Genomic DNA, 57,328 nt, shown 5'->3' with positions numbered 1-57,328 from the left:
GAGGGTGACTTCAGCGGCTTCCACATCACCGAGACCCCGAACTGCCGCTACGGCGCCCTGGCTCCCGGAGCCGACCCGATCTGTTCCACCGCGGTGTACACGGTGACCGCCGACGACGTCTCCGCGGGCTTCATCGCGCCGCCCGCACGGTTCGCCGTGGGCCCGAACGCGTCCGGGGCCGATCCGTTCTTCGTGCTCGACGTGCCCGCGCCGCGGATCGACCTGCCCGAACCGGCGGCGTCGCCGACGATCGCCACGATCTCCGGGGTCGAGGGCGTCACTGTCGCCTACGGCACCTCCGAGGCCGACGCCCTCGCCGCCCTGCCCGCGACCACGACCGTCACCGACAGCGACGGCGGCACCCACACCGTCGACCTCACCTGGACCATCGCGGACTATGACGGCCACCGGGCGGGCGATCATGCCGCCATCGCCGTCTTCGCCCTCCCCGACGGCCTCACCCAGACCGACCCCGCCACCCCCCTCGAGGTGGCGGCCACGATCACGGTCGACGTGGACGAGAGTGACGGCACCGACGGCGGCGACAGCGATGACGGCGACGGCTCGGATACCGGCGGGAGCGACAGCGACGGTGGCAATCCCGATACCGGCGACAGTGACGGCGCCGGCAGCGGCACCGACGCAGGGTCGGGATCGGCGGGCCCGGCCGACCCGACCGTGCCGACCGACCCGACCGTTCCGGCCGACCCGACGGGATCCGCCGGGGCCGCGGCCGGCGCGGACCAGGCGCCGCCTCAGACCCCGGGCGGGGAGCTGCCCGACACCGGCACGGCGGTCGGCACGATCGCGCTGCTGTCGGCGGCCCTCGCGGTCGCGGGCGCGGTGTTCGTGCTCCGAAGTCGCCGCCGATCCGCCTGATCGGCGGATCGCCCGGCCCCACACCGAACGAGCGGCACCCCGCGGGGGCCGCTCGTTCGGCGTATCGGGTCGTTCGGCTTGTCGGGCCTCAGCCGGCGCCGAGCACGACCCGGCGCCCCTCGATGCGCCAGCCGTCGCGGCACAGCCGGCCGAGGTGGTCCACGAGCTGGGCACGCTCGGCGACCTTGATCCGCTCGGTCAGGGTCTCGACGGTGTCGTCGTCGGCCACCGGGACGGCGACCTGGGCGACGATCACGCCGGTGTCGATGCCTGCGTCGACGATGAAGAGGGTCGCCCCGGTGAGCTTGACGCCGTACTCGAGCGCGTCCCGCGGGCCGTGGATGCCGGGGAACGCGGGCAGCAGGGTGTTGTGCGTGTTGAGGAACCGGCCGCCGAACTCCGCGAGGAACTCGGCCCCCACGAGCTTGAGGAAGCCGGCGCTGATGACCAGGTCGGGGTTGAACGCGGCGACCCTTGCCGTGAGCGAGCGGTCCCACTCCGCCCGGTCGGCCGCATCACCGACGCGCGTGACGAAGGTGGGGATCCCGGCGGCGGCCGCGAGCTCGAGCCCGCCGCAGTCCCGGTCGGCGCCGACTGCGACGATCCGGGCGCCGTACCCCTCCACCCGGGCCGCGTCGATGAGCGCCTCCAGGTTCGATCCGCCACCGGAGACCAGGACCACGACGCGTGCACTCACGGCAGGTGAGCCTACCGGCATCCTCCCCCGGCGCACGATTTCTTCCCCCCGCCGGGGGTCTGCGAGACTGGAACCGGCCGGAACCGGCCGATCGTCGGAACCGGCGATGCCCCGACGAGCCGACGAAAGCACGGTGAGACGTGAGCGCGAGCAGCGACGACTCGTCCGAGGACGAGCGCAACGAGCCCGCCCGGAACCCCTACGCGGCCCCGAAGCACGGCGCGCCGACCCCGCCGCCGCGGGCGCCCGAACCACGCCGGCCCGCCGAGTCCCAGCGGCCGGGCGAGCCGAACGGCCCGCGGCAGGGAATGCCCGAGCTGCCCGACAAGGAACAGCTCAAGGAGCTGGGTCGCTCGCTCGCCTGGTTCGGCGCCGCGATGCTGGGAACCTTCCTCGCCTCCCAGCTCCCGCTGCCGGTCGGCGCGGCGACCCCGGTGCTCGGCGTGGCCACGATCTGGCTCGGGGTCCGCGCGATCATCCGCAGCCGGAAGATCTCGACCCGCAACCTCCTCACTCCGATGGCGATCATGGGCATCGTGCTGGCGCTGCTGCTCACGCTCGCGGGCACCTCACGCGTGGTGCTGTGGCCGATCGAGGTGGCCAAGCAGGAGTGCCTGCAGCTCGCGATCACCAACACGGCCAGGACCGAATGCGTGAACGAATACAACACGGCCCTGCAGGAGCGGCTCGACTCCCTCACCCCGGGGAGCTGATCACGCTCGCCTGATTCGAGCGTAGGGACGACGCACGCGCGCCTTTCGCGGTCGCCGAGCCCGTCGCCGGACTAGTCGGCGACGGGGGTGCCCCGCACCTGCCGCCACCACATCCGCAGCCAGCCCGCCGCCGCCCGCACTCCGGCCGCGGTCGCAGGGTGCAGCACCGTGCCCAGGACGGCGATCCCGGCGCCGAGCTGCCACCACGCGGCCAGCCCCACCGCGACCGCGGAGGCTCCCCAGTGCGACATCCGCCCCGGTCCGGCGGCACCGGCCGACAGCCCCTGCACCGCCGCGAGCAGCGTCGCCGCCACGAGGGCGGCCAGCGCGGCCACGAGCCACACCTGCCACAGGGGCAACTCCCGTGTGCGCCGGTGCAACCAGAGCCCGCCCAGGAGGCCGACGAGGAGACCGGCGAGCCCGAGGATCGGCAGCGTCGCCACCATCGAGTCGGGATCGGGCAGCGCCCCGAGGATCGGCAGCGCCGGCAGCGGGCCGGAGACCACCTCGCCCGGCGCGAAGAGCGTGTCGGCGCCGGCGGCGAACCCGGGCCCGAGGAGGAACGCGGTCGCCCACACGATGAGCGTGGGCAGGAGCAGCAGGTCGACCAGCACCGTCACTGCGGTCGAGATCGGGTCGGTGCGCAGGCTCTCGTGCAGCGCCGTGATGAGGTCGAGTCCGGCGACGACGCTCGCGAGGGTGGCGATCGTGGCGACGGCGGTCAGCGCGAGCGCGGCCAGCACTCCGCCGCGCAGCGCGAGCCGGGGCACGACCCCGACCCCGCCCCACAGCCGCGCGAGCCACGCGAGGCGCGGGTAGCGTCCCCGCATGCCCAGCACCGCGCCGGCGGCGGGCACGCCCACCCCGCCGAGGAGCGCCGTCCATACGCCGTCGAGGGAGGCGAGCTGGGCGAGCAGCGCCGTGAGCACGGCGTAGGTGACCACGGCGAAGCCGACCGCCCCCCATGAGTCGAGGCGGGCGCGGCGCAGCGACGCCGAGGTGAGGAGCACGGCCAGCAGGGTGACGCCCACGGGCACGATGCTCACCGCGCCGGCGGCCAAGGTGATCGTGGCGCCGTGGCCGAGCAGCCACAGGCCGGTCCCGGCCCGGGCCGCCTCGATCCAACTCGCCGAGCCGAGTTCGGGCGATGCCGCGGTGGCGACGTAGGTGGCCACCGCGGGAACGACGATCGCGAGCCACGAGCCGAGCGCGGCCTCCGCGCCGCCGAGGACGCCCCGGAGCCAGAGCTGCGGCACCAGGGCACGCAACCGGGAGTCGGGACCGGCCGGGTCGTGGTCGACGACGCGGCGCGTCGAGGTGTCAGTCATCGTCTCTATCGTGAACGACGTCCGCCCCGCCGCAGGTGCGGCGGGGCGGTGTGTCGTGCAATCGCGCGGGCGGGGTCAGCCCTCGAGGATCTCCCGCACGAGCAGGGCGGTCTCGGAGGGGGTCTTGCCCACCTTGACGCCGGCGGCCTCGAGGGCCTCCTTCTTCGCCTGGGCGGTGCCGGAGGATCCGGAGACGATGGCCCCGGCGTGGCCCATGGTCTTGCCCTCGGGGGCGGTGAATCCGGCGACGTAGCCGACGACGGGCTTGGTCACGTGGGCCTTGATGTACTCGGCCGCCCGCTCCTCGGCGTCGCCGCCGATCTCGCCGATCATGACGATGACCTCGGTGTCGGGGTCCTCCTCGAAGCCGGCGAGGGCGTCGATGTGGGTGGTGCCGATGACCGGGTCGCCGCCGATGCCGATCGCGGAGGAGAAGCCGAAGTCGCGCAGCTCGTACATGAGCTGGTAGGTGAGCGTGCCGGACTTGGACACGAGGCCGATTCGGCCCGCACCGGCGATGTCGCCGGGGATGATCCCGACGTTCGACTGGCCGGGGCTGATGAGGCCCGGGCAGTTCGGGCCGACGAGCCGCACCCCGGCCTCGGCCGCGAGGTTGTAGAACTCCGCGGAGTCCTTGACGGGTACGCCCTCGGTGATGATGACCGTGAGCGGCATGCCCGCCTCGATCGCCTCGACCACCGCGGACCGGGTGAACTTCGGCGGCACGAACACGACCGAGACGTTCGCGCCGGTGGCGGCCATGGCCTCGGCCACCGTGCCGTACACCGGCACGGCCCGGGTCTCGCCCTTGATGTCGAAGTCGACGGACGTGCCCGCCTTGCGCGGGTTCACCCCGCCGACGATCTGCGTGCCGTAGGCGAGCATCCGGGTCGTGTGCTTCATGCCCTCGGAGCCGGTCATGCCCTGGACGACGACGCGCGAGGAGTCGTTGAGGAAGATTGCCATTGTCTTGAGTTCTCCTAGCTTCGGGCGACTCAGGCGTTCGCCAGCTCGGCGGCCTTGTCGGCGGCGCCGTCCATGGTGTCGACGAGGGTGACGAGCGGGTGGTTCGCGTCGGCGAGGATCGCCCGGCCGGCGTCGACGGAGTTGCCGTCGAGGCGCACGACGAGCGGCTTGGTGGCCGCGTCGCCGAGGATCTCGAGGGCCTGCACGATGCCCGAGGCGACCTGGTCGCACGCGGTGATCCCGCCGAAGACGTTGACGAAGACGCTCTTGACCTGCGGGTCGCCGAGGATGACGTCGAGGCCCGCGGCCATGACGGAGGCGGACGCGCCGCCGCCGATGTCGAGGAAGTTGGCGGGCTTGACGCCGCCGTGCTTCTCGCCGGCGTAGGCCACGACGTCGAGGGTGCTCATGACCAGGCCCGCGCCGTTGCCGATGACGCCGACGGCGCCGTCGAGCTTGACGTAGTTGAGGCCTGCCTCGGCGGCCTTCGCCTCGAGCGGGTCGGCCGCGGCGGAATCCTCCAGGCCGGCGTGCTCGGGCTGGCGGAACTCGGCGTTGTCGTCGAGGGTCACCTTGCCGTCGAGGGCGATGATCTCGCCCGCGCCCGTCTTGACGAGGGGGTTCACCTCGACGAGCGTGGCGTCCTCGGCCGCGTAGACCCCCCACAGCTTGACGATCGCCGCGGCGACCTTCGGCGCCGTCTCGGCGTCGAAGCCGGCGGCGGCCACGATCTCGTCGGCCTTGGCGGCGTCGATGCCCACGTTCGGGTCGATCGCCACCTTCGCGAGCGCCTCGGGCCGCTCGACCGCGAGCTGCTCGATCTCCATGCCGCCCTCGACGGAGCACATCGCCAGGTAGCGGCGCTCGGCCCGGTCGAGCAACACGGAGAAGTAGTACTCCTCGGCGATGTCGGCGCCCTCGGCGATCATGACGCGGTGGACCGTGTGGCCCTTGATGTCCATTCCGAGGATCTCGCCGGCGCGCTCGGCCGCCTCGTCCGCGGACTTCGCGATCTTGACGCCGCCGGCCTTGCCCCGGCCACCGGTCTTGACCTGGGCCTTGACCACGACGACACCGCCGTCGGGTGGGAGCAGCTCGGCCGCCGCCGACTTCGCCTCCTCGGGCGTCGTTGCGACGATGCCCCGCAGCACGGGCACGCCGTGCTTCTCGAAGACGTCACGCGCCTGGTATTCGAACAGGTCCACTGAGCCTCGCTCCTCGAAAATGTCGACAGATGAACGTCGTGCCTCGGCAACGAGGCCCTCCCCAGACTAACGCCGCGCGAGCCCGGCCGCCCACGAGATCCCCTCGGGGGTGGCGTGAGGCGGGTCACGCGTCGGCGCACTCACCGCGTATGGACGGCGCTGCGCAGCTCCCGTTCGTCCACGGCGACCGGCCCGCGCGTATGCACCGATTCGAGGGCGGCCTGCGCGATCGCCACCGAGACGACCCCGTCGAACGGCTCGACCCGAGCGGGCGCTCCGTCGATCGCGGCGAGCAGATCGCGCAGCTGGGCCGTGAAGGGGCTGTCGGCCGGGTCCCCGGCGGGGATGTAGGCGGCCTCCCCGGTGCCGGTCGGATCGAGGGTGAGGCTGCGGGCGTCGAGGGTGGAGTGTCGCAGGGCGGCGGTCGTGCCGTGCAGGTCGAATCCGGTGGTGAACTCCAGGCCGGGCGGCCCCCAGTAGCCGGTCACCTGGCTCGTCGCGCCGCTCGCGTGGGTCAGGGTCACGGCCGCGGTGTGCACGGGCGCGGGCGGCTCGCCGGACCCGCTCGCGGTGCCCGTCGTGCCCGTCGTGCGGCGGGCGTACACCTCGGTCACCTCGCCGGCGAACCAGCGGGCCTGGTCGAGGTCGTGCACGAGCTGATCCATGATGATCCCGCCGCTGGCGGCCTCGTCGTAGAACCAGGCGCCGGCGGGCGGGGCCGTGCCGGCGCGCAGGAATCGGGTGGCGAGGACCTCGCCGATCTCACCCGCGGCCACGCGGGCACGGGCCTCGGCATAGGCCGGGAAGTACCGCACGACGTGGGCGGGGAACAGCACGCCCGCGGACGTGGCCGCGGCGGCCGCGATGTCGATCGCCTCGGCCACCGTGCGCCCGAGTGGCTTCTCGCACACGACGTGCCTCCCGGCGGCGAGCGCGGCGAGGGCGTACTCGCGGTGGGTGGCCGGCGGCGTGAGGATCCCGACGATGTCGCTGCCCTCGATGAGCTCGCCGACGGTCGCTGCCGCCCGGGCTCCGACCCGCTCGGCGGCGGCGCGCGCCCCGGAGCGGGAGTAGAGGGTGAGATCGGATCCGAGCACCTGCCAGCCGGCGATATGGGCGGCGGAGATCCCGCCGGTACCGATGAGCCCCACCCGTGGCCGTCCCGATCGACTCCGCACGCACGCTCTCCTTCGTCGTTGAACCGGCCGTGAGTGACCGCGGCACGCCATCCCTGCGGTGCTCGGGCTCACGCTACCGTGGGCAGGTGGGCAGACAGCCCGCGAGCTGCCGGGGGCCGGGGACGCTCGAGCCGACGTCGCCCGCGTGCCGTTCCTACTGGTAGGGCCCGGGCGGCATCTGGCGCGGATCGCCGCCGGGACGCATGGGACTGGGGCCCGGCTGGTACCCGCCCTGCCCCGGGGGCGGGTTGAACGCTCCGCGCTCCCGGGCCCGCATGATCCCGTTGGTCACCGCGGCGCGGATGATCAGGTAGAAGATCCAGATCACCAGAGCGAAGATCGTCAGGTAGATCACGATGCCGATGAGCAGCATGACGCCGGCGCCGGCGAAGCCCCAGTCGGGAAGGTTATTCATAGCGGCCGCCTTTCGTTGGAGGTAGCCCGAACCCTAGCGGGCGCGGGCTCGCCCGGCGCACGAACGCGAGGTTTCGTCGAGGTCGACGGGGCGGGACGGCCTCAGCCGCCCGTGGCATCCGGTGCCGGCTCGGTGGAGGGTTCGGTGGCCGGCTCATCGGACGGATCTGTGGCCGGCCCGGCCGAGGTGTCCTCGGGCGCCACGTCCAGCCCGAGCTCGCCGAACGCGTCCTGCACCACCGCGGAATACAGGTACATGCCCTCCATGTCCGGGTGGGTCCGATCTGGCTGGAGCCGATCGGGGTGCTCGGTGGCCGCCTGGTGCCAGTCGGCCACCGCGACGTTCTCCCGCGCGGCGGCGACGGCCGCGAGGTTGTCGTTCGACTCCTCCACCCAGAAGCTCGAACCATAGATGTTCACGAGCACGACGGACCGGTCGGGGCCGAGGGCGTCGAGCGTCGCATCGATGAGGGCGACGTCGCGGGCGCCCGCATTCGTGCCGGCGGCGATGATCACGACGTCACGCACCGTGCCCGCGGCCAGCGCGTCGTCGATCGCCTCCGCGACGGCGGGCCACTGCCGGTTCGACTCGGCGTCGATGTCGATCCCGGGCAGCTCGGCCGCGAGCGCGGGGGCGGCAACGTAGAGCATCGAGTCGCCGAAGGAGCTGATGTCCGACCCGGTGATCTCCCCGGTCACCCGCTCGGAACCGTCGGGTGTGGCGGCGGCATCGGTCTGAGCGGCCCCGCCGACGTACTCGGCGGCCTCCGCCATCGCACGTTCGAGGCTGTTCTGGGTCGGGGCGGTGGCCCAGGCCACGACGAAGGCCGCGAGCACCGCGGCACCCGCCGCGGCCGTCACGACCTTGCCGCGCGGGCGGCGGGCTCCGAACCAGGCGCGGGCCCGGCGGAGGGTCTCGATGAACCCCAGGCGGCGCACCGGGTTCTCGATCCACGTGAACGACGCGGCGGCCAGGGCGATCGTCAGGCCGACCGCGAGCATCTTCCCGGCCCACCAGGCGCCCGAGTCCGCCGTGGCCGCCGGGAGGACCGCGGTCACGATGAGCAGCACCGGCCAGTGCCACATGTAGATCCCGTAGGAGCGCCGGCCGATCCACGCGAGCGGTCCGGCCTCGAGGATCCGCGTGAGCGGGCTCGGCCCGCCGGGAAGGGCCGCGATGATCGCGGCCGTCGCGAGGGAGGCGAGGACCAGGCCGCCGCGATAGGCGAAGGGGGCTGCGCCGTCCACACGCATCATGAGCACGACGAGCGCGATCGCGCCGGCACCCGCGCCGGCGAACCGCCACCGCTGCCATGCGCGGCCGCGGAAGAACCGGGGGCCGTCGGGCGCGAGGGCGAGGGCGAGCCCCGCGCCGATGAGCAGGCCGAACGCGTGGGTGTCGGTGCCGTAGTAGACGCGGGTGGGGGCGTCCGGGTCGAGCAGGAGCGCCATGGCGAGCGCGCTGGCGAGGGCTCCGGCGGCCAGCAGGCCGATGCGCAGCCGGGTGCTGCTCACGGCCGCGAGCAGGACCACGGTGATCACGGGCCAGACGAGGTAGAACTGCTCCTCCACCGCGAGCGACCAGAAGTTGACGAAGAGGTTCGGGGTGGCCGCCTCGAAATAGGAGGAGCCGGCGCCGATCTCGAGCCAGTTGTTCGAGAACGTGACGGCGCCGATGATGTGACGGCCGATGTCCACGAGCAGGTCACCGCCGGCGACCAGGGCGAGCACGGTCGAGGCGACCACGACCGTGACGAGCGCGGGCAGGAGCCGGCGGGCGCGCCGCACCCAGAAGGCGGGCAGGTCGATGCGCCCGTTCTTGGCGAGTTCGCGCAGGAGCAGGGTGGTGATGAGGTAGCCGGAGATGACGAAGAAGACGTCGACGCCGATGAAGCCGCCCCGCAGGCTCGCCGGGCGCACGTGGAAGACCAGCACGGCGATGATCGCGATCGCGCGCAGCCCGTCGAGCCCGTGGATGCGCCAGGGCGTGGGTGGCGTGCCGGCCATTCGGCCGCGGCGGGCTGTACCGGTCGAGCCGGTCGGGCCGGTCGAGCCGGTCGGGCCGGTCGAGCCACGTCCCTCGGGCCGGGTTGCCCGTGACCGATCACGGGTGACGGCTGGTGCTGCCACGGCGACCTCCGCTCACGATCCCCGCGGGCTCGGGCCGCGGTCTTGAACTCAAGGCTAGGCCGCGGCACCGACATCACCTACGCGCCACGAGCGGCGTGGCGCGATTCACCCCGGCGATGGCCGCGCCGCCGGCCTGGCGTTCGGGGGCGGCGTGCCGACCTCGTCGATGGTGTGGCCCTCGCATGGCGTGGTCGTGACGCCCGCTCGCTCGATGCGGTCGACCATGAACCAGCGAACCGCGCCGCGCAGGCGACACCAACCGATCAGGTACCAGCGGCCGTTGGTCGAGGCGAACAGCATGGGCTCGACGTCGCGACTGGTCGTCGCGCCCTCCCCCGACGTGTAGCGGATCCGAAGGACCCGCTGGTCGGCCATGGCCTCCTCCAACGCAGACCTGACGGCCCGCGACGACGACCGCGTCGCGTCGACCCACACGCGCTGCGCCAACTCCTCGGCCCGTGTCCGGGTCCGGGGATCGAGCACATCGACGATCTTCCGGACCCCGGCGGAGGCCAGATCGGCGTAGGGGGCGTCGGGCGCGGCCGCGACAGCCGCCAGGAGCGCGACGGCTTGAGCCGGGGACAGGGTCACCGGTGGGAGTGAGGCACCCGCCACCAGCCCGTACCCACCGCCGGGACCGGGGCGCGACCAGATCGGTGCACCGCTGCTCTCCAGCGCCGCCACATCGCGCTTGACCGTACGCACGGACACCCCGAACTCCGCCGCGAGCGTCTCGGCGGTCCAACCCCGCGCTCCGCCGCGGCGCAGCATCTCCGACAGCGCGTGGAGCCGCTCGGCTCGCTTCACCGGAACCACCAGGCAGACTTCATGCCGGAAATGGTGACACACACCTGTCCGGCGGCCCTGAGAACATCGAGACATGACAACGACATCGACCCCGAGCGACCCCACGATCATCCTCATCCCCGGCCACTGGCTGGGCGCCTGGGCCTGGGATGACGTGCTCGAACACCTGTCGGCCGCGGGCGCGGCGGCCACCGCGGTGACCCTTCCGGGCCTGGACGAGCACGACCCCGAGCGATCGTCCAAGACCCTGGCGGACCAGGCTGCGGCGATCGAGGACGTCGTGACTCGGGCGGCAGGTGGCCAGGGTGTGGTTCTCGTGGCTCACAGCGGCGCGAACGCCCCCGTCACCCTCGTTCTGGACCGATGCCCCGAGCTCATCCGCCGAGTGGTCTGGGTCGATTCCGGGCCGGTCGCCCCCGGAAGCGTGTTCGCGCCCGATGTGCCGGAGGACCTGGCGGAGCTTCCGCTGCCTCCCTTCGACGTTCTCGGGGAGCAGGCCGGCCTCGAGGGCCTGAGCGCCGAGGTGCTCGACCGCTTCCGGTCCCGGGCCGTACCGGAGCCCGGCCCCGTGCTTCGTGCGCCGGTGCACCTGACGAACGCTGCGCGGCTGAGCGTGCCGACCACGCTCGTGTGCTGCTCGATCTCGAGCGCGCAGGTGCTGGAGCTCGCCGAGGCCGGCCACCCCGTGTTCGCCGAGGTCGTCGAGTTCGAGCACCGGGAGTTCGTCGACCTGCCCACGGGGCACTGGCCCATGTGGAGCCGCCCCCGAGACTTGGCCGAAGCGATCCACTGCGCTGCCACCCGGGCCGCCTGAACCGCGACCGTCCGCCCTCTCTCCCGGCCGGCCCCGCAGGTCACCCGTGTCGCCTCAGAGCTTGGTCACCGGGGAGAAGCGCAGGAGCAGCCGCTTGATGTTGGAGTCGCCGAAGTCGACGTGGGCCACGGCGTTCGGCGTGCCGGGCTTCTCGACCTGCACGACGCGGCCGAGCCCGTAGGAGTCGTGGGTGACCCGGTCGCCGATCTCGAGGTTCGGCACCGGGCCGCGGGGCTTGGCCGAGCCGAACGAGGGGGTCGGCGCCGGATCGTTCTTCGCGATCCGGCGGCCGTAGTCGCCGTAGCCCGTGCCGCTCGAGGCGCCCCGGTCGTAGGCTCCGAGCTGTCGCAGCGTGCTCATGGCGGATTCGGTGCGACGCCAGTCGAGCAGGTCGGCGGGGATGTCGGCGATGAACCGGGAGGCGGGCAGCTCGTTCGGCGCGCCCCACATCGTGCGCAGCCCGGCCCGGGAGAGGTAGAGCCGCGTGCGGGCCCGCGTGAGGGCCACGTAGGCGAGGCGGCGCTCCTCGGCCAGTTCGTCGGGGTCCGCGAGGGAGCGCGAGTGCGGGAACGTGCCGTCCTCGAGGCCGGTCGCGAACACGATCGGGAACTCGAGGCCCTTGGCGGTGTGCACGGTCATGAGGGTGACCATGCCGCCCTCCTCCTCGCCGGGGAGCTGGTCGGCGTCGGCCACGAGCGCGACCCGTTCGAGGAAGTCGCCCAGGTCGGCGTCCGGGTCGGCCGCGGAGAACTCGGCCGCCACGGCGTGGAGCTCGGCGAGGTTCTCCACGCGGGTGGCGTCCTGCGGGTCGGAACTCTCCCGCAGCTGGGCCAGGTAGCCGGTCTCGTCGAGGATCGCGTCGAGCACCTCGGCAGGGCTCGCGCCCCCCGCCGCGAGGGTGCGGAACCCGGCGAGCATGTCGTTGAACGCCCGCAGCCCCGTCACGGCCCGGGTGCCGAGCCCGAGCACGTCGTCGAGTTGGTCGAGCGCAGCGCCGAAACTGATCCGCAGCCGCTCGGCGTGGCCGGCGACCATCGCCTCCGACCGCTCCCCCAGGCCGCGCTTGGGCACGTTGAGGATCCGTCGCAGGTTGACCGAGTCGTCGGGGTTGGCCACCGCGCGCAGGTAGGCGATGGCGTCCTTGACCTCGCGGCGCTCGTAGAACCGGGTGCCGCCGATGACCCGGTAGGGAAGGCCGCGCCGGACGAGCACCTCCTCGAGCGCCCGGGACTGGGCATTCGTGCGGTAGAAGATCGCCACGTCTCCGGCCCGGGCCTCGCCGGCGTCGATCAGCGCGTCGATCTCCTCGGCCACGAAGGCGGCCTCGTCGTGCTCGGTGTCGGCGACGTAGCCGACGATCTTGTCGCCCGCCCCGGCGGCGGTCCACAGGTTCTTCTTCGCCCGGCCGGGATTGCGTTCGATCACGGCGTTGGCGGCGGAGAGGATGGTCTGCGTGGACCGGTAGTTCTGCTCGAGCAGGATCGTGGTGGCGGCCGGATAGTCCTTCTCGAACTCGACGATATTGCGGATCGTGGCGCCGCGGAAGGCGTAGATCGACTGGTCCGCATCCCCCACCACGGTGAGCTCGGCCGCGGGCAGGTCGCCGCCGCCCGAGCCGGTGCCGGGCCCGCCGACGAGTTCGCGCACGAGCACGTATTGGGCGTGGTTCGTGTCCTGGTATTCGTCCACGAGCACGTGCCGGAACCGGCGCCGGTAGTGCTCGGCGATCGCGGGGAACGCCTGGAGCATCGTCACGGTCGACATGATCAGGTCGTCGAAGTCGAGGGCGTGCGCCTCCCGGAGCCGCTCCTGATAGCGCCGGTAGGCCGCGGCGAGGTTCTGCTCATACGGGTTCTCGGCGGCGGTGCGCGCGAAGTCGTCCGGGTCCACGAGGTCGTTCTTCAGGTCGGAGACCCGGTGGTAGAACGCCTTGGGTGGGAACCGCTTCGGGTCGAGGTCGAGCTCGCGGCAGACGAGGGTCATGAGCCGCTGCGCGTCGGCCGCGTCGTAGATGGAGAAGCTCGAGCGCAGCCCGATGGTCTTCGCCTCCCGGCGCAGGATCCGCACGCACGCCGAGTGGAACGTGGACACCCACATGCTCTTCGCGCGCGGGCCCACGAGCTCGGCCACCCGCTCGCGCATCTCCGCGGCGGCCTTGTTCGTGAACGTGATCGCGAGGATCTCCCCGGGCCGCGCTCGCCCGGTCGCGAGCAGGTGGGCGATCCGGTGCGCGAGCACGCGGGTCTTCCCCGACCCCGCTCCGGCGATGATGAGCAGCTGCCCGCCGGTGTGCGCCACCGCCTGGCGCTGCTGCGGGTTGAGACCGTCGAGGAGGTCGTCCGCCTGCGCGGTGCCCTCCGGGGGCGTGTGGACGACGTCGCTCCCCTCCGCGTCCTCCCCTCCGATCGCGGGGAGTTGGGCATGGGGGTCGAATCGTCGCTGATCCGGCAACGGCAGGTGGGCGAATAAGGATGTCATGGCCGCACCAGCCTACGACGGCCCGGCGACCCCGAGCGGCCGCACAGAATCATGGGGCCCATCCGCGCCATCCGGGCCATGCGAGCCACGGGGATGTGGGTGGCCCGGACCACCCCTGACGTGGCCGCAGCCACCCAGTCGGGAGCGAGCCATGGATGTGGGTGGCCCGGACCACCCCTGACGTGGTCGGAGCCACCCAGTCCGGACGGAGCCATGGATGTGGGTGGCCCGGACCACCGCTGACGTGGTCGCGACCACCCACTGGGGGGGGGGGCTTGGCCTACCAGATGACGGCGATGGCGATGTTGGCGAGCACGAGGCCCGCGATGGCGCCGAGGAAACCCCGGCTCACCTTCTCCTGGTTGCGACCGCCCCAGATGATCATGCCGCCGGCGATGAGCGCGATGAGCAGCTTGATCCCGTACTTCATGTCGTTCACGTCGGTGAAGATCGCGTGGGCCAGCCCCATCGAGATGAGGCCGGCGATGATGGCGGTGAGGATGCCGTGAAGCATGCCGGTGGCGATCTTCGGCTTCCTGAGGTTGACCACGGCGCCGCCGAACACGATCGCCCAGCCGACCATGTGCAGGATCACGAGAATCTGCAGGAGAAGAGTCATGTGCTGACACTACGTCAGCACCCTGGGGGGCTCACAATCCCGGCCGTGGCCCGCGTCACAGCCGACTCGGGCTCATAGGAGCCGTCGCATCGCCGCCCAGCGGGTGAGCTCGTGCCGGGAGGAGAGCTGGAGCTTGCGCAGCACCGCGGACACGTGCGATTCCACAGTCTTGATCGAGATGAACAGCTCCCCTGCGACCTCCCGGTAGGTGTAGCCGCGCGCGATGAGGCGCATGACCTCCTGCTCCCGGGCCGAGAGCCGGTCGAGCTCGTCGTCGGCGGGCTCGCTCAGCCGGCTCGCTCCCTGGGCTCCGCCCGCACCGAAGGCGTCGAGCACGAAACCGGCGAGCCGCGGGGAGAACACCGCGTCGCCGCCCGCGACCCGGCGCACCGCGTCCGAGAGTTCGGGCCCGCTGATCGCCTTGGTCACGTACCCGCGGGCACCGGCACGCACCACGGAGACGACGTCGGCGGCGGCATCGGAGACCGACACCGCGAGGAAGCGCACCCCCTCGCCCAGGTCGGAGCAGCCGCGCACCACCTCGGCCCCGCCGCCCCCGTCCCCGCCGGGCAGGTGCACGTCGAGCAGCACGACGTCGGGCCGTAGGGCCCGGGTGGCGGCGATCCCACCCTCGACGTCGTCCGCCTCGCCCACGACCTGCAGGTCCGCGGCCAGTTCGGCGCGCAGCCCCGCCCGCACCATGGCGTGATCGTCCACCACGACCACTCGCAACGTCGTGCTCATCGGACTCCTTCTCGATCGTCGCCGCGTGCCGATCGATGCTCATGACCGCCCGGACCCGCCGCCTCATCCTGCCCGACCCGCGCGGCCGGGTCCCGCGCCTCCGCGCGCTCCGCCCCCGCACGCGGCATCGCCAGCCGCACCTCGGTGCCCTGCCCCCGCCCCGTGCGGATCCGGGCACTGCCCCCGTGCCGGCGCATCCGCATCACGATCGACTCCCGCACCCCGTGCCGGTCGGCCGGCACGGCCTCGAGGTCGAAGCCCTCGCCCCGGTCCCGCACGTACACCTCGATCTCGGCCGGCGCGACCTCGAGGTACAGGCTCACCGGCGCGGCCCCGTGCCGGACCGCGTTCGTCAGCGCCTCCCGGGTCGCGGCCACGAGCGCGGCGGCGCCGGCACCGGGCACGTCGTCGCCCACGGTGATCGCGTCGATCTGCCGGCCGTAGCGTTCCTCCACCTCCGCGGCCACCGCCTCGACCTGGCGCGCGATCGAGCCCTCCGGCGAGGCCGGATCCGTGTACAGCCAGTCGCGCAGCTGCCGCTCCTGCGAGCGCGCCAGCCGCCGCACGGCCTCCGGGTCCTCGGCCCGGGAGCGGATGAGCGCGAGGGTCTGCAGCACCGAATCGTGCAGGTGCGCGGCGATATCGGCCCGTTCCGACTCCCGTGCGCGTGCCGCCCGCTCGCTGCCCAGGTCCTGCCACATCCTCAGCCCGACCGGCGCCAGCACCACCGCGACCGCGGCCACGAGGAGCAGCCCGACCCCCGCGGCCCAGACGATGAGGTCGAGGGTGCGACCGCGCCCGGCGAACAGCACGACCCCGACGGCCGCGAGCCCACACCCGGCCACCACGCGGGCGAGCACGACGGACCGGGGGCGAGCTGCGTCGTCCCCACGCCCCAACTCGCTCCACGCGAGCGCGGCGCCGAGACACACGAGCACGAACGCGATGATCCACGAGGCGCCGCCGGCGATGTTGCCGCGCAGCGCCAGCAGCAGGACCGCGACCGCGAGCAGCGCCCCGGCCAGCACGAGTTCGCGACTCGACACCCGGGTGCGCAACGAACGCAGCCGCGGGGCGAGGCGGCTCGGGCCGGGGGTGTCGCCGCCGGGCACGACCGCCCACAGCCACGCGTACATCAACGCCCCCGCGCCGAGTGCGACCGTGGCGCCGACGAACGCCCACCGCACCGATCGGACCGGCAGCCCGAGGTGATCGGCGAGGCCGGCGCACACCCCGGCGAGCCGCCGGCCCGCGTGGGGACGGCGCAGCTCGGGTCGGGGCGTGGGCGTCACCGGGCCATCGTGTCACGCACGGGCCCGGCCGGACCGGGGCGCGGGCCCGATCAGGGACGAACCAGGGGTCGACCAGGGGTCCGCCGCGCCGGAAATCAGGGGAGTCCCCCATAGCGGCACGGGCCCGCGTCCGGATTGACTGTGGGGCATGCACAGCACACAGGAGCAGACCTCACCGCCGCAGGCGCCGGGGGCATCGTTCTTCGCCTCGATCCGGCGCGCGGGGATCGTGCGCACCCAGAACCGGTGGGGCGGCGGCGTGGCCGGCGGGCTCGCCCGGCGGTTCAACATCGATCCCGCGATCATGCGCGGGGTCTTCGTGATCGTGACGCTCTTCAGCGGCGTGGGCCTGCTCGTGTACGGGCTGTGCTGGGCGCTGCTGCCGGAGGAGACCGACGGGCGGATCCATCTGGAGGAGGCGATGGCGGGGCGCTTCGACGCCGCCCTTGCCGCGGCGGGTGCGGCCCTCGTGATCGGGCTCGCCCGGCCGGGGCTGTGGTTCGCCCCGTTCGGGGGCAGCGGCGCGTGGGGGATCTTCATCGCGATCATCGCCGTGGGCGCGGTCGTCGCCCTCGTCGCGGTGGCCCGGTCGCGCTCGTCGGGCGGTGCCGGGCCGGGCGCTTCCGGGCCGGGCGCTTCCGGGCCGACGGGAGCGACGGGCGGGCCACCGGGGCAGGAGGGTGCCGGGGCACCAGCGGCCACGGCGGAACCCACCGCGCACACCGGGGCGGTGGCGATCTCCGAGACCAGGGCGTTGCCGGTGGCGTCCGCGGCGGCAGGCCGCTCGGAGCCGGAGATGGACACGTCTCGGCGGGTGACCGAGGACCCCGCGCCCATGGCGCCGACCGAACGGTTCGAGGCTGCCCGGGCGGGGGCGGCACCCACGGAGCAGCTCGCGCCGGTGTCCTCGGATCCGGCAGCCACCGAGAAGTTGGGGGCGGGACCGGCGGCGGCCGGTCCCGCCGGTGCGACCGATGCCGCGCCGCCGTTGTGGAGCGGGCAGCCCCGGCCGTATCCCCTGGCTCCCCCGCAGGCCGACCCGACCGCCCCGACCGGACAAACAGGGCCGACCGGGCCGAGCGGGCCAACCGGGCCGTGGGGGCAGTACCGGGCGCCGATGCCGTCGCGCCGCCGCACTTCGCGGCCGGGCTATCGACTCGTGCTGCTGGGCCTCGCGGGGGTGTTCCTCGTGCTCGCAGGCGTCCTGCTCGCATGGTTCAGCGGATACGTCTCGATGGCGATGCCGCCGCTGGTCATGGCCGGAGGCGCGCTCGTCGCCGTCGGCGTGGTCGTCACGATCGCCGGCCTGCTCGGGCGGAGGGGCGGCCTACTCTCGCTCGTGTCGATCGTCGGGCTCGTCGTCGCCGGAAGCCTCGTGATCGGCGGCTTCGACAACTACGGGTCGGGGGCCCTCACGTGGGACTCCAGCCGCACGATCGCCCACGCCCCCGCCACGTATCAGGTGACCGACCGGGCCGATCTCGAACGCTTCGAGGCCTGGTACTCGCAGAATTCCAGTGGACCGACCGTCCTCGACTTCACGACGGCAGCCGCATCGGTCGATGAGGCGGGCCTCGATCTCGGCAGCATCGCGCTCCCGCCGGGCGCATCGCTCGACCTGCGAATCCCGGCCGACGTGCCCTTCGACGTCCGGGTCACCGGCGAGAACGCGTGGGTGGATGCGTGGGACCTCTCCGGGGTGAGGGCGCACGCCACCCGCGCGGTGCAGAACTGGGGCCCGGAGCAATGGGTCCTCGGCGCCGGCGGCAGTCTCGATTTCACCTCGGCCCTCGTGGGCGAGCCACTCCGGCTGCACCTCGACGCGCCCGAGTCCGCGACCAGTATCCAGTTCGTACAGGAGCAGTCATGACCAGCAGCCCGAACGCGACCGTACCGACGAACGATGGTCCGAACGACGCAGCAGGGAGTCCGACGGCGGCGAAGCGGCGCACCCCGCGTGCCGGGATCCGCAGCACCACGGTGGTCTGGGGCCTGCTACTCATCGCCGGTGGCGTGCTCGTGGCGGCCCTCGGCCTCGGCTACCGGCTCGACGCGATCACGTTCACGGTGATCGTGAGCGCCGGACTCGGCGTCGCCCTGTTGCTGCTGGCGATCCTGCCGCGCCGGGCGCCCCGGGCGACCGTCACGGTGTACGAGCCGTGGCCCGCCGAGGGCCCAGGTGTCATGCCGGTGGCTGGGTCGGGCGGATTCGTCGCCCCCGCCGCGACCGTCGGCGTATCGGGGATGGACGCCGCACCCGACCCAGTCGACGCCGCACCGGCGGCACCGGCGGCGGCACCGACGGAGCCGCCCACGACCGCGGCGCAGTCCGATCAGTCGACGATCGAATTCCCGCGCTCCGGCCACGAGCCGCCCCCCGACGACGCCACGGCGACTTCGGCCGGACCCCCCACCGGCGACGACTGGTGGGATCCGAGCGCCAAGCGCGACTAGCCCTTGTCCTCGCGGCCTCCCCACCCGGGCCGGTTCCAGTAACGCGACGTCGCCATCGGGTGACCGGCCTCCTGCTGCTTCCGGCTACTCGACGCGATCGCGAGACTTCTCGGGAATTTCTTCGACTTGTTTCCCCGGCAGTGTTCCTGGGTGCCCTTGGGCGGTTGGGGCCGGGGGAATGTCGGTGGTCGCTGAGACCATGATTGGTATGGAACTTCAGCAGCTGGTGGGCGAGGTGGGCGATGATGCCGGCCTGGTCGCTCGGCTGCGTCAGGGCCGCGATACCGTGGATCGGGTCAAGTTGGAGCAGCTCGCGTTGGCGGCGACGTGGGTGCAGTGGCATCCGTTCGTCATCGCCGATGACTATGACGGCGATGAGGACCTGGCCGGTGCGCCGCGGCTCGTGGCCGAACGCGCCCATGCCCGCAACGCGATCTGGGAGCGGGAGGGCCACGTGGTCACCCCGGCCACGACCGGCACCGGGGCCGACTCCGGGGCCGTGGCCGGCGCGGGTGCCACGGGCTCTGATTCGATGGATGCCCCGGCGGCCGCCACCACGTCGTCCTCCTCCAGCGAGTCCGCCACCGGCGGTGACGCCACCGCCGCGTGTGCCGATCCCGCGCCCTCGGCCAGTGGCACGCTTGCAGGTGCTTCCTCCTCTCCTGCGGCCGGCGGGCCGGCCACCTCCAGCTCCGGGGCCGGGGTCTCGGGGTTCGTGGCCTCGGGTGGTGAGCACGGGGCCGATCTGGGGGTCGATCCGGGCACGGGGGTGCGGGGGTTGTGGACGGTGGAGGAGTTCTCGATCTCGACGTTCGCGACCGCGGCCGGGATGGGTCTGGGCGCGGCCGAGCGGCTGCTGCTGGAGGCCGAACAGTTGCGGGTGCGGCTACCGCGCCTGTTCGCCCGGACCATGGCCGGGCGGACGCGGGTGTGGCGGGCCCGTACCCTCGCCCGGGCGACCCTGTTCCTCTCGGAAGAGGCCTGTGGCTACGTCGATGCCCAGCTCGACCTCGTGCCCTTGAACTTCGGGCAGGCCCAGCTCGATGGCCTGATCAAGCGGGCCCTGATCGAGCACATGCCCGAGGAGTACGAAGACCTCGAGGAACGCTTCGCCGCGCCCCCGGCACGAGACGTCGTGTTCAAGCACGCACGCGACGGGACCGGGGACACGAGCGTGCAGGCCGTCCTGCCCGTCGTGGAGGGCCGCATCCTCGAAGACGTCATCGACCACCTCGCCGCCACCCTCACCGCCCAGGGCTGGAAGCTGACCGCGGGCGAGTTGCGCTCCTACGCCATGGGCGACCTCGCCCGGCTCCGCTACGACGGCCAACACCCCCTCACCCCACCCGAGACCCCCACCAGCGAGCCGAACAGTGGGCCGACCGGTGCCCAGCTGCCCGGCAGACCACCCGACGGGCCGAACGATGGGCCGGCAGGGCCGAGCCGGTGTGGGGATCCGAACTGCACCGGCAACCGCCACGACGACGACCCGGTGACCACCGCCAGCCCGGTGACCACGGGCGTCCCGGTGACCACGGGCGTCCCGGTGACCACGGGTGGGGCGGGTGTGCCGCGTGGCAAGATCTTGATGTACTTGCACGTCCAGGCCCGTGACCTGTTCCCCTTCGGCATCCCGAACACCGGCCCACCACCACCGCCGACACCCGGCGGCGCCGGAGCTGCGGGAGCCGATCACGGCGATGACGCCGCCGGCAGGCCCGCCACGCGCGCATCCGGGCCCCCGACCGGGCCGACCGGGCCGCTGACCGAGCCCACCGAGCCGACTGGGTCGCCTGGGCCGCTGACTGGGTCGTCGTTGGGGATTGATCCCGGCCGGTTGCGGCGGACGCCGGTGCGTATCGAGGCCCGCGGCATCCCGGCCGGCACGTTCATCAGCGCCGCCGAACTCGCCCCGATGTTCTACCGGCCATCCGCGCTCACCCCGCACGGACGCCCCTGCACCGGTGACTGCCTCACCCGGCCCACCGGCCCGCCCGACGGCCCGCCCGCGGGCCCGATCCTCGACCGGCGCAGGCACCGATCTGACAGCAGCCGATCTGGCAGCAGCCGATCTGGCGGCATTGAGGGGACAGCCCTGCCCGGAACCGGCGGGACCGACAGCACAGGTGTGTCCACCGCTCCCGGATCCGTCGAGGTCGCCGCCGAGGCCGGCGAGACCGTCCGGCCCGGAACCGGCGAGACCGACACCACAGGTGTGTCCACCACTCCCGGATCCACCGTAGTCGCCGCCGGGGCCGGCGAGACCATCCTGCTCGGGGCGTCGGCCGGCAGCCCCGGCTCCGGTGCTGCCGGTGCTACGGGTGCTACGGGTGCTGTCGGTGCTACGGGTGCGGCCGGTAGCGGGTTGGCGTGTTTCGCGCCGGAGATCATCGTTCGTCCGGTCCTGGACCTGGACGAGCCACTCGCCACGGACTGCTACACCCCGTCCGAGCGGCTGCGTGAACAACTCGTCCTGGCCGAGGATCGATGCGCCTTCCCCTGGTGTACCCGCACCGCCCGCGCCTGCGACCTGGACCATATCCAGGCCTGGCACACCACCCGGCCCCGCACCGGCCCGAACGCCGGCGCCGAGGTCGCCACCGGCGGGGCGACCTGCCTGTGCAACCTCGCCCCGCTGTGTCGGGCGCATCACCGGCTCAAGACCCACGCCCGCGCCGCCGCCGCGTCCCACGGCCGGCACGCGGCCTGGACCTACGTCAAACTCGATACCGGCACCTACCTGTGGACCGGCCCCCACGGCCTCCGGCTCCTACGCACCCCGTGGGGCACCTACGACACCCAGAACACCGGCATCCAGAACACCGACATCCACGAACCAGACGAGCCGGGTCAGACGAGCAAGACGAGCGACCACCGTGACTCGAACGGTCCGAACGGCGTGGACGGCGTGGGCGGCCCGAACGACCCGACCGACCTGACCGGCTCGAACGGTCCGACCGGCGTGGGCGGCTCGACCGGCCCGACCGGCCCGACCGACTCAATCGGCACGACCGACGCAACCGGTGCGACCGGCGCGACCGGCGCAACAGGCGTGGGCGGCGCGAGCGAACGGTCCGCGAACGGGGCGATGTCCCCGCAGCGGGAACGGGCGAACCGGGCCCACTGGTCCGAGGCCACCCTCGAGAACCGGGACATCCTCGAGGCCTGCAACCACGACATCATCAAGAGAGCCGACCAGGCCCGCGCCGCCAGACGCCTAGCAGAAGAGGCCGCAGCCGACGCCTGCCGACTCGACGAACCACCCTTCTGACCACGCCGGTCCCGGAGCGCCGAGCCCCTCGCGGCCTCAGGACCGGCCTTCCGCGCCTTCCGCGCGCAACGCATCCATCGTCCGGCGGGGGCCGGTGAGCACACCGCCGTCGACGGGCAGCGTGATACCGGTAATCCACGAGGCGTCCTCAGAGAGGAGGAAGGCGATCGCCGCAGCGATGTCCTCCGGCTCCCCGAGCCGACCGAGCGGATAGAGGGGGATGAGCGGGTCGGGCCCGCCGACCTCGTCCCACACCCGGGTCCGGACCGTCCCGGGCGCCACGACGTTGGCCCGGATGCCGCGCGGCCCCAACTCCGCCGCGAGGTTGCGCGCGAACGACACGAGCCCGGCCTTCGCCGCGGAGTAGGCGTCCTCGCCGAAGGCCGCGAGCCCGTTGACCGAGCTGACGAACACGATCGCGCCACTGTCCCCCAGGTACGGCACGCCGGCCCGCACGAGCCGCATCGCCCCGCCGAGGTTGAGGTCGACCGCCCAGTTCCAGTCCTCGTCGGTCATGCCCTCGGCCACGCTCGGTCCACGCCGGGCCGCCCCGGCCACGTTCACGAGGAAGTCCAGCTCCCCGACCGCCGCCACCGCATCGATTAGTGCGCGGTCGACGGTCGCCGTCTCGGTCATGTCGCAATCGACCACGACCGCGCCGGGCAGGTCCGCGGCCACGTCCCGCGCCGCCCCCACATCGACATCGGCCAGCACCACGCGGGCACCCTCCGCGGTCAGGCGGCGCGCGGTGGCGGCCCCGATCCCGTGCGCGGCACCGGTGACGACCGCGGTCCTGCCTGCGAATCGGCTCGCGTCCATGCGGCCTCCCTTCCAGTGAGGGAAACCTACCCGACCCGGTGAGGCGTGTGCGTCACATCGCCGCAGCCCCCGGCGGGCCGCACCCGCCTCACTCCCACTCGATCGTGCCCGGCGGCTTGCTGGTCACGTCGAGCACGACCCGGTTCACGTCGGGCACCTCGTTGGTGATCCGGTTGGAGATCTGGGCGAGCAGGTCGTACGGCAGGCGGGACCAGTCGGCGGTCATCGCATCCTCCGAGCTCACGGGCCGCAGCACGATCGGGTGGCCGTAGGTGCGCCCGTCCCCCTGCACACCGACGGAGCGCACGTCGGCGAGCAGCACGACCGGGCACTGCCAGATCTCCCGGTCGAGGCCGGCCTTCGTCAGTTCGGCGCGCACGATCGCGTCGGCCGCGCGCAGCGTCGTCAGCCCCTCGCGGGTGACCTCGCCGACGATCCGGATGCCGAGCCCCGGCCCGGGGAACGGCTGGCGCCAGACGATGCCGTCCGGCACACCGAGCTCGAGGCCGACCTGGCGCACCTCGTCCTTGAACAGCTGCCGCAGCGGCTCCACCAGCGAGAACTGCAGGTCGTCCGGCAGGCCGCCCACGTTGTGGTGGGACTTGATGTTCGCGGCGCCCTCGCCGCCGCCGGACTCGACCACGTCCGGGTAGAGCGTGCCCTGAACGAGGAACTTCACGTCCTCCCCGCCGCTCACGAGGTCGCGCGCGGCGGCCTCGAAGGCGCGGATGAACTCGCGCCCGATGATCTTGCGCTTGGTCTCCGGGTCCGTCACCCCGGCGAGCGCATCGAGGAAGGTGTCGGAGGCGTCGCGCACCATGAGCTTGACGCCCGTGGCGGCCACGAAGTCCTGCTCCACCTGCTCGGCCTCACCGGTGCGCAACAGGCCGTGGTCCACGAACACGCACGTGAGCTGGTCGCCGACGGCCCGCTGCACGAGCGCCGCGGCGACCGAGGAGTCGACGCCGCCGGACAGCCCGCAGATGACCTTCGCGTCCCCGACCTGGGCGCGGATGGCCGCGACCTGCTCGGCGATGACGTTCGCCGCGGTCCAGTCCGGGCTCAGGCCCGCGCCGCGGTAGAGGAAGTTCTCCAGGGTCGCCTGCCCGGCCTCGGAGTGGAGCACCTCCGGGTGCCACTGCACGCCGAAGAGCCGCCGCTCCCGATCCTCGAACGCGGCGACGGGCGCGCCCTCGCTCGAGGCCAGCACGTCGAATCCGTCCGGGGCGCGGGTCACGGCGTCGCCGTGGGACATCCACGCGAGCGGGCATGCGGGCGAGCCCTCGAGCAGCGTGCCCGGCTCGGCCACGGTCACCTCGGTGCGCCCGTACTCGCGCCGGCCGGTCTCGGTCACGGTGCCGCCGAGTGCCGCCGCCATGGTCTGGAAGCCGTAACAGATCCCGAGCACGGGCACGCCGGCCTCGAACAGCGCCGGGTCGATCCCGGGCGCGCCCTCGGCGTACACCGACGCCGGCCCGCCCGAGAGGATGATGGCCGCGGGATCCCTCGCGAGGATCGCCTCGGCGCTCAGCGTGTGGGGGACGACCTCGGAATACACCCGGGCCTCGCGCACGCGGCGCGCGATGAGCTGGGCGTACTGGGCGCCGAAGTCGACGACGAGGACAGGGCGGGGCAGAGCAGCGGTCACCGGTCAAGGATAAGGGACGACGCAGCTCGCCTCACGCGGGTCGGCGCGCCTCGAGCGTCGTGTTCACCCAGTGGCTCGTGCGGGTCTCCATGACGAACGAGAGCACGGGCACGACGCCGCCGGCGACGAGCGCGAGAATCCGCCCGACCGACCACTTCATCCGGCTCCACAGGTCGAAGACGGCGATGAGGTAGACGACGTAGATCCAGCCGTGGATGAACGGCACCCACGCCCCGATGACGGGCTTCGCCGACCCCTGCTCGTCGAGGCCGGCCGCGTGGAACACGTATTTGAGCACCATCTCCAGGCACAGCAGCAGGAGCATCCCGCCGGTGACGAAGGCCATGACCCGGTAGCGGGCGAAGGCGGAGCGGTCCTTCTGTTCGGCGATCCGGGTGACGTCGGCGGGGTCGGAAACGGGAGAGGTCATGGGTCCATTCTCACGGTCGTGCGGGTGGGGTCACAACGAGCGGGTCGCGGGCGGCCTCCGGCGGGCCGGCTGCTCCGACGTCGTCGTCGGCGGCGGCAGCAGCAGCGGCGAGGTCGCGGGCCTCGTCGCGGACCATGCGCCACCAGATGAGCACGGCGAATCCACCGAAGATGAACCATTCGCCGGCATAGGCGAGGTTCTGCAGGTTGAGGCCGCCGCCGGAGAGGGTGGGCACGGCGACGTCGTCGAGCGGGGGCAGGCCGGCGGGATCGGGCACGGCCGGGTCGGATTCGGCGAGCACGATGAAGCCGGAGTAGATCGGGGTGGACCATTCGTTCACGAGCTGGGCGGAGCTGACCGCCCCGATCTCGTCGCCGTCGACCGGGTCGCCCACGGCCTGGGAGCCGTCGAGGTAGCCGATCGCCTCGACCCGGGTGCCCTCGGCGTTCAGGTAGGCCGGGTCGGTCTCGGCGACCCAGCCGCGCACGACCGGCAGCACGGCGCCGCCGTCGGTGCGCAGCCCGGAGAGCACCCAGTAGCCGCTGGTCCACAGGTCCGTGTTCTCCGGGTCGGCCGGGTCGACCCGGAACTGCCCCGGCACGAAGAACTCGGGGCCGATGTAGGTGCCGGCCACGTGCACCCGGCGCCCGACCATCTCCTGGGTGAAGTGGGTCTGCGGCTCGGCGATGTCGCCGATCGGCACGGGCGCTGCCTGCTCGCGCGCGGCGAGCTCGGCGGCCCGGCCCTGTTCGGCGCGGGCGACGGCCCGGTCGAGCTGCCAGGCCCCGAGCCGGATGCACACGGCCGCAGCGGCGAGGATCACCACGAGCAGGACGAGCATCCGCCGGGTGAGCGCCGCCTGACGCCAATGCTTCCCGCTCGGGCGCGGGGACGGTTCTGACACGCTCCTACTGTACGTCGACCCCCTGGGCGTCTAGGCCCTGTGGCCCGCCCCCCGCCGGCCGCCGCGCCCTAGGATCGACCTGGGACCGGCCACCATCCACGGCCGGGGCCCGCCGTCGTTCGACCCGCCCACCCGACCTGGAGGGACCAGCACATGTCGGCCCGCAGCATCTACGTCGCCTCCCCCGAGGGGCACACCGGCAAGTCCTCGATCGCGCTCGGGATCGTGGATCTGCTCGTGGGTCAGGTGCGCCGGGTCGGCGTGTTCCGGCCGGTCATCCGCTCCCGGTCCGAGCCCGACGCGGTGCTCTCGCTGCTGCTGCGCCACGTCGGGGTGGACCTGCCCTACGAGGACTGCACCGGGGTCACCTACGACGAGATCCATGCCGATCCGGAGGCCGCGCTCGGCCGGATCATCTCCCGCTACCGTGACGTCGCCCACCGCTGCGACGTCGTGGTCATCGTGGGCTCGGACTACACGGACGTCGCCGGCCCGACGGAGCTGGCCTACAACACGCGCATCGCCGCGAACCTCGGATCGGCGGTCGTGCTCGTGACCTCGGCCTGGCAGCGGGCCGGCTCGGACGTGCGGCACGTGGTCGACGTGGCGATGGCCGAGCTCGCCGCGGGCCACGCGCAGGTGGTCGCCGTCGTCGCCAGCCGCGCCGTCCCCGAGCACCTCGAGGACGTGCGCGCGGCGCTGGCGGACCTGCCCGTGCCGAGTTGGGCCCTGCCCGACGTGCCCCTGCTCTCGGCGCCGTCGGCGCGCGAGCTCATGGACGCCGTCGACGGCGCGCTGTGGGCCGGCGACGACGCCCTCCTCGACCGCGAGGTCGAGAACGTCATCGTGGGCGGCATGACGATGGACCACATCCTCGACCGACTCACCGACGGCGCCATGGTCATCGTGCCGGGCGACCGGTCGGAGGTGGTGCTCTCGATCGTCGCCGCCCACGCGGCCGAGTCGTTCCCCTCGCTCGCCGCGCTCATGCTCAACGGCGGCTACCTGCCCTCGGAGCAGGTGACCCGGCTCGTGCAGGGTCTGGGGCAGCGGCTGCCGATCGTCACCACCGGCCACGGCACCTTCGAGACCGCGAGCCGCGCGGCCGCCACCCCGGGCCTCATGGGCACCGGCTCCCAGCGCAAGATCGACGTGGCCCGCTCGACCTTCGAGGCACACGTGGACGGCGCCCGGTTGCGGGCCGCGGTCGCCGTGCCGCGGGCGAGCGTGGTCACCCCGCTCATGTTCGAGTACGACCTGATCGAGCGCGCCCGCGCGAGCCGCAAGCACGTCGTGCTCCCGGAGGGCGGCGACGAGCGGATCCTGCGGGCCGCGTCCACGCTGCTCGCCCGCGACGTGGTCGACCTCACGCTGCTCGGAGACGAGCAGGCGATCCGTGCCCGCGCCACCGAGCTGGGCCTCGACCTCTCCGGGGCGCAGGTACTCTCCCCGACGGAGCCGGAGCTGCGGGAGCGCTTCGCCCAGGAGTATGCGCGGCTCCGCGCCCACCGCGGGATGACGGTCGACCGGGCGCGCGAGGTCGTGACCGACGTCTCGTACTTCGGCACGATGATGGTCCAGCTCGGCCTCGCCGACGGCATGGTCTCGGGCGCGGCGCACACCACCGCGCACACGATCAAGCCCGCGTTCGAGATCATCAAGACCTCCCCGGGCACTCAGGTCGTCTCCTCGGTGTTCTTCATGTGCCTGCCGGATCAGGTGCTCGTGTACGGCGACTGCGCGGTCAACCCGGACCCGAACGCGGCCCAGCTCGCCGACATCGCCCTCTCCTCCGCCGAGACCGCCGCCCAGTTCGGGGTCGACCCGCGGGTGGCGATGCTCTCCTACTCCACCGGCACCTCCGGTTTCGGGGCGGACGTGGACAAGGTGCGCGAGGCGACCGACCTGGCCCGCGAGCGCACGCGGCAACGGGGCATGGACCTGAGCATCGAGGGACCCATCCAGTACGACGCGGCCGTGGACGCCTCGGTCGCCGCCACGAAGCTGCCCGGTTCCGACGTCGCCGGCAAGGCGACCGTGTTCATCTTCCCCGACCTCAACACCGGCAACAACACCTACAAGGCCGTGCAGCGCAGCGCCGGCGCCGTGGCCGTCGGGCCCGTGCTCCAGGGGCTGCGCAAGCCGGTGAACGACCTATCGCGAGGAGCATTGGTGCAGGACATCGTCAACACGGTGGCGATCACCGCCATCCAGGCGCAGGGGCTCGATACCGCTGCCGGCACCATCGGCGAGGGAGGCCTCCGATGACCAACGTCCTCGTGATCAACTCGGGCTCCTCCTCCCTCAAGTACCAGGTGGTCGACGCCACGACCGGGATCGCCGCCGCCACCGGGCTGATCGAGCGCATCGGGCTCGCCGGCGGGCGGCTCATCCACGAGCGCGGCGCCGCCGGCCGGTCGGGGGCCGAGACGACCGAGTGGCAGATCGACGCGGCCGACCACACGGTCGCCGTCGAGCAGATGCAGCGGGCGTTCACCGAGCTCGGGCCGGATCTGGCCGACATGGACCTGGCCGCGATCGGGCACCGGGTGGTCCAGGGCGGGGCCCGGTTCGGCGGCCCCGTGCTCGTCACCGAGGAGGTCAAGCAGATCATCGACGATCTCGCGGACCTCGCCCCCCTGCACAATCCCCCGAACCTGGCGGGGATCGAGGCGGCCCAACGCGCCTTTCCCGACCTCGACCACGTCGTCGTCTTCGACACCGCGTTCCACCTGAGCATGCCCGCGCGGGCGAGCAACTATGCGCTCAACGCGGCGGTGGCCCGCCAATACCGCATCCGCCGCTACGGCTTCCACGGCACGTCGCACTCCTACGTGGCCCGGCAAGCGGCCCAGTTCCTGGGCAAGCGCGACTCGGACACGAACGTCATCGTGCTCCACCTCGGCAACGGCGCCTCCGCCACGGCGGTCGCCGGCGGCGCCTCGATCGACACGTCGATGGGTCTGACCCCGCTCGAGGGCCTCGTCATGGGCACGCGCACCGGCGACATCGACCCGGCGGTGGCGCTCTACCTGAGCCGGCACGCCGGCATGGGAATCGACGAGATCGACGACCTGTTCAACCGCCGCTCCGGGATGCTCGGGGTCACGGGCCACCAGGACATGCGCGACGTGATCGAGGCGTGGGAGGCGGGCAACCCCGACGCCGAGCTCGGCCTCGACCTGTACACCTACCGGCTGCGCAAGTACCTCGGCTCCTACCTCGCGGTGCTCGGCCGGGTCGACGCGGTCGTGTTCACCGCCGGCATCGGCGAGAACTCCCCCGACATCCGGCTGCGCACCATGTCCGGGCTCGACCACCTCGGCATGGGCATCGACCCCGCGCGCAACCTCGAACGCAAGCCCGGCGTGCGCGACATCAGCTCGGAGTCCGCCCGGGTGCGCACGCTCGTCATCCCCACGAACGAGGAATGGGAGATCGCGCGGCAGACGATGGAAGTCGTGCTCGCGCCGGGCGAACACGAACCGCGCGCGCTTCCCTGAGGCGAGCGACGTCGTCCATAGGCACTGGGCGGGCCGGCGCGATCGACCCTCCTCGATGACGACTTGCCCGAGCGCGTGGCGTCCCACAAGGCCACGCCCGCCGGGCCTTGACCGACCGAGTGAATTCGGTCCGATTCCCAGCCGATTCACATAAAGGACTGGTAAAGTCGATCGTGACCTGGTGACGAACCGAGGGGGCCGTGCCTAGCATGGCCACCTGACTCAACGAAGGTGGGGCGTGATGACGGAGACCGACCAGCGGCAGGGCCGCCGCGACCGGGTGGCGATCGAGTTGCGCGACGTGTGGGACGACGATCTGCCGACCTTCAACGAGTATCTGCGCGATCCGCAGTCCCAGGCGATGGCCTCCTCCACCTTCGTCGACTACACCGATACGCAGGGGTTCAACTCCTACTGGAGCAAGTTGCGCAGCAACGAGGAGGCGACCGTGCGCACGATCACGCTCGCCGGCCGGCCGCACGAGGTCGTGGGCCATATCGCGGTGTCGCCGGGCGGCAAGGGCCTGCAGGTGAGCTACTGGATCGACCGCGAGCACTGGGGCCAGGGCATCGCGACCTCCGCGCTGCGGGCGATGCTGGCGGAGGTGGCCGAGCGGCCGATCTTCGCCAACGTCACCCGGATCAACGAGCCCGGGGCCGCCGTGCTGCAGCGCAACGGGTTCAATCGCGCGGGCAACGACTCGGGCTTCGACGCCGGCAAGGGCCGGATGATCGACGACGTCATCTTCCGCCTGGGCTGACGCCTCCCCCAGCGGAGCCCGCCCGGCCCCTCGGCCAGAGAATGTCGGCGCGGTGTCGGAGGCTGAGGCCATGGCACTGTTCCTCACTCGGCGCCGCGACTCACTCATCCTCCTCGGGGTGGGCGTGGCCCTGTGCGCCGAACTCACGCTCCCCACGATCGTCCTTCTCGCCCCCGCCGGCGCGGACGGCGGTTCGGCGTTCGATGCCGTGGCGCGTGTGGGAGCGGGCCTCGCCGAGAACACCTGGTGGGCGATCACCTTCACGGGCGCGGCAGTGCTCGCGATCCACGCATTCGCCTATCAGGACGCCCGTGTCAGCGACGATGCGGCGTCCTGGCGCCGTCGGAGCACCCTCGCCGCGGCGGCGGCGCTGCTCACGGCATGGCTCCTCGGCTACTGCATGCTCGTGGCGATCTCCCGGCACGGGCAGGACCGGCTCACGCTTCTCATCCAGGTCGTCGTGCCGGTCTGCGCCATCGCAGTTGCGGCCGTCGACGTCGGACGCCTGGTCACGGCCGCCCCACGGGTCCGGCTCCGCAACGCCGCCAACGCGCTCGAGCGCGTCGACGAATCGCTGCGGCGGGCCGAAGACGCGTGGGAGTCCACGTGGCGCCCCTCACGCGCCTTCCCCCTGACCGCCGACCCGGCCGGCGGGTGGCTGCGTTCCCTACTCGCGCTCGGCGCCGCCATCGGCGGCTGGTCGGCCCTGGTCTGTGCCGTGTACTCGGTGGCCTGTGTGGTCGCTCGAGGCGCCCTGTGGCCGGTACCGCGCGCGCCGTCGATCGGCATCCTCGCCGTCTCGTGCCTGACCCTGTTCATGATGCGGTCGCTCGTGGGGGCCGCAACGCTCGATGCGACGAGTGCCTGGCGCATCCTGGGCACAGCCCTCGTGGCCCTGATCGCCGTCCCGGTCTGGCTGTCCGCGGTCCTCGCTCATGAATCGTTCACCACCGGGCCCGAGGACTCCTGGAGCTTCGTCGCCGCATCGATGCTCGTGGTCGTTCTGGCGCTCGGGCCCCTTCCATCACTGCGGATGAGACGGCGAATGCTCCGGGGTCACTGGCCGTTGAATCGCGCCGCGGTCGCCCTGGCGATCCGGCACAGGAGACTTCGACGGGAATTGGTCACGCGCGAGCTCGCACGTATCGAGCGGTTCCTGGCAGGCCTGGAGCGGCGCGCGCCCAGGCTGAGTGCGCGCCCGACTCCGATCGCGGTCGGTACTCAGCGGGTGCTCCTGCGGCCCCGGACCCGGGTGTCGCCGAGGCGAGACCCTACGGGTGGGTCATCGACATCAGGTCGAGGGCCTCGTCGAGCTGGGCCTCGGTGAGGTCGCCGCGCTCGACGTAGCCGAGGTCGACCGCCGCCTGCCGGATCGTCAGGTTCGCCGCGATCGAGTGCTTGGCGATCGTCGCGGCCGCCTCGTAGCCGATGATCCGGTTCAGCGGCGTGACGATCGAGGGCGAGGACTCGGCCAGTTCGCGGGCCCGATCCGCGTTCGCCGCGATCCCGTCGACGGTCTTCGTGGCGAGCACCCGGGTGGAGTTCGCGATCAGGGTGATCGACTCGAGCACGTTGCGGGCCATCATCGGCATCATCACGTTGAGTTCGAATGAGCCCGAGGATCCGCCGAAGGCGACCGCGGCGTCGTTGCCCACGACCTGGGCGCACACCATGAGCACCGCCTCGGGCACCACGGGGTTGACCTTGCCGGGCATGATCGAGGAGCCGGGCTGCAGGTCCGGGATGTGGATCTCGCCGAGGCCGGTGCGGGGGCCGGAGCTCATCCAGCGCAGGTCGTTGCAGATCTTCGTGAGCGAGACCGCGATCGTGCGCAGCTGACCGCTCAGCTCCACGAGCCCGTCGCGGGCGGACTGGGCCTCGAAGTGATCGGCGGCCTCGGTCACCGGCAGGCCGGTGTTCTCCGCGATGAGGCTGATGACCCGCTGCGGGAACCCGATCGGGGTGTTGATCCCGGTGCCGACGGCCGTGCCCCCGAGCGGCAGCTCGGCCACGCGCGGGAGCGCCGAGGCCACCCGTTCGATTCCGTAGCGGATCTGCTGGGCGTAGCCGCCGAACTCCTGCCCGAGGGTCACCGGGGTGGCGTCCATGAGGTGGGTCCGGCCGGCCTTGACGACGTCCGCGAACTCATCCCGCTTCGCCTCGAGGGAGGTGGCCAGCAGTTCGAGCGCGGGCAGCAGCTCCGAGGTGACGGCCTCGGTGGCGGCGATGTGGATCGAGGAGGGGAACACGTCGTTCGAGGACTGGGAGGCGTTCACGTGATCGTTCGGGTGCACGTCGGTCCCGGACTCGGTGGCGAGGGTGGCGATCACCTCGTTCATGTTCATGTTCGACGACGTGCCCGAGCCGGTCTGGAACACGTCGATCGGGAAGTGGTCGTCGAATTCGCCGGCGATGACCCGGTCGGCGGCCGCCATGATCGCGGCCGCGCGGGCGTCGTCGAGGTAGCCGAGCTCGTTGTTGGCCCGGGCCGCGGCCCGCTTGACGTGCGCGAGCGCGGCGATGTGGTGCCGGGAGATCCCGCGGCCGGAGATCGGGAAGTTCTCGACGGCCCGCTGGGTCTGGGCGCGATACTTCGCCCCGATCGGGACCCGCACCTCCCCCATCGTGTCGTGCTCGATGCGGTACTGGGTCTCGTCGCTCATCACATCTCCGGCAGTGCTCAAGGTGACCTGTAGGTTCCCCTTCAGTATCCCATCGAGCTCCTGGGCCGGTCTCCATGGTCGAACGGGGGATCCGGCCCTCATATCCAATGATCGAAGGGCCGAAGTCACCGTTCGGCATATCCACAGAGCAGTCAGCGGCCCTCGTTATCCACCAGCCGTGACCCTCGAGCCGACACGTCGGACCGTCGTGTGGTCCGGTTGGATCATGGTGCGACAACTCGACATCCTCGCAGCAGCCGCACGTCGCCAGGCCGGTCTCGTCAGTCGGCGGCAGCTGCTCGCGTACGGCATCACGAAGCGGCAGATCGAGACGAGGACTCGACGCGGCGAGTGGCACCGCGTGACGACCGGGGTCTATGACCTACGGGCCGGGTCCGAGAGCGTGGACCGTTTCGATCACGCCCGCTTGCGGTCGGCCTGGACGGGGCTGCTCGCGACCGACCCGCACGGCATCGCGGCCGGCGCCTGCGCCCTCGCCCTTCTCGGGGCATGGGGGCTGCCGCCGTCGCTGCGACCCGAAGTCTGCCTCCCGGGGGCGATGCACACACCGGGCGCGCCCGGGGTGACGGTCCGACGCTTCAGCAAACCGCTGGAACTCGTGGAGCTGCACGGCCGTCGGTTGGCGAGCCCGGTCACGGCCCTCATCCAAGCGGTGCCGGAGTGGCCGCGGGACGTCGTCGTCGCGGTGCTCGACTCGGCCCTGAACCGTGGTCTCATCGACGCGGTCGACCTCGAGCGTATCCGTACCGGCGTGCGCGGTCGGCGGGGAGCGGCGCGGCTGCATCCGTGGTGGCCCCTCGTCGATGGACGCGCGGGTTCCCCAGTCGAGACGAAGGCGCGACTTCAGTGCCTCGATGCCGGCCTGCCCCCGCCGCGACTTCAGGTTCCGATCCTCGATGCGACGGGATGGCCCATGGCGTTCGCGGACCTCGGCTGGCTCCGTACGGATGGCATCTGGGTCGTGGTGGAGATCGACGGCCGCAGCATTCACACCAGGCCCGAGGCACTGTTTCGGGATCGTGCTCGCCAGAACGCGATCGCCCAGGCCGGCGGCTACCTCCTCCTCCGCTTCACGGCCAAGGACGTCCGCGAGCGCCGCATCGCGAACGAAGTCGCCCACGCGCTGCGTCGCTAGACCGTCGAATGGTGCATTCGGCACCGAGTTCACCGGAATACGGGGCTGGATCCACCGCTCGACGAGGCCTGCGGGCTACCGGCGGGCGTCAGCCGTCGAGGGCGTGATCCAGTGCGCGCCAGTCGACCCCGGAGGGGGCCCGGTCGACGATCGTCTGCAGCAGCCCGAGCCGGGCGGCCTTGAGCGCATCGTCCTCGGCCATGACGAGCACCTCGTCGAAAAATCGGGTGAGCAGCCCCACGGAGTCGACACTCACCCGAGCCCACTCGGGCAGCGGGGCCCGGGAGAAGTCCGTCAGGTCGGCCACGGCGTCGGCGAGGGCGAGCTCGGCGGCGTCGGTGAGCACCGACCGGTCGAAGGCTCCCTCGGTGCCCTGGGGCACGATCCGGGTGATCCGCTGCACCTGCTCCACGAGGCCGCCGAAACCCTCGACCGCGCGGGCCGCCGGGAGCTGATCGAGCACGGCCTGGGCCCGGAAGGGCTCGTTGGTCATCGGGGTGATGACCGCCACGTGCTCGGCGGAGACGCCCTCGTCGCGCAGCTGCTGCTCGAACCGCCCGGTCACGAACTCGACGACGGCCGCGCGAGCCTCCGGGCTCACCTCGATGCCCTGCTCCTCGAGCCTTGCGGCCGCGATGCCGACGCCGAACTCGATGCCGAGCTCCTCGAGCGCCGGGTGCATCCGCAGCACGCTCACCACGCCGAGCGCCGCGCGCCGCAGCGCGAACGGGTCGGAGGACCCCGTCGGCTTCGCGCCGATCGCGAACATGGCCACGAGCAGGTCGAACCGGTCGGCCAGCGAGAGCAGCGCCCCGGGGACCGAGGTCGGCAGCACGTCCCCGGCCGAGCGCGGCAACTCCATCTCGAACAGCGCGGTGGCGACCTCGGGGCTCAGGCCCGCCTTGAGGGCGTAGTCGCGTGCCATGACCCCGGCGAGGGAGGAGAGCTCGACGACCATCTGGGTGGCGAGGTCGAATTTCGCGAGCCGGCCGGCCTCGACGAGGGTCCGCTGATCGGTCTCACTCAGCGGGGCGTCCAGCCCGTCGAGGACCGTGGCGAGGTTCGCGGCGCCGTCGCGGATCCGGTCCGCACGGGCGGCCACGGACCCGAGCCGGTTCTCGAACGTCAGCCGCTCGAGCCGGCCGCGGAACACCTCGGGCGCCACCTCGCGGTCGGCATCGTAGAAGAAGGCCGCGTCCTCGTAGCGGGCGCGCAGCACGTTCTCGTTCCCGACCCGCACGGCGTCCTCGTCGCACTCGCCGTTCGCGATCGCCACGAAGTACGGCAGCAGGGCGCCGTCGGCGGAACGCACCGGCAGGTACCGCTGATGCTTGCGCATGACCGTGGTGAGGATCTCCTCGGGCAGCTCGAGGTAACGTGCCTCGTACTCGCCGAGGATGCCGTGCGGGGCCTCCACGAGGTTCGTGATCTCGTCGAGCAGCCCGGCCTCGGCGCCGGCGTCGATCAGCCCGCCCACTCCGGCCGCGAGCGCGGTGGCCTGCTCGAGCACGATCGCCCGGCGCCGCTCCGGTTCGAGCACGAAGCCGCGCCCGGTCAGCACCCGCTCCAGGTCGGCCGCCGTCTCGATCCGCACGAGCGGGGCGGCGTCGGTGCGGCCGAGGTAGGTGGTGCGGCCCGAGTGCACACCCGAGGCGTGCGTCGGCACGACCTCGCCGCCCCAGAGCGCCACGAGCCAACGGATCGGCCGGGAGTAGGACAGCTCCGGGTCGCCCCAGCGCATGTTCTTGTCGGCCCGCAGCCCCGTGACGATCTCACCGAGCGCGTCGGCGACCACCTCGAGCACGCTGCGGCCGGGCCGGCTGCGGCGCACGACGACGTGCTCCGTGCCGCCGAAGTCCGCCCGCTCGAGCTCCTCCGCCTCGACCCCCTGCCCGCGGGCGAACCCGAGGGCGGGCTTGGTCGGGTTGCCATCCGCGTCGTAGGCGGCGCTCACCTTCGGACCCTTGCGCAGCTCGTCGGCGTCCGGCTCGTAGGAGGCGACGGCGGCGACCCGGGCCACGATCCGCCGCGGAGTGCCCGCCACGACGATCGGCCCGTGCTCGAGCCGGGAGGCCGCAAGCCTGCTCGTCAGCCCCTCGCGCACCTGCTCGATCGCCTGGTCGAGCACGTGCGGCGGCAGTTCCTCGACGCCGATCTCGATCGCCAGCAGCTCCGGGGCCGCGCCCCGCAGGGCCTCGCTACGGGAGGCGAGCTCATCGCCGTCCATCGGCTCGCCGGCGGCCGGCGGCATGACGGAATCGTTGCGCAGCCCGGGCGCCGCGCCGTCCAGGAGCGGGAAGCCTAGCTCCTCGCGGCGGGCGACCCACAGCGCGGACACCTCACGCGCGAGCCGGCGCATCGTCGAGAACGCCTGCGCCCGCTCGGTGGTCGAGATCGCGCCGCGCGAGTCGAGCACGTTGAACGCGTGCGAGCTCTTGAGCACGTACGTGTGCGCGGGCACGGGCAGGCGCGCCTCGATCATCCGCTCCGCCTCGCCGATATAGCGGGCGAAGAGCTCCTGGTTCGTGGCCACGTCCGCGTCGTCGAGGTAGTAGCGGGACATCTCGTACTCGCCCTGGGCGAAGATCTCGCCGTAGCTCACGCCCTCGGCATAGACCATGTCCTTGAAGTGCGTGACCCCCTGCAGGGCCATCATGATCCGCTCGACGCCGTAGGTGATCTCCACCGAGACCGGGTCGAGGTTCTGCCCGCCGACCTGCTGGAAGTACGTGAACTGGGTGATCTCGAGCCCGTCGAGCCACACCTCCCAGCCGAGGCCCCACGCGCCGATCGCCGGCTGGGCCCAGTTGTCCTCGACGAAGCGCACGTCGTGGGCGTCGACGTCGATCCCGAGCGCCCGCAGCGAGTCGAGGTAGAGCTCCTGCGGGTTGCCCGGGTCCGGCTTGAGGATCACCTGGAACTGGGTGTGCTGCTGGAGCCGGTTCGGGTTCTGGCCGTAGCGGGCGTCGTCCGGGCGCACGCTCGGCTCGACGTAGGCCACGTGCCACGGCTCGGGCCCGAGCACGCGCAGGATCGTCGCGGGGTTCATCGTGCCCGCACCGACCTCCGTGTTGAACGGCTGGGTCACGAGGCAACCGCGATCGGTCCAGAATTGTTGCAGCGTCAGCAGGGCGTCTTGAACGGTGAGCACCCTGCTAGGGTACCGAGCCGCGCAGCCGGTTCGGTTCAACCACCTGTTCAGAGTATGGACGGCGCCCGCTCACCCGCGCGCGGGTGTCGCGAACTCGCTCAGCCGGCCCGTGTACGGGGCCAGGTCGATGCCCTGGGAGGCGACCCAGGCGTCGTTGTAATAGGTGTCGAGGTAGCGGTCGCCGGCGTCACAGATGATCGCCACCACGCTCCCCCTCTCCTCGGCCGCGCGCATCGCGGTGATCTTCTCCAGCGCCGCCCACAGCGCGGTGCCGGTGGAGCCGCCGACCGGCTGGCCGAGCTGGACCGAGAGGAACCGCATCGCGGCGATGCTCGCCCCGTCCGGCACGCGCACGACCGAGTCCACGAGCTCGGGGATGAAGGAGGCCTCGACGCGGGGCCGGCCGATCCCCTCGATCCGGGAGCCGGTCGCCGTGGTCGTGAGGTCGCCGGTCTCCCAGGCGCAGGCGTAGGCCGAGCCCTCGGGGTCGGCGACGCACACCGCGGTGTCGTAGCCCGCGAGCCGCAGGTAGCGCCCGAAGGTCGCCGACGTGCCGCCGGTGCCGGCGCCGATGCTCACCCACCGGGGCACCGGGTGGCGCTCCTTGCTCAGCTGGTCGAGCACGCCGGCGGCGATGTTCAGTGGGCCGGTCCAGTCCGAGGCGCGTTCGGCGTAGGTGAACTGGTCGAGGTAGAGCCCGCCGGTCTCGAGCGCGAGGCGTTCGGACTCGGCATAGATCGTTCTCGGGTCGTCCACGAGGTGGCAGGTGCCGCCGTATGCGACGATCCGATCGATCTTCGCCCGGCTCGTGCCCCGGGGCATGACAGCCACGAACGGCAGTCCGAGCAGCTGGGCGAAATACGCCTCGCTCACGGCGGTCGACCCGCTCGAGGCCTCGATGACCCGCCGACCCGGCTCGAGTCGGCCGTTGCACAGGGCGTACATGAACAGGGCCCGGGCGAGGCGGTGCTTGAGGCTGCCGGTGGGCTGTTTCGACTCGTCCTTGAGGTAGAGGTCGATCCCCCAGTCCACGGGCAGTGGGAACTGCAGCAGCGGGGTCTCGCCGCACCGGGTGGCCTCGGCGTCGAGCCGGCTCAGCGCCCAGGTGGTCCAGGTGCGCCGATCGGCGACGGTGCTCACGGCCACGAGTCAGCGGGGCGTGTAGGGGGAGACCACGACCTCGACCCGCTGGAACTCCTTGAGGTCGGAGTAGCCGGTCGTGGCCATCGCGCGGCGCAGCGCCCCGATGAGGTTGACCGTGCCCTGGGCCTGACCGCCGGGACCGAGCAGGATCTGCTCGAGGGTGCCGACCGTGCCCACGTGCACGCGCTCCCCGCGCGGCAACGTCGGGTGGTGCGCCTCGCTGCCCCAGTGCCAGCCGCGGCCGGGGGCCTCGTCGGCGCGGGCGAGCGCGGCGCCGAGCATGACGGCGTCCGCCCCACACGCGACCGCCTTGACGAGGTCGCCGGAGCGGCCGACGCCGCCGTCGGCGATGATGTGCACGTACCGGCCGCCGGACTCGTCGAGGTAGTCGCGCCGGGCCGCGGCCACATCGGCCACGGCCGAGGCCATCGGGGCGTGGATGCCAAGCGAGAGGCGCGTCGTGTGCGCTGCGCCGCCGCCGAAGCCGACGAGCACGCCCGCCGCGCCGGTGCGCATGAGGTGGAGCGCGGCCGTGTAGGTGGCCGCCCCGCCGACGATCACGGGCACGTCGAGCTCGTAGATGAACCGCTTGAGGTTGAGGGGCTCGGCGTGGGAGGAGACGTGCTCGGCCGAGACCGTGGTGCCGCGGATGACGAACAGGTCGACGCCCGCGCTCACCACGGTGCGCCAGTGCTCCTGGGTGCGCTGCGGGCTCAGGGCGCCGGCCACGGTGACGCCGGCCGCACGGATCTCGGAGAGCCGGCTCGTGATGAGCTCGGGGATGATCGGGGCCGCGTACAGCTCCTGCATCCGGGCGGTGGCCGCCTCGGGGGTGAGTTCGGCGATCTCGGCGAGCACGGGCTCGGGATCCTCGTAGCGGGTCCACAGCCCCTCGAGGTCGAGCACGCCGATGCCGCCGAGCTTGCCGAGCGTGATCGCGGTGGCCGGGCTCATAACCGAGTCCATCGGGGCGGCCATGACCGGGATATCCATGTAATAGGCGTCGATCTGCCAGCCGACGGAGACCTCCTCCGGGTCGCGCGTGCGCCGGGAGGGCACCACCGCGATGTCGTCGAAGGAGTAGGCGCGGCGTCCCCGCTTGCCTCGGCCGATCTCGATCTCGTTGCTCACGGGCATCAGGCTACCGGGGATCGGGAATCGTCGAGTCCCGTTGCGCTCGCCTGCGCGCATGTGAGACGACACAGGTCGCCGAGGTCCCGACACGGACCGAACGGTGGCTTAGGCCCCTGATTCGACCGGTCCGGGGGCCAGATCCACCGTTCGACGGCGGCGGCGCCTACCGGCTCGCGTAGTTCGGGGCCTCGGAGATCATCTGAACGTCGTGGGGGTGGGACTCCTTGAGCCCGGCGGCGGTGATCCGCACGAACTTGCCGCGCTCCTGCAGATCCGGGATCGTGCGGGCGCCGACGTAGAACATCGACTGGTGCAGCCCGCCCACGAGCTGGTGCACGACCTGGGAGAGGGAGCCCTTCGCGGCCACGCGGCCCTCGATGCCCTCGGTGATGATCTCGTCGTCGTTCAGATCGCCCTGGAAGTAGCGGTCCTTGGAGAAGGAGCGCCGATCCCCGCGGGACTGCATCGCACCGAGGGAGGCCATGCCGCGGTACTGCTTGAACTGCTTGCCGTTGACGTACACGAGGTCGCCCGGGGACTCGTCGCAGCCGGCGATGAGCCCGCCGACCATGACCGTGCTCGCCCCGGCGACCAGCGCCTTGGCGATGTCACCCGAATACTGGAGTCCGCCGTCCGCAATCACGGGCACCCCGGCCGGGCGGGCGGCGAGGGCGGCCTCGTACACGGCCGTCACCTGCGGCACGCCGACGCCGGCGACCACGCGGGTGGTGCAGATCGAGCCCGGCCCGACGCCGACCTTGACGGCGTCCACGCCCGCGTCGACCATCGCCTGCGAGCCCGCGCGGGTGGCGACGTTTCCGCCGACGACCTGCACGTGCCTCGTGGCCGGGTCGGACTTGAGCCGGCGCACCATGTCGAGCATGAGCCGGGCGTGGCCGTTCGCGGTGTCGACGATGATGACGTCGACCTCCGCCTCGACGAGCGCGCTCACCCGGTCCCAGGCGTCGCCGAAGAAGCCGACGGCGGCCCCGACCATGAGCCGGCCCTCGGAGTCCTTGGTCGCGAGCGGGTACTGCTCGGACTTGACGAAGTCCTTGACCGTGATGAGCCCGCGCAGGGTGCCCGCGTCGTCGACGAGGGGGAGCTTCTCCACCTTGTGCTTGGCGAGGATCGCGGCGGCGTCGTCCTGCTCGATGCCCACGTGGCCCGTGATGAGCGGCATCGCCGTCATCGTCTCGCGCACGGTGAGGCGGGCGTAGTCGCCGCGGGGCACGAACCGCAGGTCGCGGTTGGTGATGATGCCGAGCAGCACGCCCGCGTCGTCGACCACCGGCAGCCCGGAGACCCGGTAGAGGCCGCACAGCTCGTCGAGTTCGGCGAGCGTCGCCTCGGGCCCGACCGTGACCGGGGAGGTGATCATGCCCGACTCGGAGCGCTTGACCACGTCGACCTGGGCGGCCTGATCGGCGATCGGCAGGTTGCGGTGCAGGATACCGATGCCGCCCTGGCGGGCCATCGCAATCGCCATCCGCGACTCGGTCACGGTGTCCATCGCGGCCGACAGCAGCGGCACGGCCACGTCGATCTCGCGGGTGAGGCGGCTCGTGGTGTCCGCCTCGCTCGGGATGACGTCCGTCTCCCCCGGCAGCAGCAGCACGTCGTCGTAGGTCAGTCCAACAAATGCGAAGGGATCGGCAGTCACGTTCGCCAGTGTAACCGTGGGGTCGTCAGCGCCGGGACGACGCCCGCCCGCCTCCCGCTCCCCTGGACCAGTCGGCCCGTTCCCGCCTACCGTGGAGGGCCCATGCACCCCACGTCCTGGAGGCGACCGATGCCCGGACACGATGGTCACCGGACCCCCGAGCAGGCGAGGCTGCGCCGGCGCCGGCAGGTGACGGTGAGTGTCATCGTCGTGGTGCTCGCCGCGGCCGCGGCCGCCTACCTCTCGTTCCAGTCGACCCGATCGCCCCAGTCCGCCTTCGCGTCCTGGACGCCGCAGCCGGAGCCGGTCCTGTCACAGGACGCGCTCGCGGCGGCACACGAGTGCGCGGCCGGGGGCGACCGGGGCGGCGTCACGCCGTCGTCGATCCCGATCGCCGAGCAACGCGGCGCCGTCCTGTTCCTGCTCGTCGAGTACCCCGCTGGCCTCGACCTGTGCCTCGGACCCGAGGGGGAGGTCCTGGCCGCAGGCGGATTCAGCCGCGATACGCCGCCCGCCTCCCTCGAGCCCCGGGAGGTCGCCACCCTCGTCCTGCACACCGGCGGCACGGGCGAGGACGCTCTGACGACCCTCGTCGGCCGGGTCGGGGAGAAGGTCACCGGGATCGAGATCCATGAGCGTGGCCCGGACCTGGACCCCGGCGCCCTCGACGAGCCCCCGGAGACGATCACCGCGACCGTCGAGCACGGCTTCTACGCCGCCTGGTGGCCGGGCGTCACACCCGACGATGCGACGATCGACCTCACCGTGCACATGTCGGACGGCGCCGTCGCCGAGGTGACCGCCTTCTCCCCCTGAGGTCTCCGGCCAACGGCGAAGGACCCCGGCCGAGCGGCCGGGGTCCTTCGTGATGCCGTGGTGCGAGTTACTTCTCGACGACCGCGAGCACGTCGCGCGCCGAGAGGATGAGGTACTCCTCACCCGCGTACTTGACCTCGGTGCCGCCGTACTTGGAGTAGATGACGACGTCGCCGACGGCAACGTCCACCGGGATCCGGTTGCCGTTGTCGTCCACGCGGCCGGGACCGGTCGCGACGACCTCGCCCTCCTGCGGCTTTTCCTTGGCGGTGTCCGGGATAACCAATCCGGACGCAGTGGTCTGCTCGGCCTCGAGCGTCTTGATGACGATCCGGTCTTCGAGCGGCTTGATGGAGACCGACACTGCGGACCTCCCCTTCGCATTCAAGAAACTGAACAGGACAGTAGGGCAACGCCGGATGCGTCACCCGCCGTCGCGGGGGTCGAGCAACGCTGGAGGCGTGACCTGCGTGACTTCTCGCGAAGTCCCACTGCTCAATTTAGACAGTTCTTAGCACTCGGTCAAGGCGAGTGCTAAGACGGACTCGGAGCGGCCGGAATAGGCGCCCCCGCCCCGAGGTTGACGAGCACATGAGCCACCCCATCACGGTCGACATCTGGTCGGACATCGCCTGCCCCTGGTGCTATATCGGCAAGCGCCGGTTCGAGAAGGCTCTCGCCACGTTCGGCTCGGCCCCCGACGCCCCGACGGTGAACGTGACCTACCACTCCTTCGAGCTCTCCCCGGACACCCCGGTCGACTTCGAGGGCTCCGAGGTCGACTTCCTCGCCGCGCACAAGGGCCTGCCGGCCGCGCAGGTCGAGGAGATGCTCGCCCAGATGACCGAGCTCGCGGCCACCGAGGGCCTCGTGTACGACTTCGCCTCGCTCCGGCACACGAACACGCTGCTCGCCCACGAGCTGCTCCACTTCGCGAAGGAGCACGACCTGCAGGCCGAGTGCACGGAGCGGCTCCTGCGCGCCTACTTCACCGAGGGGCGCCACCTCGGTGAGGCCGCCGAGCTCGCCGACCTCGCCGCCGAGATCGGCCTCGACCGCGCCGAGGCGCTCGCCGCGCTGACCGATCACCGCCACCGCGCCGCCGTGCAGGCCGATATCGCCCAGGCGCGCGCCTTCCGCATCTCCGGCGTGCCGTTCTACGTCATCGACGGCCGCTACGGGGTCTCCGGGGCGCAGCGCCCCGACGTGTTCGTCTCCGCCCTGCGCCAGGCGGCCGAGGAGTCGTGAGCGAGTTCACGATGATCGGCGCCGACGAGGGCGCGGCCTGCGTCGGCGGCGCATGCGCGCTGCCGGGCGAGGCCGCACTCCCTCCCGATGAGAACGGCGAGAAGCCTACGGACGACGCCCGGGCGCCGTCCGTAGGTTCGACCCCCTGGCAGGATTGACCCCGTGGACACCCGCGGACTCGACCTCCTACTGACCCCGGACGGGTGGGCCTTCCTGGGCGGCCTGCCCCCGTACGACGAGGCGCAGGCGCTCCAGCTCGGCTCGGCGCTGCGCGCCCAGGGGATGGACGCCGACCTCGTGGCGGCCGCCCTGACCCAGTCGCGGCTGCGGGCCAAGGCCGCGGCGAAGTTCGGGGAGTTCGCCGGGTCCATGCTCTTCACCCCCGACGGCCTCGAACAGGCGACGCGGCTGGAGATCGCGGCCCGCCACGCCCGGCGGTTCGCGCGGGCCGAGATGTCCCGGGTGGGCGACCTCGGCTGCGGCATCGGCGGCGACGCGCTCGCGCTGGCGGCGCTGGGGCTCGGGGTGCTCGCGGTCGAGCTGGACGAGCTGACCGCCCGGATCGCCGCGGTCAACCTGCGGCCCTTCCCCGAGGCCCGCGTGCGCCACGGCGACGCGCTCGCCACCGACCTCGACGGCCTCGATGCCGTGTTCATGGATCCGGCCCGGCGCACCCGCCGCGGCACCCGGGTGTTCGACCCGGCCTCCTACTCCCCGAACCTCGACGCCGTGCTCGAGTTGCGTCACCGCCGCCCGCTCGGGGTGAAGGTCGGGCCCGGGGTGCCGTATTCGGCGCTTCCGAGCGAGACCCACGCCGAGTGGATCGGCATCGACGGCTCCGTGGTCGAGGCCGGCCTGTGGTTCGGCCCGCTCGCCGGCGAGGGTTCGGGGCGCAGCGCGCTCGTGCTGGGGACCGATGCGCAGGGCCGGCGCACGAGCCACCACCTGACGTGGCGCGGCGACGCCGACGCACCCGCGGCCACGGCCCCGACCGGCCCGCTGGGGCATTACCTGTACGAGCCGGACGGCGCGGTCATCCGCTCCGGGCTGCTCAGCCTCGTGTGCGCCGAGCTCGACGGCCGGCTCGTGGACCCCTCGATCGCCTACATCACGACCGATCACGCCGCGGCCTCCCCGTTCGCGACCGGCTACCGGGTGCTCGACTCGTTCGGATTCGGGCTCAAGCGACTGCGCGCCTACCTGCGCGAGCGCGGCGTGGGCCGACTGACGATCAAGAAGCGCGGCACCGCGGTCACGCCGGAGGCCCTGCGCCCGCAGCTCCAGCTCAAGGGGCCCGGCGAGGCGACGATCGTGCTCACCCGCGTGGCCGGGGCGCAGAGCGTGCTCGTGGTCGAGCCGCTGACGTGAGCGGCCGGCTGATCATTCGGACGCGGGCGGTGAGTTACCGCGGGCGGTAGACGTGGGCTCGGTGATCGATTCTGTGCACGAGCACCTCGGGCGGTTCGGAATCACGGATCTCGTACAGGACGCGGTAGTCCCCCCGCCGAGCGCTCTGCAACCCGGCGAACTCACGTCGCAACTCCTTGCCGACTCGGCGCGGATTCTCGGCGAGCGGACCATAGATGAAGGTGAGTACAGCATCGATGTAGCGTGGCGAGATTCGTTCGATGTCGCGCACAGCCGCCGAGGTCAGGCGGACCTCACACGACATCCGGGCTCACCCGCGAGCGGGCCGGCCGAGCCGAGCGCGTACGTCGGTCTCGGAAAATGTCTGACCGGCCTCGTCTTCGCTGCGCCCGCGCGCGACATCGTCGGCGACGCCGGCCCGAGAGAGCCAGAACAAGGTCTCCTGGATGGCGTCCCATTCGTCTGCAGAGACCATCACCGCTGCCGGGGAACCATTCCTCGTGATCATCACGCGCTCGTGTGTCGTGACAGCCTGCTCGACCAGGTCGTTGAGCCGGGCCTTGGCCGCACTGATCGACATCGTCTCCATGACACGAGTGTAGGTCTGCTTCAAGATCTTGGCCAGACCTGAATAGAGGTGTTCAGCGGATCATCCGTAGCAGGGCGATTTCGCCCCACTCGGGGGCGGCCCGGTGGGCCTGCACCGAATCGTCGATCCGGAAGCCGTGCTTGGTGTAGAAGCGCTGGGCACGGAGGTTGAAGCCGGCGGCCCAGGTGAGGCAGGGGGCATCCCCGATCGAGATCTCGAGCAGGTTGTCGGCCGTGCCGGCGCCGTACTCGCTCGCGAGCACGTACAGCTTCGCCAGTTCGAGCGGACGCACGTGCCCGGGCCCGGCGGCGACGGCGCGTGCGAGGCCGACGGGGGCGCCGTCCCGATGCGCGATCCAGATGCCGCGGGGGTCGACGAGCGCCTCCCGCCAGGCCGCGAGCCCCTCCCGTTCCTGCCGCTCGAACACCTCCGGCGACAGCTGCTCGGAGAACGCCTCGCGCCAGCAGGCGAGATGGAGTGCGTGCAGGTCGTCCGCATCGCCGGCGTGGGCGACCCGGATCCGCGCAGCAGTCATGCCCCCAGGGTAGAGGAGACGGCGACCGCGCGGATTCGCGCCCTGCCCGCCCGCGGTGCCACGATGGACCCGTGGCCATCCCGTTCGCCCCCTCGGACCGTTCCACCCTCGGCGTGGAATGGGAGCTCGCGCTCGTCGACGTCGACTCCGGCGACCTGCGCCAGGTCGCCCAGACGATCCTCGACGCCGTCTCCCCCGACGGCTCCCAGCATCCGACGATCCGCCAGGAGCTCATGGTCAACACGGTCGAGGTGGTCTCGCGGGTGTGCCGCAGCACGGGCGAGGCGATGGCCGACCTGCAGGCCTCGATCCGGCAGGTGGAGGAGCTCGGCGCCCCGCTGCGGGTGGAGCTCATGTGCGCGGGCACGCACCCGTTCGCGCACTGGGGATCGCAGAAGGTGACGAACAAGTCCCGCTACGCCACCCTGATCGACCGCACCCAGTTCTGGGGCCGGCAGATGCTCATCTACGGGGTGCACGTGCACGTGGGGATCGAATCGCGGGAGAAGGTGTTCCCGATCCTCGGGGCGCTGCTCACCTACTACCCGCACCTGCTCGCCCTGTCGGCGAGCTCCCCCTACTGGGACGGGCGCGACACCGGCTACGCCTCGAACCGGGCCCTGCTCTTCCAGCAGCTGCCCACCGCCGGGCTGCCCTACACCGAGGTGGACTCCTGGGAGAAGTTCGAGCGCTACGTCGGCGACATGCTCCACACCGGCGTGATCGAGGAGGTGGACGAGGTGCGCTGGGACATCCGGCCCTCCCCCACGTTCGGCACGATCGAGCTGCGCATCTTCGACGGGATCACCAACGCCGGCGAACTCGCAGCGGTCGTGGCCCTGACCCACTGCCTCGTGGAGTGGCTCTCCCGCCGGCTCGACGCCGGGGAGGAGCTGCCGCGGATCTCCTCCTGGTTCCTCGCCGAGAACAAGTGGCGGGCCGCCCGCTACGGGCTCGAGGCGATCATCATCCTCGACGAGGACGGCAACGAAGAGCTCGTGACCGACGCCGTGCGTCGCCTCGTGGAGCAGCTCGCGCCCGTCGCCGAGGACCTGGGCTGCGCCGACGAGCTCGCCGGGGTGCTCGAGATTCTGGACGGCGGCGCCTCCTACCAGCGTCAGCGCGCCGTGGCCGCGGCGCACGGCGGCGCGCTCGACGCGGTGGTCGCGCACGCGGTCGCCGAGTTCAGGGCGGGCCGGGCGCTGCCGGCTACGTGAAGCGCGCCGTCAGGCCAGATCGACCTGAGCAAGACGCGATCGGGTGGCTGCGACGATGAATGGGCCCGGCCTCGCCGTCAATGCATCGATAGATCGCCACTGGCGCATGAAGATCTCAAGTTGATTCCACTTGCTTGTGCCCTCGCGCCCGGAGATGGCGATGAGTCGCGCCTTGTTGTCACGGACGCTGGCGCGTTCGAGTGGACGCCTCGCGATGTGTCGATCCCTCGTGACGATCACCCATCCCCGTTCCGAGACGAGTGGGATCCACTCCGGGTCCAGGGAGCCAGGGTCGGTGACGACGCATGGCCCACGCTCTCGACCTTGGATCCGCGCCCCGGGGTCACCTGGGAATGTACAGTCCGGGCGAATTCGACAGATCACATGAGCGAGCCCCAACAGATCGGCGTCGAAGTAGAAGCGCACGACGGCCGGCTTCATGTCTCACGCGACCAGGCTCGACTCGAATGCGACCGCCCATGAGACATCGGAGTCGCTCAGGCCGAAATCCTCCGCAATCTCACTGTTGGCATAGCCGTCCTGCGAGTACTCCCAAAGGACGCTCGTGCTGATGCCGCCGACCGATGGCTGGCCGAACCTCTGATCGGGATTCAGCCGGACCGGCGATCCGGATTCGGGATCGACGCGCCATCGACTCACCACGTCGCCGTCGAACTCGGCCCGATGAAGGAAGTCGTCCGCCGGTGGAAGGAGAAGCCTCTGTCCACTCGAGGGGGCGTAGAGCCAGAAGTCGGCCGGCAGGCCTGCCTGGTCCTGTGCCTCGATGATGAGCTGCCCCTCGGCCGCCCACGGTCGAGCCGTTGCGAGCGGATACGGCACGCCGGACCCATCGCGAAGGATCTCGATGAATCGTCGCAGTTCGGCCATCGACACCTTGAGCGTGCGCCGATACTGCCGAAGCAGTCCCGCCTCGACGAACTCCGCCCACGTCACTGTTCGCCGCCCCGTCGCCTCGACACGCAGGATCGGAAGGTACCTCTCACCCCGGCTCGATCGGCCTTCGAGCCAGTAGTGCAGCGTCGCCTGCGGCACCCGCAGGAGGCGCGCGGCATCCGCCTCCGTGTACACCTCCCGTTCCAGGAGGGCGACCGATTCGCTCATGAGCGCAGTCTCTCACCGGACTCGATCGAATTCTTGGATTGACCGGCCATGTGGACCGCTCGAGGCCCGTCGCGCCGAGCCTCGGTGGCGCCGACCCTCAGTAACCCGCCAACGCCGCGGCGGCCTCCTTGGCCGACCCGACATCGCTCGGGCTCACCGGGCCGGCCTCGCTCGCGAGGTGGGTCTGCCAGTCCATCATCGCCATGACCCGCCCGGCGGCCTCGTTCAGCCGGTCCCGGTCGAGGGTGCCCGCCTCGACGGCGTCGATGAGCGCCTGCCGGGCGAGCGCCGGGTCGGTGGGGCCGAGGAGCAGATCGGCGCCCGCGCCGATGGCGGTCACCGCGATGTCGCCGGCGTCGCCGATCGCATCGAGCGCCCCCATCTCCAGGCCGTCGGTGATCGCGACGCCGGTGAAGCCCAACTCCTCCCGCAGGTAGTCGTAGGCGGCGCCCGACATCGACGCCGGCACGCCCGGATCCCACGCCTCCACGTCGATATGGCCCATCATGACCATCGGGGCGCCCGCCTCGATCCCGGCTCGGAACGGCACGAGGTCGCGCTTCTCGAGCTCGGCGGTCGTGTCCTCCTGCACGGGCAGCGCCTTGTGGGAGTCGACCGTGAGCGCGCCGTGCCCGGGGAAGTGCTTGAGGCTCGAGAGGACGCCGCCCGCGGTGAACCCTTCGACCGCGGCGGTCACGGCCGCGGCCGCCTTGTCCGGGTCCTCGCTCGCCGACCTGTCCCCGATCGTCGGGTCCGCGGGTCCGATGGTCACGTCCGCGTCCGGCGCGAAGTCCGTGTTGAGCCCGCTGGCGCGCTGCTCGATCGCCATCGCGGCCATCGCCTCGCGCACGACCTTCGCGGGCGCGTCGCCGGCATGGGAGAAGCTCGGGAACGTCGTCCACGGGCCGCGCGCCCCGGACAGGCGCTGCACCCGCCCGCCCTCGTCGTCGGCGGAGACGATCGTGGGCCAGTCGCGCCCCAGGTCCTCCCCGGCCGCCTGGATCGCCTCGCCCGTCGCGATCACCTGATCGAGAGAAGCGATGTTGCCGGCGAAGAGCACGATCCCGCCGAGGTCGAGCTTGCGCACCAGGTCGGCGGGGGTGGCCGGGTCCGTGCCGGAGTAGCGGGCGATGATCACCTGCCCGGCCGCCTCCGCCAGGTCGAGGCCGGCGGCCTCGTCGATCCAGCCCTGCACGTCCGCCTCGGTCGGCCCCCACGCGAGCGGCGGTGGCGGCGGCGGCGTGGTCGGCGTGGGTGAGGACGACGTCGCGGCGCCCCCGTTCGTAGCGGACTCACCCGGCCCCGGGGTACCCGTGCTACCCGGGGTGCCCGTGGGCGAGGTGCACGCCGCGAGCGCGAACGCCGTGAGTACCGCGGTCACCGCGAGGCGGCCACCGGCCCGGGCGCGCCGACGACGGCGCGCACGCTGCGCCGTCCATACGCCGAAGCGGGGCACGTCAGGCCGCGTCGCCCGTCGAGGCGGGCGGCTCGTAGGGCGCGTGGTCGACGATGGTCGTGAGCGGCAGCTGCGAGTTCACGGTGATCCCGAGCGGGGAGGGCGCCACCCCGGCGGCCATGACAGCCGTGCCGAGCGCGGCGATCATCGCCCCGTTGTCGGTGCAGAACTTGATCGGGGGGATGCGCACCTCGATGCCGGCGGCGGCGAACCGCTCGGCGGCGAGGTCGCGCAGCTGGGAGTTCGCGGAGAATCCGCCGCCGATGACCACGGTGTCGATCCCGAGTGCCTGCGCCCCGCGCAGCGTCTTGGCCACGAGCACGTCGGCGACGGCCGCGGCGAAGGAGGCGGCGACGTCCGCGGCGGGAAGCACCTCAGCGCGATCCTCATGCGCCTCGATCACGCGCGCGACCGCCGTCTTCAATCCGGAGAACGAGAAGTCGTACGGGTACCGGTTCTTCTCCTTGCCTTTGCTCAGGCCGCGCGGGAAGTCGAACGCGGTCGGGTCGCCGTCGCGGGCGAGCCGGTCCACGTGCGGGCCGCCCGGATACGGCAGGCCGAGGAGGCGGCCCACCTTGTCGAAGGCCTCCCCGGCGGCGTCGTCGAGGGTCTGGCCGAGCTCGGTCACGTCGGTTGCGATATCGCGCACGTGCAGCAGCGAAGAGTGCCCGCCGGAGACCACCAGGCCCAGGAACTCCGCCGGGAAGTCCCCGTGCACGAGGGCGTCCACGGCGATGTGCCCGATCACGTGGTTCACCCCGTACAGCGGCAGGCCGGTGCCGACCGCGAGCGCCTTCGCGGCCGCGGCGCCCACGGTGAGGGAGCCGATGAGCCCGGGCCCGCAGGTCACGGCGATGCCGTCGAGATCGGCCAGGGTGACCCCGGCGCGGTCGAGGGCCTCGGCGAGCGTGGGCCCGAAGGCCTCGAGGTGGGCCCGGCTGGCGACCTCGGGAACGATGCCGCCGAAGCGGGCGTGGGAGTCCATCGAGGAGGCCGTGACGTCGGCGAGCAGGTCGTTGCCGCGGGCGATCGCGATCCCCGTCTCGTCGCAGGAGGTCTCGATTCCGAGTACGAGGGGTGTGTCAGTCACCCGTTCAGGGTAGTCGCTCGGGCGGCGGGCGCGTGCGTGCCGGTGGCGACCGGGCGGGCCGAATCGGCCGACCACTGCGACCACGACCCCGGGTACAGGGCGGCCTCGACGCCGAGGGAGGCGAGCACGGCGATGTCGTGGGTGGCGGTCACCCCGGAGCCGCAGTACACCCCGACCTTCGGGGCGTCGGCGGCGTCCGACCACAGCCGCGGGCGCCACCCGACCGGCAGGTCCACGGCGGGCAGCCGCAGGGTCGAGGGCACCGGAACCCCGGCGGCGACGTAGCTGCGGGCGAGCTCGTCGACCCGGCGCAGGCCGCCGTCCGGGCGCAGGTTCTCGGTGTAGGGCACGTTGACGGCGCCGGGGATGTGCCCGGCGCGGGGGTCGAGCGGCTCGACGTCGCCGCGGTAGCGCGCGGCCGCGCGGGCGTCGATGAGCACCCCGTCGAAGGCGTCCACCTCGTCGGCCGTGAGGACGGGCAGGTGCTCGGCCGTGAACGTCACGGTGCCCCGGCGGGACTTGTGCTCCCGGGCGATCTCACGCACCTTCGGCTCGAACACCTCGAGCGCCCCGTGGCCGGACCAGGCGCGCAGGCCGCCGTCGAGGATCCGCACGTCGGTCATTCCGGCCCAGCGCAGCAGCCACCAGGCCCGGGCCGCCGCGGCGCCGCCGGAATCGTCGTAGCAGACCACGGCGTCGCCGTCGTTCACTCCCCAGAACCGCGCGGCCTCCTGCAGGCGTTCGAGCGTGGGCAGCGGGTGCCGCCCGCGGCGGGGGTCGGCGGGGTCGGCGAGCTGGGTCTCGAGGTCCACGTAGGCGGCCCCCGGCAGGTGCCCGGCGCGGTAGGCGGCGTAGCCGTCCGGTTCGCCGAGGGCCCAGCGCACGTCCAGGAGCACGGGCGGGCGGGTCCCGCGCAGTTCGCCCGCGAGCGCCTCGGCCGTCACGAACACCTGATCACGCATCGACAACCTCCGAGCCGATCGGGCCGGGCGAGGACCGCAGTGGCAGTCGCATGACGATCGCGTCGACCCCTTCGGGCCGATAGTAGCGCGGGCGCACCCCGATGGGGGTGAAACCGAAGCGGCGGTAGAGCCGCTGCGGCACCGGCGCGTTCGCCCGCACCTCGAGGATCACGTCCCGCGAGCGCGCCGCCCGGGCGGCGTCGATCAGATCGGTCAGCAGCCGGGCGCCCCAGCCGCGGCCCTGATGGCCGGTGAGCACGCCGATCGTCATGATCTGGCTCGTCTCGGCGAGCGCGATGCCGGCGTAGCCCACGAGGCCGCCGTCCGTGTCGATGCCGGCGTAGTGGCGGGCCGGGGCCGTGAGCTCCTCGGCGATCATCGCCCGGGTCCACGCGCCCGGCCCGAACAGGGCCTCGTCGATCGCGGCGAGCGCGCCGGCATCGGCCGGGGTGAGGGGGCGCAGGCGCCCGCCGTCGTCGGTCACGCTCAGCTCGCGCGCTTGCGCCCGCTCGAGGTGTGGATGTCGGGACGACGCAGGTACAGCGGCGTCGTCGGCTGCGCCGTGCCGGCCCGCTCCCGGGCGAGGGCGAGGCGCCCGAGCACGGCCGGGTCGACGGCGGCACTGGCCCGCAGAATCGTGTCCGGCGCGGCGAGGGGCCCGAGCTCGGCGGGGTAGAGGTCGGCGCCGCGCCCGGTCACGGGCACGTCCCCGTTCTCCCGGACGCGGGCGACCAGGTCCGCGGGACGGTCGACGGCCGGGCCCTCGAGGAGGCGCACGTCGTCATCGCCGGCCGGGGCGTAGCGGGCCCAGTAGACCTCCTTGCGGCGCGCGTCGGCGGCCACGAGCACGGTGTCGACCGGGTCCTCACCGGCCGCGTCGAAGGCCTGCCGGGCGAGGGCGTCGAGTGCGCTCACACCGTAGCCGGGCAGTCCGAGGGCGGCGGCGAGGGTGCGGGCGGTCACGAGCCCGACCCGCAGCCCCGTGAACGGGGCCGGCCCGGTGCCCACGACGAGGCCCGTGAGGTCGGCCCGGGTGCGCCCGGCCCGCTCGAGCCCCTCGTCGAGGACGGCCTCGATGAGCGGGGCGAGCACCTCGGTGTGGCGGCGGGGATCGTCGCCGGCGCCGCGGGCGAGCACGGTCGGCGGTCTGTGCGACGAGGCCCCGTCGGCTCCGTGGTCGATGAGCGCGACGGCGGCGCCGTGCGAGGTGTCCAGGCACAGAAGCATGGTCGTCAGTCTACGTCCGGCCGGGGCGCCGCCAGGTCGGACCAGTCCTCGCCGGCCCAGCGGGGGCCGAACGCCTCGATCCGGGCGGTGCGCACGAGGTCGGCGGCGTCCCCCCGGGGCCGGGTGAGCGCGATCTCGAGGCGGCTCTCGGCCAGGTCCTCCACGAGGCCCTCGCCCCATTCGACCACGGTGACCGAGTCCTCGAGGGAGGCGTCGAGGTCGAGCTGGTCGACCTCCGCGAGCGACGTGAGCCGGTAGGCGTCCACGTGCACGAGGCCGACCCGCGGGCCGGGGTGCTCCCGGGCGATGATGAAGGTCGGGGAGGCGACCTGGCCCTCGACCTCGAGGGCGGCGCCGAGGCCCTGGGTCAGGGTGGTCTTGCCCGCACCGAGTCCGCCGGTGAGCACCACGAGGTCGCCCGCGCGCAGGTGGGGTGCGAGCCGGATGCCCAGCGCGGTCGTCGCCGCGGCGTCGGGGAGGGGGATGGTGAGCATGGGCGGGGTGGTCCCTTCGTCGTCGCCGGTGTAGATCCGTGGGATGCGCGCGCCGAGCCTGGTCACGATCTCGTAGTCGATCGTACCGATCGCATCGGCCCACTCGCGCGGGGTCGGCTCCCCGCGGAGCGCGTCGCCGAGGAGCACGGCCTCGGTGCCGGCCGCCGCATCCACGTGTCCCGAGCCGCCCAGGTCGACCATGAACTGGTCCATGCACACGCGCCCGGCGATGGTGCGCCGCTCCCCCGCGACGAGCACGGGCGCGACGTTCGAACCGTGCCGCGGGATGCCGTCCCCGTAGCCGAGCGGCACGACCCCGATCCGGGTGTCGGCGGCCGTGACGTACGTGCCCCCGTAGGAGACGCCGTGCCCGGCCGGCAGGTGCTTGACCATGGCCAGCGGCGCGGTGAGCCGGAGCGCGGGCCGCAGCCCGAGGTCGGCCGGGGTCTCGTCCGCAAGCGGCGAGATCCCGTAGGTGATGAGGCCGGCACGCACGAGGTCGTAGGGCTCACGCGTGGTGACGACGCCCGCCGAGTTCGCGATATGCCTCACCTCGAGCCGGGCTCCGGCCGCCGCGAGCGCGGCGCATGCGGACGCGAACCGTTCGTACTGCCGGTCGGTGAAGCGCACGGCGTCCGCGTCGCCGGTCTCGTCGGCGCGCGCGAGGTGGGTCCACACTCCGACGATGCGCACCTCGCCCGCGTCCTCGGCGGCGCGGGCGGCGGTGATGAGGCTGCCGAACTCCTCGAGCACGAGGCCGGTGCGCCCCATGCCGGTGTCCACCTCGAGGTGGATCCGGGCCGGACGGTCGGAGCCGCCGGCGGCCGTGCGCGCCCGGACGTGGCCGGCGACCTCCGCGAGCGCGCGCACGTCCGGCACGGACAGGTCGATGTCGGCGGCGAGGCAGTCGGCGAGCAGGTCGCTTCCGGGGGTCCAGAGCCAGGCGAGGATCCGCCCCTCCAGCCCGGCCTCCCGCAGCCGCAGGGCCTCGGCGAGCTGGGCGACGCCGAGCCACGTGGCCCCGGCCTGCCGGGCCGCGCGCGCCACCGGCACGAGGCCGTGCCCGTAGGCGTCGGCCTTGACCACGGCCATGACCTCGGCGGGGGCGGCGAGTGAACGGATGCGGCGGATATTGCTCCGGATCGCGCCCAGGTCGACGTGGGCGGCTGCGGTGTACCCGGGGTAGCTCACGCCCCTAGTCTGCCAGGACCCCGCCCGACGATTCCCCGCGCGCGAGGCGCAACACGGCACCGATGGCACAGGGCACGGCGCCGACGATGTCGGCGGCGGCGATCGGGCCGCCGTCGTGGCGCGCGCCGGCCAGCACGCCGGCGCGGCCGTGGATCGCCGCCGCCATCGCGGACGCCCGGGCCGTGGCCGCCGCGGCGCTGCCGGGCGGCAACTGGGCGAGCGCGGTGCCGAGGATCCCGGCGAGCACGTCGCCGCTGCCGGCGGTTGCGAGCCAGGGGGTGCCGTCCGCCTGGGAGTAGAGGGGGATCGTGCTCGCTGCACCGCCCGCGCCGGGGGCCGGGGCGGCCGGGGCGGCCACGAGCGTCACGGCCCCCTTGAGCAGCACCGTGGCGCCGGTCGCCTCGGCGGCCCTGGCGGCCCAGTGGGCCGGGTCGGCCTCGATCTGCTCGCGGCCGGCCTCGACGCCGAAGCGGGTGAGCAGGCGGGCGAGCTCGCCCGCGTGCGGGGTGAGCAGGACCCGGTCGTGCAGGATGCGCCCGCCGATCCGGGTGCGCCGGGCCGTCTCACCCTCCGCGCTCGCCTCCCCCGGGGTGAGCAGGTCGAGCCCGCCGGCGTCGAGCACGAGGGCCGCGCCGGCGGCGATCGCCTCGGTCGCGGCACGCAGGGCGGCGGCCATGTCGGGATCGGCGGGGTTCCCAGGGTCGCCGAGGTCGCCCGACTCATTGCCCAGGCCGGGCAGGCCGGGGCCGATGACCCAGGACTGCACGCGCCCGGGCGCGGTGACGGCCTCCGGCCGGGCGGCGAGCACCGCCGCGCTGGCCGACCCGAGGTAGCGGACCATGCCCGCCCCGGCGCGGATCGCGGCGCCGGTGCACAGCACGGCGGCGCCCGGGTACGTGGCCGAGCCCGCGATGACGCCGACGACGCCTCGGGTGTACTTGTGGTCGCCCGGGCCGGGGGCGGGCCACTCCGCGCCGAGCCGGGCGCCGTCGAGGCGGCGTACGGCCACGGGCAGGGCCGAGAGTTCCTCGGTCAGGCCCAGGTCCACCACCTCGATGCGGCCCGCGGCGTGGCAGGCGGGAGGCAAGAGCAGGGCGGGCTTCGCGCACCCGAACGTGACGGTGACGTCGGCCGGCAGCACCGGGCCGGTGAGCGCGCCGGAGTCGGCCGCCATGCCGGAGGGAAGGTCGGCGGCCACCACGATCGGGCGGTGCCGGCGGCGCAGGGCGAGCAGGTGCTCGAGGAGGTCGCCGAGCCGGCCTCGCAGCGGCGGACGCAGGCCGAGCCCGGTGAGCGCGTCGATCCACACCGCGGCACCGGCCGCGGCCTCATCGAGGGCGGACCAGCGGGGGGACCCCGCCCCGTCCGGGGCGGCCGGGTCGGCCTGATCGGCCGGATCGAGTGTGCCGGGGAGCGTCTCGCCCGTGTACCAGAGGGGGACGATCACCGCCCCCTCGCGGCGGGCCGCAGCGAGCCCCTGCCCGGGCCCGGGTTCGGCGACGGACATCGGCCGGTGAGCTGCGTCGTCCGTAGGCTCGATCGGCTGGGCGAGCGCGACGGTCACGGCGATGCCCGCGCGCGCGAGCTCGGCGGCCGCGAACAGGCCGTCGCCACCGTTGTTGCCGCGGCCGGCGATGACGAGCACGCCCGTCCCGGGCGGGAGTTCGGCGCGGACCGTCTCCGCGAGCGCGGCGGCCGCTCGGCGCATGAGCGGCACGCCGGCGGCCAGCAACGGGGCCTCGGCGGCTCGGACGTGCTCGGCCGCATAGGCGGCCACGGGCCTACTCGACCCGGGCACGGCGCTCATCCCCCCTCCGCGACGGCGAAGGCCGAGGCGATGCCCGCGTCGTGCGAGATCGACAGGTGCCAGCCGGTGACGCCGAGGCGGTCGGCGACCGCGAGCACGGTGCCCACGATCTCGATCCGCGGCGGGCCACCCGGCGTGCGGTGCACGGTGCAGTCCTGCCAGTTCATGCCCCCGGGCGAGCCGAGGGCCTTGGCGATCGCCTCCTTGGCGGCGAAGCGGGCCGCGAGCGAGGCGGGCGCGAGGTGGCGTTCGGGCGGGGTGAACAGGCGCTCGCGGAGGTCAGGGGCGCGGCCGAGCGCGCTCAGGAACCTGTTGACGTCGACGACGTCGATGCCCACACCGATGATCACGGCAGCTCCTCCCGGCAGCCCATCGGCCGCGTGCCCCACGCTACCCGGTCGGGTCCGCGGCACCCCATGAAGGTCGGAGGCGGTTCGGGCGCAGTTCGGGGGCGGTTGGGGCGCGCCGCGAGCCGGTGCGGTGGGAGACTGCGCGGTCCGAGACCTCCAGCGCGGCGAGCCGGCCGCCACGACATCGAGCTCCCGGCATACCCGGACCCGCTCCCGCCTGACAGCGCCGAGTTTCCCCGCGTTTCCACCGCGCCGTGCTTCCATCGCGTCGTGCTTCCCCCGGGCCGTGCTTCCACCGGGCCGTCTCATCCGATCGTCGTACCCGCTCGTGGCCCCGTGCTGCACACCGCGCCGATCACGTTCTCATCGCACCCGGGTTCGACCGTCACCACTCCCCCGCTCTCCCCGCGTGTCTCCGGGTGTCTCGACCCGCCCGCTCCCGTGAATCCGCGTGGATCCGTTTGGACCCGCATGGGTTCGCATGGACCCGCATCGGCCCGCATGGGCCTGCATGGGCTCGCATGCAGTCTGCGCGATTCCCCGCGACGTCGGCGCCTCGCGCGTAACCCCGCGCGCCTCCGCGCAACGCCACGCGGATTCCCCGTGATTCTCGGGAGGGTCGGCGCGCCGGCCCTCCCGCTCGTGAGGATCCGACTGCCCCGCGGTCCCCTGTCCCCGGGTGTGAGTCGTGGACGTGTCGCTGATGGGTTTGTGCTGGTCAGCCTCTACTCTGATTGTGGATGGCATAATCAGCATTGGAGGGTGTGTGATGGACAAGGACTACTCGACGATGGCGGTGGGCGAGCTCGAGGAGCTGCGTTCGCTGGTGCTGGACCGTATGGCCGCGGTTCCGCAGTTCCGGCGTGGGTCGTTGCAGGTGGGCTATCGCAAGT

Annotated in this window: 51 protein-coding genes (1 of these 51 cut by a window edge); 16 read left to right on the top strand and 35 right to left on the bottom strand. The window is 72.6% G+C overall.

The annotated features are described in order from the left end of the window. Positions 1 to 879, top strand: the end of a protein-coding gene (locus GCG21_RS12480) for an exo-alpha-sialidase (protein ID WP_152910013.1). Its footprint begins 2,481 nt before the window's first position; the window shows 879 of its 3,360 coding nt (coding positions 2,482–3,360); the start codon falls outside the window, past its left edge; the stop codon is at positions 877 to 879. An 88-nt stretch (positions 880 to 967) separates the two neighbouring features. Here GCG21_RS12480 and purN read toward each other — a convergent pair whose 3' ends face one another. Beyond that, positions 968 to 1,576, bottom strand: coding sequence for a phosphoribosylglycinamide formyltransferase (gene purN, locus GCG21_RS12475; protein WP_370517502.1), 609 nt, complete (start codon positions 1,574 to 1,576; stop codon positions 968 to 970). A gap of 140 nt (positions 1,577 to 1,716) precedes the next feature. On the opposite strand from purN, the gene GCG21_RS12470 reads away from it, so the two are divergent. Next, entirely contained in the window at positions 1,717 to 2,289 is a 573-nt protein-coding gene (locus GCG21_RS12470; protein WP_152910011.1) for a hypothetical protein, read from the top strand. Between the two features lie 71 nt (positions 2,290 to 2,360). On the opposite strand, the gene GCG21_RS12465 is transcribed toward GCG21_RS12470, so the two are convergent. The 7 genes from GCG21_RS12465 to GCG21_RS12435 form a co-directional block, all read right to left on the bottom strand. Beyond that, complete coding sequence (locus tag GCG21_RS12465) at positions 2,361 to 3,617, bottom strand: DUF6350 family protein (RefSeq protein ID WP_152910010.1); 1,257 nt, start codon at positions 3,615 to 3,617, stop codon at positions 2,361 to 2,363. A 75-nt stretch (positions 3,618 to 3,692) separates the two neighbouring features. After that, on the bottom strand, positions 3,693 to 4,583 hold the full coding sequence (gene sucD / locus GCG21_RS12460) for a succinate--CoA ligase subunit alpha (RefSeq protein ID WP_152910009.1): 891 nt from the start codon (positions 4,581 to 4,583) through the stop codon (positions 3,693 to 3,695). A gap of 29 nt (positions 4,584 to 4,612) precedes the next feature. Continuing rightward, positions 4,613 to 5,788 carry an ADP-forming succinate--CoA ligase subunit beta gene (gene sucC / locus GCG21_RS12455; protein ID WP_153878722.1) on the bottom strand — a complete coding sequence of 392 codons (1,176 nt, stop codon included), beginning with the start codon at positions 5,786 to 5,788 and terminating at the stop codon, positions 4,613 to 4,615. A 140-nt stretch (positions 5,789 to 5,928) separates the two neighbouring features. Continuing rightward, positions 5,929 to 6,966 (bottom strand): Gfo/Idh/MocA family protein, encoded by a 1,038-nt coding sequence (locus tag GCG21_RS12450; protein ID WP_194165078.1) that lies wholly within the window; start codon positions 6,964 to 6,966, stop codon positions 5,929 to 5,931. Between the two features lie 154 nt (positions 6,967 to 7,120). Further along, the gene (locus GCG21_RS12445) at positions 7,121 to 7,381 is read right to left on the bottom strand and encodes a hypothetical protein (RefSeq protein ID WP_152910007.1); all 261 of its coding nucleotides are present in this window, start codon (positions 7,379 to 7,381) and stop codon (positions 7,121 to 7,123) included. A 101-nt stretch (positions 7,382 to 7,482) separates the two neighbouring features. Then, positions 7,483 to 9,510 (bottom strand): acyltransferase family protein, encoded by a 2,028-nt coding sequence (locus GCG21_RS12440; protein WP_152910006.1) that lies wholly within the window; start codon positions 9,508 to 9,510, stop codon positions 7,483 to 7,485. Between the two features lie 105 nt (positions 9,511 to 9,615). After that, a complete protein-coding gene (locus tag GCG21_RS12435) occupies positions 9,616 to 10,317 on the bottom strand; it encodes a YafY family protein (RefSeq protein ID WP_153879286.1) in 702 nt (233 codons plus the stop codon). Positions 10,318 to 10,390: 73 nt separating this feature from the next. Here GCG21_RS12435 and GCG21_RS12430 point away from each other — a divergent pair, with 73 nt between their 5' ends. Beyond that, complete coding sequence (locus GCG21_RS12430; RefSeq protein WP_152910005.1) at positions 10,391 to 11,131, top strand: alpha/beta fold hydrolase; 741 nt, start codon at positions 10,391 to 10,393, stop codon at positions 11,129 to 11,131. A 54-nt stretch (positions 11,132 to 11,185) separates the two neighbouring features. Here GCG21_RS12430 and pcrA read toward each other — a convergent pair whose 3' ends face one another. From pcrA to GCG21_RS12410, 4 genes are all read right to left on the bottom strand, one after another. Then, positions 11,186 to 13,609 carry a DNA helicase PcrA gene (gene pcrA / locus GCG21_RS12425; RefSeq protein ID WP_152910004.1) on the bottom strand — a complete coding sequence of 808 codons (2,424 nt, stop codon included), beginning with the start codon at positions 13,607 to 13,609 and terminating at the stop codon, positions 11,186 to 11,188. Between the two features lie 280 nt (positions 13,610 to 13,889). Beyond that, the gene (locus GCG21_RS12420) at positions 13,890 to 14,228 is read right to left on the bottom strand and encodes a hypothetical protein (protein ID WP_152910003.1); all 339 of its coding nucleotides are present in this window, start codon (positions 14,226 to 14,228) and stop codon (positions 13,890 to 13,892) included. A 72-nt stretch (positions 14,229 to 14,300) separates the two neighbouring features. After that, the gene (locus GCG21_RS12415; RefSeq protein WP_152910002.1) at positions 14,301 to 14,972 is read right to left on the bottom strand and encodes a response regulator transcription factor; all 672 of its coding nucleotides are present in this window, start codon (positions 14,970 to 14,972) and stop codon (positions 14,301 to 14,303) included. Beyond that, positions 14,969 to 16,264, bottom strand: coding sequence for a PspC domain-containing protein (locus tag GCG21_RS12410; RefSeq protein ID WP_370517501.1), 1,296 nt, complete (start codon positions 16,262 to 16,264; stop codon positions 14,969 to 14,971). Before GCG21_RS12410 ends, GCG21_RS12415 begins: the two co-directional genes overlap by 4 nt. Positions 16,265 to 16,412: 148 nt before the next feature. Between GCG21_RS12410 and GCG21_RS12405 the strand changes: the two genes are divergently transcribed. The 3 genes from GCG21_RS12405 (at position 16,413) to GCG21_RS12395 (ending at position 21,989) form a co-directional block, all read left to right on the top strand. Then, positions 16,413 to 18,134, top strand: coding sequence for a PspC domain-containing protein (locus tag GCG21_RS12405; protein WP_152910001.1), 1,722 nt, complete (start codon positions 16,413 to 16,415; stop codon positions 18,132 to 18,134). Continuing rightward, a complete protein-coding gene (locus GCG21_RS12400; RefSeq protein ID WP_152910000.1) occupies positions 18,131 to 18,718 on the top strand; it encodes a hypothetical protein in 588 nt (195 codons plus the stop codon). Before GCG21_RS12405 ends, GCG21_RS12400 begins: the two co-directional genes overlap by 4 nt. Before the next feature lie 208 nt (positions 18,719 to 18,926). Further along, a complete protein-coding gene (locus GCG21_RS12395) occupies positions 18,927 to 21,989 on the top strand; it encodes an HNH endonuclease signature motif containing protein (protein ID WP_152909999.1) in 3,063 nt (1,020 codons plus the stop codon). Positions 21,990 to 22,025: 36 nt separating this feature from the next. Here GCG21_RS12395 and GCG21_RS12390 read toward each other — a convergent pair whose 3' ends face one another. The 4 genes from GCG21_RS12390 to GCG21_RS12375 all read right to left on the bottom strand — a co-directional run bounded on the left by GCG21_RS12390 (position 22,026) and on the right by GCG21_RS12375 (position 25,790). Next, a complete protein-coding gene (locus GCG21_RS12390) occupies positions 22,026 to 22,808 on the bottom strand; it encodes an SDR family NAD(P)-dependent oxidoreductase (protein ID WP_152909998.1) in 783 nt (260 codons plus the stop codon). Between the two features lie 88 nt (positions 22,809 to 22,896). Beyond that, complete coding sequence (guaA, locus tag GCG21_RS12385; RefSeq protein WP_370517500.1) at positions 22,897 to 24,456, bottom strand: glutamine-hydrolyzing GMP synthase; 1,560 nt, start codon at positions 24,454 to 24,456, stop codon at positions 22,897 to 22,899. Positions 24,457 to 24,487: 31 nt separating this feature from the next. Continuing rightward, a complete protein-coding gene (locus GCG21_RS12380; protein ID WP_152909997.1) occupies positions 24,488 to 24,886 on the bottom strand; it encodes a DUF3817 domain-containing protein in 399 nt (132 codons plus the stop codon). Positions 24,887 to 24,896: 10 nt separating this feature from the next. After that, positions 24,897 to 25,790, bottom strand: coding sequence for an SURF1 family protein (locus GCG21_RS12375; protein WP_370517499.1), 894 nt, complete (start codon positions 25,788 to 25,790; stop codon positions 24,897 to 24,899). 153 nt (positions 25,791 to 25,943) lie between these two features. Between GCG21_RS12375 and pta the strand changes: the two genes are divergently transcribed. The 4 genes from pta to GCG21_RS12355 all read left to right on the top strand — a co-directional run bounded on the left by pta (position 25,944) and on the right by GCG21_RS12355 (position 31,380). Next, the gene (gene pta / locus GCG21_RS12370) at positions 25,944 to 28,058 is read left to right on the top strand and encodes a phosphate acetyltransferase (protein ID WP_152909996.1); all 2,115 of its coding nucleotides are present in this window, start codon (positions 25,944 to 25,946) and stop codon (positions 28,056 to 28,058) included. Continuing rightward, positions 28,055 to 29,293 (top strand): acetate/propionate family kinase, encoded by a 1,239-nt coding sequence (locus tag GCG21_RS12365; protein WP_152909995.1) that lies wholly within the window; start codon positions 28,055 to 28,057, stop codon positions 29,291 to 29,293. Before pta ends, GCG21_RS12365 begins: the two co-directional genes overlap by 4 nt. Positions 29,294 to 29,534: 241 nt before the next feature. Continuing rightward, on the top strand, positions 29,535 to 30,053 hold the full coding sequence (locus GCG21_RS12360) for a GNAT family N-acetyltransferase (protein WP_152909994.1): 519 nt from the start codon (positions 29,535 to 29,537) through the stop codon (positions 30,051 to 30,053). A gap of 70 nt (positions 30,054 to 30,123) precedes the next feature. After that, positions 30,124 to 31,380: a hypothetical protein gene (locus GCG21_RS12355; RefSeq protein WP_152909993.1), complete on the top strand. Its 1,257-nt coding sequence runs from the start codon at positions 30,124 to 30,126 to the stop codon at positions 31,378 to 31,380. On the opposite strand, the gene GCG21_RS12350 is transcribed toward GCG21_RS12355, so the two are convergent. Then, complete coding sequence (locus GCG21_RS12350) at positions 31,325 to 32,716, bottom strand: aspartate ammonia-lyase (RefSeq protein ID WP_152909992.1); 1,392 nt, start codon at positions 32,714 to 32,716, stop codon at positions 31,325 to 31,327. The two genes, GCG21_RS12355 and GCG21_RS12350, sit on opposite strands and share 56 nt — an antisense overlap. A gap of 226 nt (positions 32,717 to 32,942) precedes the next feature. On the opposite strand from GCG21_RS12350, the gene GCG21_RS12345 reads away from it, so the two are divergent. Then, entirely contained in the window at positions 32,943 to 33,872 is a 930-nt protein-coding gene (locus tag GCG21_RS12345) for a type IV toxin-antitoxin system AbiEi family antitoxin domain-containing protein (protein ID WP_152909991.1), read from the top strand. A gap of 88 nt (positions 33,873 to 33,960) precedes the next feature. Here GCG21_RS12345 and GCG21_RS12340 read toward each other — a convergent pair whose 3' ends face one another. From GCG21_RS12340 to guaB, 4 genes are all read right to left on the bottom strand, one after another. Next, positions 33,961 to 37,023, bottom strand: coding sequence for a glycine--tRNA ligase (locus GCG21_RS12340; RefSeq protein WP_370517498.1), 3,063 nt, complete (start codon positions 37,021 to 37,023; stop codon positions 33,961 to 33,963). 69 nt (positions 37,024 to 37,092) lie between these two features. After that, positions 37,093 to 38,163, bottom strand: a complete 1,071-nt coding sequence (locus GCG21_RS12335; RefSeq protein WP_370517497.1) for a PLP-dependent cysteine synthase family protein — start codon at positions 38,161 to 38,163, stop codon at positions 37,093 to 37,095. Between the two features lie 9 nt (positions 38,164 to 38,172). Next, positions 38,173 to 39,297: a GuaB3 family IMP dehydrogenase-related protein gene (locus tag GCG21_RS12330; protein ID WP_370517496.1), complete on the bottom strand. Its 1,125-nt coding sequence runs from the start codon at positions 39,295 to 39,297 to the stop codon at positions 38,173 to 38,175. 166 nt (positions 39,298 to 39,463) lie between these two features. Then, on the bottom strand, positions 39,464 to 40,963 hold the full coding sequence (guaB, locus tag GCG21_RS12325) for an IMP dehydrogenase (protein WP_228759960.1): 1,500 nt from the start codon (positions 40,961 to 40,963) through the stop codon (positions 39,464 to 39,466). A gap of 129 nt (positions 40,964 to 41,092) precedes the next feature. Between guaB and GCG21_RS12320 the strand changes: the two genes are divergently transcribed. Further along, a complete protein-coding gene (locus GCG21_RS12320; protein WP_152909988.1) occupies positions 41,093 to 41,779 on the top strand; it encodes a hypothetical protein in 687 nt (228 codons plus the stop codon). A 67-nt stretch (positions 41,780 to 41,846) separates the two neighbouring features. Here GCG21_RS12320 and groES read toward each other — a convergent pair whose 3' ends face one another. Continuing rightward, positions 41,847 to 42,143: a co-chaperone GroES gene (groES, locus tag GCG21_RS12315; RefSeq protein ID WP_153878739.1), complete on the bottom strand. Its 297-nt coding sequence runs from the start codon at positions 42,141 to 42,143 to the stop codon at positions 41,847 to 41,849. 227 nt (positions 42,144 to 42,370) lie between these two features. On the opposite strand from groES, the gene GCG21_RS12310 reads away from it, so the two are divergent. The 3 genes from GCG21_RS12310 to GCG21_RS12305 are packed head-to-tail and all read left to right on the top strand — an operon-like array spanning position 42,371 to position 44,395. After that, positions 42,371 to 43,027, top strand: coding sequence for a DsbA family protein (locus GCG21_RS12310; protein WP_152909986.1), 657 nt, complete (start codon positions 42,371 to 42,373; stop codon positions 43,025 to 43,027). Beyond that, the gene (locus GCG21_RS16315) at positions 43,024 to 43,185 is read left to right on the top strand and encodes a hypothetical protein (protein WP_153878740.1); all 162 of its coding nucleotides are present in this window, start codon (positions 43,024 to 43,026) and stop codon (positions 43,183 to 43,185) included. The genes GCG21_RS12310 and GCG21_RS16315 overlap by 4 nt, the downstream gene beginning before the upstream one ends. Before the next feature lie 4 nt (positions 43,186 to 43,189). Then, complete coding sequence (locus tag GCG21_RS12305) at positions 43,190 to 44,395, top strand: SAM-dependent methyltransferase (RefSeq protein WP_370517495.1); 1,206 nt, start codon at positions 43,190 to 43,192, stop codon at positions 44,393 to 44,395. Positions 44,396 to 44,429: 34 nt separating this feature from the next. Here GCG21_RS12305 and GCG21_RS12300 read toward each other — a convergent pair whose 3' ends face one another. The 3 genes from GCG21_RS12300 to GCG21_RS12290 are packed head-to-tail and all read right to left on the bottom strand — an operon-like array spanning position 44,430 to position 45,519. Next, complete coding sequence (locus GCG21_RS12300) at positions 44,430 to 44,699, bottom strand: type II toxin-antitoxin system RelE/ParE family toxin (protein ID WP_152909985.1); 270 nt, start codon at positions 44,697 to 44,699, stop codon at positions 44,430 to 44,432. 6 nt (positions 44,700 to 44,705) lie between these two features. After that, positions 44,706 to 44,984, bottom strand: coding sequence for a type II toxin-antitoxin system Phd/YefM family antitoxin (locus GCG21_RS12295; RefSeq protein WP_152909984.1), 279 nt, complete (start codon positions 44,982 to 44,984; stop codon positions 44,706 to 44,708). Between the two features lie 52 nt (positions 44,985 to 45,036). Further along, a complete protein-coding gene (locus GCG21_RS12290) occupies positions 45,037 to 45,519 on the bottom strand; it encodes a GNAT family N-acetyltransferase (protein WP_152909983.1) in 483 nt (160 codons plus the stop codon). 71 nt (positions 45,520 to 45,590) lie between these two features. On the opposite strand from GCG21_RS12290, the gene GCG21_RS12285 reads away from it, so the two are divergent. Beyond that, positions 45,591 to 46,736: a glutamate--cysteine ligase gene (locus tag GCG21_RS12285; RefSeq protein WP_370517494.1), complete on the top strand. Its 1,146-nt coding sequence runs from the start codon at positions 45,591 to 45,593 to the stop codon at positions 46,734 to 46,736. Positions 46,737 to 46,745: 9 nt separating this feature from the next. Here GCG21_RS12285 and GCG21_RS17320 read toward each other — a convergent pair whose 3' ends face one another. From GCG21_RS17320 to GCG21_RS16765, 10 genes are all read right to left on the bottom strand, one after another. Then, a complete protein-coding gene (locus GCG21_RS17320; protein WP_194165077.1) occupies positions 46,746 to 47,177 on the bottom strand; it encodes a hypothetical protein in 432 nt (143 codons plus the stop codon). A 3-nt stretch (positions 47,178 to 47,180) separates the two neighbouring features. After that, complete coding sequence (locus tag GCG21_RS12280; RefSeq protein WP_152909982.1) at positions 47,181 to 47,858, bottom strand: hypothetical protein; 678 nt, start codon at positions 47,856 to 47,858, stop codon at positions 47,181 to 47,183. A 97-nt stretch (positions 47,859 to 47,955) separates the two neighbouring features. Next, a complete protein-coding gene (locus tag GCG21_RS12275; protein ID WP_152909981.1) occupies positions 47,956 to 49,239 on the bottom strand; it encodes a glycoside hydrolase family 3 N-terminal domain-containing protein in 1,284 nt (427 codons plus the stop codon). A 76-nt stretch (positions 49,240 to 49,315) separates the two neighbouring features. Continuing rightward, complete coding sequence (gene tsaD / locus GCG21_RS12270) at positions 49,316 to 50,404, bottom strand: tRNA (adenosine(37)-N6)-threonylcarbamoyltransferase complex transferase subunit TsaD (protein ID WP_370517493.1); 1,089 nt, start codon at positions 50,402 to 50,404, stop codon at positions 49,316 to 49,318. Further along, positions 50,401 to 51,366 (bottom strand): sulfurtransferase, encoded by a 966-nt coding sequence (locus tag GCG21_RS12265; RefSeq protein ID WP_152909980.1) that lies wholly within the window; start codon positions 51,364 to 51,366, stop codon positions 50,401 to 50,403. Before GCG21_RS12265 ends, tsaD begins: the two co-directional genes overlap by 4 nt. Continuing rightward, complete coding sequence (gene rimI / locus GCG21_RS12260; RefSeq protein ID WP_370517492.1) at positions 51,359 to 51,850, bottom strand: ribosomal protein S18-alanine N-acetyltransferase; 492 nt, start codon at positions 51,848 to 51,850, stop codon at positions 51,359 to 51,361. Before rimI ends, GCG21_RS12265 begins: the two co-directional genes overlap by 8 nt. 2 nt (positions 51,851 to 51,852) lie before the next feature. Beyond that, complete coding sequence (gene tsaB / locus GCG21_RS12255; protein WP_152909979.1) at positions 51,853 to 52,593, bottom strand: tRNA (adenosine(37)-N6)-threonylcarbamoyltransferase complex dimerization subunit type 1 TsaB; 741 nt, start codon at positions 52,591 to 52,593, stop codon at positions 51,853 to 51,855. Positions 52,594 to 52,598: 5 nt separating this feature from the next. Then, positions 52,599 to 54,278, bottom strand: coding sequence for an alanine racemase (gene alr, locus GCG21_RS12250; protein WP_194165076.1), 1,680 nt, complete (start codon positions 54,276 to 54,278; stop codon positions 52,599 to 52,601). A 4-nt stretch (positions 54,279 to 54,282) separates the two neighbouring features. Beyond that, the gene (locus tag GCG21_RS12245) at positions 54,283 to 56,085 is read right to left on the bottom strand and encodes a bifunctional ADP-dependent NAD(P)H-hydrate dehydratase/NAD(P)H-hydrate epimerase (RefSeq protein WP_152909978.1); all 1,803 of its coding nucleotides are present in this window, start codon (positions 56,083 to 56,085) and stop codon (positions 54,283 to 54,285) included. Then, positions 56,082 to 56,435, bottom strand: coding sequence for a holo-ACP synthase (locus GCG21_RS16765; RefSeq protein ID WP_153878758.1), 354 nt, complete (start codon positions 56,433 to 56,435; stop codon positions 56,082 to 56,084). The genes GCG21_RS12245 and GCG21_RS16765 overlap by 4 nt, the downstream gene beginning before the upstream one ends. Between the last annotated feature and the right edge of the window lie 893 nt (positions 56,436 to 57,328).

The sequence above is a fragment of the Pseudactinotalea sp. HY160 genome, from assembly GCF_009372055.1.
In the GTDB taxonomy this organism is placed as follows: Bacteria; Actinomycetota; Actinomycetes; order Actinomycetales; family Beutenbergiaceae; genus HY158.
This window is presented reverse-complemented; position numbering and strand designations above follow the sequence as displayed.

What these genes read in the sequence shown, in the direction of transcription:
- GCG21_RS12360 (WP_152909994.1), top strand. Translation starts at nt 29,535, where the DNA reads ATGACGGAGACCGACCAGCGGCAGGGCCGCCGCGACCGGGTGGCGATC.
- GCG21_RS12405 (WP_152910001.1), top strand. Translation starts at nt 16,413, where the DNA reads ATGCACAGCACACAGGAGCAGACCTCACCGCCGCAGGCGCCGGGGGCA.
- GCG21_RS12430 (WP_152910005.1), top strand. Translation starts at nt 10,391, where the DNA reads ATGACAACGACATCGACCCCGAGCGACCCCACGATCATCCTCATCCCC.
- GCG21_RS17320 (WP_194165077.1), bottom strand. Translation starts at nt 47,177, where the DNA reads ATGAAGCCGGCCGTCGTGCGCTTCTACTTCGACGCCGATCTGTTGGGG.
- GCG21_RS12320 (WP_152909988.1), top strand. Translation starts at nt 41,093, where the DNA reads ATGCCCGGACACGATGGTCACCGGACCCCCGAGCAGGCGAGGCTGCGC.
- pta (WP_152909996.1), top strand. Translation starts at nt 25,944, where the DNA reads ATGTCGGCCCGCAGCATCTACGTCGCCTCCCCCGAGGGGCACACCGGC.
- GCG21_RS12400 (WP_152910000.1), top strand. Translation starts at nt 18,131, where the DNA reads ATGACCAGCAGCCCGAACGCGACCGTACCGACGAACGATGGTCCGAAC.
- GCG21_RS12245 (WP_152909978.1), bottom strand. Translation starts at nt 56,085, where the DNA reads ATGAGCGCCGTGCCCGGGTCGAGTAGGCCCGTGGCCGCCTATGCGGCC.
- sucD (WP_152910009.1), bottom strand. Translation starts at nt 4,583, where the DNA reads ATGGCAATCTTCCTCAACGACTCCTCGCGCGTCGTCGTCCAGGGCATG.
- GCG21_RS12310 (WP_152909986.1), top strand. Translation starts at nt 42,371, where the DNA reads ATGAGCCACCCCATCACGGTCGACATCTGGTCGGACATCGCCTGCCCC.
- tsaB (WP_152909979.1), bottom strand. Translation starts at nt 52,593, where the DNA reads ATGCTTCTGTGCCTGGACACCTCGCACGGCGCCGCCGTCGCGCTCATC.
- GCG21_RS12265 (WP_152909980.1), bottom strand. Translation starts at nt 51,366, where the DNA reads ATGCGTGATCAGGTGTTCGTGACGGCCGAGGCGCTCGCGGGCGAACTG.
- GCG21_RS12355 (WP_152909993.1), top strand. Translation starts at nt 30,124, where the DNA reads ATGGCACTGTTCCTCACTCGGCGCCGCGACTCACTCATCCTCCTCGGG.
- GCG21_RS12295 (WP_152909984.1), bottom strand. Translation starts at nt 44,984, where the DNA reads ATGGAGACGATGTCGATCAGTGCGGCCAAGGCCCGGCTCAACGACCTG.
- GCG21_RS12345 (WP_152909991.1), top strand. Translation starts at nt 32,943, where the DNA reads ATGGTGCGACAACTCGACATCCTCGCAGCAGCCGCACGTCGCCAGGCC.
- GCG21_RS12390 (WP_152909998.1), bottom strand. Translation starts at nt 22,808, where the DNA reads ATGGACGCGAGCCGATTCGCAGGCAGGACCGCGGTCGTCACCGGTGCC.
- GCG21_RS12415 (WP_152910002.1), bottom strand. Translation starts at nt 14,972, where the DNA reads ATGAGCACGACGTTGCGAGTGGTCGTGGTGGACGATCACGCCATGGTG.
- GCG21_RS12445 (WP_152910007.1), bottom strand. Translation starts at nt 7,381, where the DNA reads ATGAATAACCTTCCCGACTGGGGCTTCGCCGGCGCCGGCGTCATGCTG.
- GCG21_RS12290 (WP_152909983.1), bottom strand. Translation starts at nt 45,519, where the DNA reads ATGACTGCTGCGCGGATCCGGGTCGCCCACGCCGGCGATGCGGACGAC.
- GCG21_RS12350 (WP_152909992.1), bottom strand. Translation starts at nt 32,716, where the DNA reads ATGAGCGACGAGACCCAGTACCGCATCGAGCACGACACGATGGGGGAG.
- pcrA (WP_152910004.1), bottom strand. Translation starts at nt 13,609, where the DNA reads ATGACATCCTTATTCGCCCACCTGCCGTTGCCGGATCAGCGACGATTC.
- GCG21_RS12280 (WP_152909982.1), bottom strand. Translation starts at nt 47,858, where the DNA reads ATGAGCGAATCGGTCGCCCTCCTGGAACGGGAGGTGTACACGGAGGCG.
- GCG21_RS12420 (WP_152910003.1), bottom strand. Translation starts at nt 14,228, where the DNA reads ATGACTCTTCTCCTGCAGATTCTCGTGATCCTGCACATGGTCGGCTGG.
- GCG21_RS12395 (WP_152909999.1), top strand. Translation starts at nt 18,927, where the DNA reads ATGGAACTTCAGCAGCTGGTGGGCGAGGTGGGCGATGATGCCGGCCTG.
- GCG21_RS12365 (WP_152909995.1), top strand. Translation starts at nt 28,055, where the DNA reads ATGACCAACGTCCTCGTGATCAACTCGGGCTCCTCCTCCCTCAAGTAC.
- GCG21_RS12300 (WP_152909985.1), bottom strand. Translation starts at nt 44,699, where the DNA reads ATGTCGTGTGAGGTCCGCCTGACCTCGGCGGCTGTGCGCGACATCGAA.
- GCG21_RS12380 (WP_152909997.1), bottom strand. Translation starts at nt 24,886, where the DNA reads ATGACCTCTCCCGTTTCCGACCCCGCCGACGTCACCCGGATCGCCGAA.
- GCG21_RS12465 (WP_152910010.1), bottom strand. Translation starts at nt 3,617, where the DNA reads ATGACTGACACCTCGACGCGCCGCGTCGTCGACCACGACCCGGCCGGT.